The 57,671-nt window shown below is 48.7% G+C and carries 55 protein-coding genes (2 of these 55 cut by a window edge); 31 read left to right on the top strand and 24 right to left on the bottom strand.

The window, feature by feature from the left end:
• Nucleotides 1-1,152, bottom strand: the 5' portion of a protein-coding gene (locus M3P05_RS11750; RefSeq protein WP_249699845.1) for a primosomal protein N'. Its footprint begins 1,101 nt before the window's first position; only the first 1,152 of its 2,253 coding nucleotides appear in the window; the start codon lies at nt 1,150-1,152; its stop codon lies off the left edge, out of view.
• A 156-nt stretch (nt 1,153-1,308) separates the two neighbouring features.
• On the opposite strand from M3P05_RS11750, the gene M3P05_RS11745 reads away from it, so the two are divergent.
• A complete protein-coding gene (locus M3P05_RS11745) occupies nt 1,309-1,629 on the top strand; it encodes a hypothetical protein (RefSeq protein WP_249699844.1) in 321 nt (106 codons plus the stop codon).
• Here the strand turns inward: M3P05_RS11745 and M3P05_RS11740 are convergent.
• Both M3P05_RS11740 and M3P05_RS11735 read right to left on the bottom strand, forming a co-directional pair.
• Entirely contained in the window at nt 1,626-2,744 is a 1,119-nt protein-coding gene (locus M3P05_RS11740; RefSeq protein WP_249699843.1) for a protein kinase domain-containing protein, read from the bottom strand. The two genes, M3P05_RS11745 and M3P05_RS11740, sit on opposite strands and share 4 nt — an antisense overlap.
• A gap of 375 nt (nt 2,745-3,119) precedes the next feature.
• Nucleotides 3,120-3,404, bottom strand: a complete 285-nt coding sequence (locus M3P05_RS11735) for a hypothetical protein (RefSeq protein ID WP_249699842.1) — start codon at nt 3,402-3,404, stop codon at nt 3,120-3,122.
• A 448-nt stretch (nt 3,405-3,852) separates the two neighbouring features.
• Here M3P05_RS11735 and rpmE point away from each other — a divergent pair, with 448 nt between their 5' ends.
• Entirely contained in the window at nt 3,853-4,068 is a 216-nt protein-coding gene (gene rpmE, locus M3P05_RS11730; protein WP_249699841.1) for a 50S ribosomal protein L31, read from the top strand.
• Nucleotides 4,069-4,264: 196 nt separating this feature from the next.
• On the top strand, nt 4,265-5,533 hold the full coding sequence (locus tag M3P05_RS11725; RefSeq protein ID WP_249699840.1) for a malic enzyme-like NAD(P)-binding protein: 1,269 nt from the start codon (nt 4,265-4,267) through the stop codon (nt 5,531-5,533).
• A 90-nt stretch (nt 5,534-5,623) separates the two neighbouring features.
• On the opposite strand, the gene M3P05_RS11720 is transcribed toward M3P05_RS11725, so the two are convergent.
• A complete protein-coding gene (locus M3P05_RS11720) occupies nt 5,624-8,107 on the bottom strand; it encodes a penicillin-binding protein 1A (RefSeq protein WP_249699839.1) in 2,484 nt (827 codons plus the stop codon).
• A 234-nt stretch (nt 8,108-8,341) separates the two neighbouring features.
• On the opposite strand from M3P05_RS11720, the gene M3P05_RS11715 reads away from it, so the two are divergent.
• The 9 genes from M3P05_RS11715 (at nt 8,342) to M3P05_RS11675 (ending at nt 21,381) form a co-directional block, all read left to right on the top strand.
• Nucleotides 8,342-9,412 (top strand): pilus assembly protein PilM, encoded by a 1,071-nt coding sequence (locus tag M3P05_RS11715; RefSeq protein ID WP_249699837.1) that lies wholly within the window; start codon nt 8,342-8,344, stop codon nt 9,410-9,412.
• Nucleotides 9,412-9,963 carry a PilN domain-containing protein gene (locus M3P05_RS11710; RefSeq protein WP_249699836.1) on the top strand — a complete coding sequence of 184 codons (552 nt, stop codon included), beginning with the start codon at nt 9,412-9,414 and terminating at the stop codon, nt 9,961-9,963. The genes M3P05_RS11715 and M3P05_RS11710 overlap by 1 nt, the downstream gene beginning before the upstream one ends.
• Nucleotides 9,960-10,610, top strand: coding sequence for a type IV pilus inner membrane component PilO (locus tag M3P05_RS11705; protein ID WP_249699835.1), 651 nt, complete (start codon nt 9,960-9,962; stop codon nt 10,608-10,610). Before M3P05_RS11710 ends, M3P05_RS11705 begins: the two co-directional genes overlap by 4 nt.
• Nucleotides 10,597-11,130: a pilus assembly protein PilP gene (locus tag M3P05_RS11700; RefSeq protein WP_249699834.1), complete on the top strand. Its 534-nt coding sequence runs from the start codon at nt 10,597-10,599 to the stop codon at nt 11,128-11,130. The genes M3P05_RS11705 and M3P05_RS11700 overlap by 14 nt, the downstream gene beginning before the upstream one ends.
• Before the next feature lie 56 nt (nt 11,131-11,186).
• Nucleotides 11,187-13,361 carry a type IV pilus secretin PilQ gene (gene pilQ / locus M3P05_RS11695; RefSeq protein ID WP_249699833.1) on the top strand — a complete coding sequence of 725 codons (2,175 nt, stop codon included), beginning with the start codon at nt 11,187-11,189 and terminating at the stop codon, nt 13,359-13,361.
• Between the two features lie 8 nt (nt 13,362-13,369).
• Complete coding sequence (gene aroK / locus M3P05_RS11690; RefSeq protein ID WP_249699832.1) at nt 13,370-13,885, top strand: shikimate kinase AroK; 516 nt, start codon at nt 13,370-13,372, stop codon at nt 13,883-13,885.
• Between the two features lie 107 nt (nt 13,886-13,992).
• Complete coding sequence (gene aroB, locus M3P05_RS11685) at nt 13,993-15,072, top strand: 3-dehydroquinate synthase (protein ID WP_249699831.1); 1,080 nt, start codon at nt 13,993-13,995, stop codon at nt 15,070-15,072.
• Between the two features lie 336 nt (nt 15,073-15,408).
• Complete coding sequence (gene gltB, locus M3P05_RS11680; RefSeq protein WP_249699830.1) at nt 15,409-19,866, top strand: glutamate synthase large subunit; 4,458 nt, start codon at nt 15,409-15,411, stop codon at nt 19,864-19,866.
• Nucleotides 19,867-19,962: 96 nt separating this feature from the next.
• Entirely contained in the window at nt 19,963-21,381 is a 1,419-nt protein-coding gene (locus tag M3P05_RS11675; protein ID WP_283777773.1) for an FAD-dependent oxidoreductase, read from the top strand.
• A 69-nt stretch (nt 21,382-21,450) separates the two neighbouring features.
• Here the strand turns inward: M3P05_RS11675 and M3P05_RS11670 are convergent, their stop codons facing one another.
• Nucleotides 21,451-21,825: a RidA family protein gene (locus M3P05_RS11670; protein WP_249699829.1), complete on the bottom strand. Its 375-nt coding sequence runs from the start codon at nt 21,823-21,825 to the stop codon at nt 21,451-21,453.
• Between the two features lie 310 nt (nt 21,826-22,135).
• Between M3P05_RS11670 and hemE the strand changes: the two genes are divergently transcribed.
• The gene (gene hemE, locus M3P05_RS11665; RefSeq protein WP_249699828.1) at nt 22,136-23,191 is read left to right on the top strand and encodes a uroporphyrinogen decarboxylase; all 1,056 of its coding nucleotides are present in this window, start codon (nt 22,136-22,138) and stop codon (nt 23,189-23,191) included.
• Between the two features lie 63 nt (nt 23,192-23,254).
• On the opposite strand, the gene purD is transcribed toward hemE, so the two are convergent.
• From purD to M3P05_RS11600, 13 genes are all read right to left on the bottom strand, one after another.
• Nucleotides 23,255-24,532: a phosphoribosylamine--glycine ligase gene (gene purD, locus M3P05_RS11660; protein WP_249699827.1), complete on the bottom strand. Its 1,278-nt coding sequence runs from the start codon at nt 24,530-24,532 to the stop codon at nt 23,255-23,257.
• A 347-nt stretch (nt 24,533-24,879) separates the two neighbouring features.
• Nucleotides 24,880-26,466, bottom strand: a complete 1,587-nt coding sequence (gene purH / locus M3P05_RS11655; protein ID WP_249699860.1) for a bifunctional phosphoribosylaminoimidazolecarboxamide formyltransferase/IMP cyclohydrolase — start codon at nt 26,464-26,466, stop codon at nt 24,880-24,882.
• Between the two features lie 229 nt (nt 26,467-26,695).
• On the bottom strand, nt 26,696-27,004 hold the full coding sequence (fis, locus tag M3P05_RS11650) for a DNA-binding transcriptional regulator Fis (protein WP_249699826.1): 309 nt from the start codon (nt 27,002-27,004) through the stop codon (nt 26,696-26,698).
• Nucleotides 27,001-27,990, bottom strand: coding sequence for a tRNA dihydrouridine synthase DusB (gene dusB, locus M3P05_RS11645; protein ID WP_249699824.1), 990 nt, complete (start codon nt 27,988-27,990; stop codon nt 27,001-27,003). The genes fis and dusB overlap by 4 nt, the downstream gene beginning before the upstream one ends.
• Nucleotides 27,991-28,249: 259 nt before the next feature.
• The gene (locus M3P05_RS11640; protein WP_249699823.1) at nt 28,250-29,188 is read right to left on the bottom strand and encodes a DUF3426 domain-containing protein; all 939 of its coding nucleotides are present in this window, start codon (nt 29,186-29,188) and stop codon (nt 28,250-28,252) included.
• Between the two features lie 87 nt (nt 29,189-29,275).
• A complete protein-coding gene (gene prmA / locus M3P05_RS11635; protein ID WP_249699821.1) occupies nt 29,276-30,163 on the bottom strand; it encodes a 50S ribosomal protein L11 methyltransferase in 888 nt (295 codons plus the stop codon).
• A gap of 341 nt (nt 30,164-30,504) precedes the next feature.
• Nucleotides 30,505-31,845, bottom strand: a complete 1,341-nt coding sequence (gene accC, locus M3P05_RS11630; protein ID WP_249699820.1) for an acetyl-CoA carboxylase biotin carboxylase subunit — start codon at nt 31,843-31,845, stop codon at nt 30,505-30,507.
• Between the two features lie 19 nt (nt 31,846-31,864).
• Entirely contained in the window at nt 31,865-32,335 is a 471-nt protein-coding gene (gene accB / locus M3P05_RS11625; protein WP_249699819.1) for an acetyl-CoA carboxylase biotin carboxyl carrier protein, read from the bottom strand.
• 44 nt (nt 32,336-32,379) lie between these two features.
• On the bottom strand, nt 32,380-32,832 hold the full coding sequence (aroQ, locus tag M3P05_RS11620; RefSeq protein ID WP_249699818.1) for a type II 3-dehydroquinate dehydratase: 453 nt from the start codon (nt 32,830-32,832) through the stop codon (nt 32,380-32,382).
• A 122-nt stretch (nt 32,833-32,954) separates the two neighbouring features.
• Entirely contained in the window at nt 32,955-34,793 is a 1,839-nt protein-coding gene (gene dsbD / locus M3P05_RS11615) for a protein-disulfide reductase DsbD (RefSeq protein WP_249699817.1), read from the bottom strand.
• Between the two features lie 126 nt (nt 34,794-34,919).
• Nucleotides 34,920-35,444 (bottom strand): inorganic diphosphatase, encoded by a 525-nt coding sequence (ppa, locus tag M3P05_RS11610; protein ID WP_249699816.1) that lies wholly within the window; start codon nt 35,442-35,444, stop codon nt 34,920-34,922.
• A gap of 480 nt (nt 35,445-35,924) precedes the next feature.
• Complete coding sequence (locus tag M3P05_RS11605; RefSeq protein WP_249699815.1) at nt 35,925-36,344, bottom strand: hypothetical protein; 420 nt, start codon at nt 36,342-36,344, stop codon at nt 35,925-35,927.
• Nucleotides 36,317-36,574 (bottom strand): hypothetical protein, encoded by a 258-nt coding sequence (locus tag M3P05_RS11600; protein ID WP_249699813.1) that lies wholly within the window; start codon nt 36,572-36,574, stop codon nt 36,317-36,319. The genes M3P05_RS11605 and M3P05_RS11600 overlap by 28 nt, the downstream gene beginning before the upstream one ends.
• Before the next feature lie 131 nt (nt 36,575-36,705).
• On the opposite strand from M3P05_RS11600, the gene M3P05_RS11595 reads away from it, so the two are divergent.
• The 12 genes from M3P05_RS11595 to M3P05_RS11540 all read left to right on the top strand — a co-directional run bounded on the left by M3P05_RS11595 (nt 36,706) and on the right by M3P05_RS11540 (nt 46,014).
• Complete coding sequence (locus tag M3P05_RS11595; protein ID WP_249699811.1) at nt 36,706-37,200, top strand: hypothetical protein; 495 nt, start codon at nt 36,706-36,708, stop codon at nt 37,198-37,200.
• Entirely contained in the window at nt 37,197-37,823 is a 627-nt protein-coding gene (locus tag M3P05_RS11590) for a hypothetical protein (protein WP_249699809.1), read from the top strand. The genes M3P05_RS11595 and M3P05_RS11590 overlap by 4 nt, the downstream gene beginning before the upstream one ends.
• A gap of 26 nt (nt 37,824-37,849) precedes the next feature.
• Entirely contained in the window at nt 37,850-38,344 is a 495-nt protein-coding gene (locus tag M3P05_RS11585) for a SycD/LcrH family type III secretion system chaperone (protein WP_249699807.1), read from the top strand.
• A gap of 6 nt (nt 38,345-38,350) precedes the next feature.
• Complete coding sequence (gene sctE / locus M3P05_RS11580; protein ID WP_249699805.1) at nt 38,351-40,063, top strand: type III secretion system translocon subunit SctE; 1,713 nt, start codon at nt 38,351-38,353, stop codon at nt 40,061-40,063.
• A gap of 41 nt (nt 40,064-40,104) precedes the next feature.
• A complete protein-coding gene (gene sctB, locus M3P05_RS11575; RefSeq protein WP_249699803.1) occupies nt 40,105-41,571 on the top strand; it encodes a type III secretion system translocon subunit SctB in 1,467 nt (488 codons plus the stop codon).
• Between the two features lie 21 nt (nt 41,572-41,592).
• Nucleotides 41,593-42,459 (top strand): HrpJ domain-containing protein, encoded by an 867-nt coding sequence (locus tag M3P05_RS11570; RefSeq protein WP_249699802.1) that lies wholly within the window; start codon nt 41,593-41,595, stop codon nt 42,457-42,459.
• Complete coding sequence (locus tag M3P05_RS11565; protein ID WP_249699801.1) at nt 42,452-42,784, top strand: TyeA family type III secretion system gatekeeper subunit; 333 nt, start codon at nt 42,452-42,454, stop codon at nt 42,782-42,784. The genes M3P05_RS11570 and M3P05_RS11565 overlap by 8 nt, the downstream gene beginning before the upstream one ends.
• Nucleotides 42,785-42,795: 11 nt before the next feature.
• Entirely contained in the window at nt 42,796-43,173 is a 378-nt protein-coding gene (locus M3P05_RS11560) for a type III secretion system chaperone family protein (RefSeq protein WP_249699800.1), read from the top strand.
• Between the two features lie 132 nt (nt 43,174-43,305).
• On the top strand, nt 43,306-43,734 hold the full coding sequence (locus M3P05_RS11555) for an EscI/YscI/HrpB family type III secretion system inner rod protein (RefSeq protein WP_249699799.1): 429 nt from the start codon (nt 43,306-43,308) through the stop codon (nt 43,732-43,734).
• 47 nt (nt 43,735-43,781) lie between these two features.
• Entirely contained in the window at nt 43,782-44,603 is an 822-nt protein-coding gene (gene sctJ, locus M3P05_RS11550; RefSeq protein ID WP_249699798.1) for a type III secretion system inner membrane ring lipoprotein SctJ, read from the top strand.
• Nucleotides 44,603-45,256 carry a SctK family type III secretion system sorting platform protein gene (locus M3P05_RS11545; protein WP_249699797.1) on the top strand — a complete coding sequence of 218 codons (654 nt, stop codon included), beginning with the start codon at nt 44,603-44,605 and terminating at the stop codon, nt 45,254-45,256. Before sctJ ends, M3P05_RS11545 begins: the two co-directional genes overlap by 1 nt.
• On the top strand, nt 45,253-46,014 hold the full coding sequence (locus M3P05_RS11540) for an HrpE/YscL family type III secretion apparatus protein (protein ID WP_249699796.1): 762 nt from the start codon (nt 45,253-45,255) through the stop codon (nt 46,012-46,014). The genes M3P05_RS11545 and M3P05_RS11540 overlap by 4 nt, the downstream gene beginning before the upstream one ends.
• On the opposite strand, the gene sctC is transcribed toward M3P05_RS11540, so the two are convergent.
• Nucleotides 46,007-47,986 (bottom strand): type III secretion system outer membrane ring subunit SctC, encoded by a 1,980-nt coding sequence (sctC, locus tag M3P05_RS11535; RefSeq protein ID WP_249699795.1) that lies wholly within the window; start codon nt 47,984-47,986, stop codon nt 46,007-46,009. The genes M3P05_RS11540 and sctC overlap by 8 nt on opposite strands.
• 138 nt (nt 47,987-48,124) lie before the next feature.
• Between sctC and sctX the strand changes: the two genes are divergently transcribed.
• The 4 genes from sctX to M3P05_RS11515 all read left to right on the top strand — a co-directional run bounded on the left by sctX (nt 48,125) and on the right by M3P05_RS11515 (nt 52,264).
• Nucleotides 48,125-48,508, top strand: a complete 384-nt coding sequence (gene sctX / locus M3P05_RS11530) for a type III secretion apparatus assembly protein SctX (RefSeq protein WP_249699794.1) — start codon at nt 48,125-48,127, stop codon at nt 48,506-48,508.
• 4 nt (nt 48,509-48,512) lie between these two features.
• A complete protein-coding gene (locus M3P05_RS11525) occupies nt 48,513-48,884 on the top strand; it encodes a hypothetical protein (protein WP_249699792.1) in 372 nt (123 codons plus the stop codon).
• A gap of 40 nt (nt 48,885-48,924) precedes the next feature.
• Nucleotides 48,925-51,024, top strand: coding sequence for a type III secretion system export apparatus subunit SctV (gene sctV / locus M3P05_RS11520; protein ID WP_249699791.1), 2,100 nt, complete (start codon nt 48,925-48,927; stop codon nt 51,022-51,024).
• Nucleotides 51,025-51,124: 100 nt separating this feature from the next.
• On the top strand, nt 51,125-52,264 hold the full coding sequence (locus M3P05_RS11515) for a hypothetical protein (protein WP_249699790.1): 1,140 nt from the start codon (nt 51,125-51,127) through the stop codon (nt 52,262-52,264).
• Nucleotides 52,265-52,285: 21 nt separating this feature from the next.
• Here M3P05_RS11515 and M3P05_RS11510 read toward each other — a convergent pair whose 3' ends face one another.
• Complete coding sequence (locus tag M3P05_RS11510; protein WP_249699789.1) at nt 52,286-53,425, bottom strand: glycerate kinase; 1,140 nt, start codon at nt 53,423-53,425, stop codon at nt 52,286-52,288.
• Entirely contained in the window at nt 53,422-53,739 is a 318-nt protein-coding gene (locus M3P05_RS11505; protein WP_283777772.1) for a substrate-binding domain-containing protein, read from the bottom strand. Before M3P05_RS11505 ends, M3P05_RS11510 begins: the two co-directional genes overlap by 4 nt.
• Nucleotides 53,740-53,743: 4 nt before the next feature.
• On the opposite strand from M3P05_RS11505, the gene M3P05_RS11500 reads away from it, so the two are divergent.
• Both M3P05_RS11500 and M3P05_RS11495 read left to right on the top strand, forming a co-directional pair.
• Entirely contained in the window at nt 53,744-54,058 is a 315-nt protein-coding gene (locus M3P05_RS11500) for a hypothetical protein (protein ID WP_249699787.1), read from the top strand.
• 9 nt (nt 54,059-54,067) lie between these two features.
• On the top strand, nt 54,068-54,352 hold the full coding sequence (locus M3P05_RS11495) for a hypothetical protein (protein WP_249699786.1): 285 nt from the start codon (nt 54,068-54,070) through the stop codon (nt 54,350-54,352).
• Nucleotides 54,353-54,539: 187 nt separating this feature from the next.
• Here M3P05_RS11495 and M3P05_RS11490 read toward each other — a convergent pair whose 3' ends face one another.
• The 3 genes in view from M3P05_RS11490 to M3P05_RS11480 are tightly spaced (at most 11 nt apart) and all read right to left on the bottom strand, a layout consistent with a single transcriptional unit that may run on beyond the window.
• Nucleotides 54,540-55,319 carry an amino acid ABC transporter ATP-binding protein gene (locus tag M3P05_RS11490; protein WP_249699859.1) on the bottom strand — a complete coding sequence of 260 codons (780 nt, stop codon included), beginning with the start codon at nt 55,317-55,319 and terminating at the stop codon, nt 54,540-54,542.
• An 11-nt stretch (nt 55,320-55,330) separates the two neighbouring features.
• On the bottom strand, nt 55,331-56,419 hold the full coding sequence (locus M3P05_RS11485) for an amino acid ABC transporter permease (protein ID WP_249699785.1): 1,089 nt from the start codon (nt 56,417-56,419) through the stop codon (nt 55,331-55,333).
• A 2-nt stretch (nt 56,420-56,421) separates the two neighbouring features.
• Nucleotides 56,422-57,671: the 3' portion of an amino acid ABC transporter permease gene (locus M3P05_RS11480; RefSeq protein ID WP_249699783.1), read on the bottom strand. The gene runs 103 nt beyond the window's last position; only the last 1,250 of its 1,353 coding nucleotides appear in the window; its start codon lies off the right edge, out of view; the stop codon is at nt 56,422-56,424.

Below are 57,671 nucleotides of genomic sequence, written 5' to 3'. Positions count from 1 at the left end.
AAACCTGTGGGATATGCTGTTGTTTAAGGTTTCCAGGCTGGGGGTGGCACTTCCCAGTATGACCGGAATATTTTCCAGTCGCCCTCTATACAGCGCTAAGTCCCGCGAGGAGTAGCGGACACTGTCCTGCTGTTTGTAAGACAGGTCATGCTCTTCATCAACAATAATGATTCCAGGACTGTAAAGCGGAGTGAAGATGCCTGAACGGGTAGAGATAACAATACCAGCTTCACCGCGCTGGGCGGCCAGCCAGCCATTTAATCGCTCGCGATCTGTCAGCCCGGAGTGGAGTACACAGACAGGTACGTTAAACCGCTCCCTGAAACGTGCCAGTGTTTGTGGGGTCAGTCCGATTTCAGGAACCAGAAGCAAGGCTTGCTTTTGTTGTGAAAGAACATGGGCGATAGCCTGCAGGTAGACTTCGGTTTTGCCACTTCCAGTTACGCCGTGAAGTAGTGTTGCGCTGAAGCTTTGGTCTTCACAGATAACAGCTTCCAGAGCTCTTTCCTGTTCGCTATTCAGAACCAGAGGTGAAGATTTCAATAAAGGATGATGGTCGTAAAACATCTGGTACTGCGGAGCTTTTGTCAGGCTTTCAACCAAACCTCTCTTTTCCAGATTTCTTAAAAGAGGTTTTTCAAATCCAAAACTGCGCAAAGCTTCTGTGCTGATACCGTCTGGGTGTTGTCGAATCAGTTCCCAGGCTTCCTGCTGTTTTGGAGCCCTGGCTTTGGCCAGCGCTATTTCTGCCTGGTTGTCCAGGTTGGAAGCAGGTTGCCAGAAGTTATGTACTTCTTTGCCAAGGTCATAGCCTTGCCTCAGTAATGCTGGCAACGCCTGGATCAAGGTATCACCAGCCGGGTGGTGATAATAATCAGCCGTCCAGAGAGCCAGTTTCATCAGCTGCTCAGATAATACAGGGGTACTGTCTAATATCTCACTGGCAGGGCGCAGTTTGTCTGCAGGAACTTCTGACTCAATCTCAAGGCTGATTAAAACACCAACAATTTCCCTGTTTCGAAAAGGGACGCGAACGCGAAGGCCGGGAGTCAGTTTAACTGCGGGTATACTTTTTGGTGGCAGATAGTCAAACAGACGTCGAAGACTGACTGGCAGGGCTATCCGTAGAATACCGGCAGAGTGTTCAGACATGGAAGAATAAATATCAAGGAAAATGAAAAGGTAGATTACCAGAAGGCGTTGGTATCGTCTGCGAAAATAAAGTGAGTCGCCCTCATTCTGATGGGCTGGTCAGTATGGAGTCATAGTGAGTGTAGAAATCTACAGGGCAAAGCCAGAAATAAGTTTATGCTTCTGACTTGCGAGATCTTCGTTAACTTCAAGTGTTCTTTTGCATATCACCGGGTGGATCATCATCTGCATAAGGTGGATGGAGGCAATAGCTCCGACAAGAGCACCAACAAGCCCGATCATGGCTGCAGCGAAGCTGTTCACGCCATTACCAATACTGAGAGTGGACAAAACGGTAAGCCCACTTTTTTATTCAGTTTGGATGAATTCCAGATAAATGCAGCCAACTGTTCAGGTTTCTATGGCAGGGAGGTTGTGGTTCAGTTGCCCCAGGTTGGATTATTAAGGGGACTGCCAGAGCTTGCTCTGTTGCCTTAATGTCGTTGGGAATCTCCCTGAAAGAGCTCCTGCTCTAGTTGTTTTGACAAAGCTTCCGCAGAAGGCCTGTGTTCAGGCTTATAACTAAGAGAGATGAGTATAACCTCGTCTAGAGCGGGGTTAGGATTTTGCTGAATTCCATGTGCCGCCAGCTCAGTGGTGATTTTTTTTCTGAGCCCATCAGGTTTTTGTTTAACCTCGTGCAATATGACGGGCTCTTTAGAATGATTAAGACCCAGAATCTCAACATATTTTTTAGTTCTCATCATAAAGAAAATACAACCGGCTGCAAAAATATCGGCTTTGTAACTGGCCATTCCTCCAGAAACGCCCGTTAGAGTGCTTAGCCCCCAGACCCAGAAAGAAGAGAGCTGGTTTTCGGGTTCAAATAGTTCTGGTGGGGCGAATAGCAGTGTGAAAGAATGCGGGGACGCAGATTGCTGCAGGGGCCAAAATTTCTGGGAGCTGCCATAGTCTGTAATTTTGAGTTGATTGGTAGCGGTGTTTACCAGAATATTCTCCGGCTTGAGATCACTATGTATTATGCGTTGTCTGTGTAAGTAGGTAAGCCCGTTAAGAATTTGGCGTGAATAATCAGGCACCAGTCTCTGATCAAGCTCAACACCTTGGCAATAGTTCCAGGTTTGCTGGATAAGTTGCTTGGTGCCCCAGACCATTTTGGCCAGTAGGCCTTTTTCTAAAGGTAAATGTGGGTTGATTAAACGCTGGAGATTGGAATCCACACACTCCATCACAATACAGTCTTGCTTCCCGGGAACCTGGCGCTGTACTTCAACAACCGTGACAAGATTTTCATTTTGCAGATGCTTGATGCGCTGTGCCATATCAAGTTCATTGCGGTAAACTGTTGCTGGGACGTTTTTATGGTAAACTTTGCATACGCGTCCGTTGCTGGTTCTTTCTATCCTTCTATTCCCTTTGTTCCTGTCCTGACTTGTATTCTCGTGCCTAGTGTATTTATAGACAGAACCAAAGGCCCCTGATCCCATCTTTTTACAAAACCTCCAATGATCGAGACTGGCAGGCAATGCGTCTTTCTGTGGTCCCTCACCCTGTATGATTGCGTTTATCTTTTCTGAAGCTGCTACTAACATTATGTCTCCTGTAGGTTGGGCATATTGATAAGGCTTAGACAAGACAAATGAGCTTGCGTTGACAAAAAACAGTTAGCATTGATAGCTTTGCTGACAAGATAGGTATCAATCCGGATTATCCGGGTTTTGGTGTGGTTCACTATTTTTCTGAATGGTTTTGAAAGTAAGTTTGCTCCCTTTCAGCTACAGCCAGATCGCCTGTCAAATGGATAAACTTAACCAAAAGAGCCAGTGTGGGAGGCCCAGCATCAATGAATGAGCTGCCTGCCCAGTTCAGCCACTCCACAAACACCCCTTGAAGGCAGCTTGCGGCATTTCCTGGGTTGTTTTTCCCAATAGTCCTGAGATTATCAATACGGAGGCCCATGAGAATTCTCAGCGAAAACCATTCAGCCTTTCCGCAGTCGCAATCTCATTCAGAATCCCAACCCCAACCCCAACCCCAACCCCTGCCTCGGTTTTTGCCATTTTTGGGTAGGGAAATGCGAGCGCCTTTCGTCCAGCATATAAGCAAATTGAACAGATAATGACGATCATGCCCATTCCAAAGGCTGTTCCAAAATTAGTCAGCGATATCAGCTCTGTGGTTTTGAAACCTTTACTGAAACGACTGTCATGGGCCGTGGCAAAAAGGGTGTTGAACATATTGGTTACACTCATTGTGGAGCCAATATATCCAAAGGACAGCCCTAATCCTGCCAGCAGGAGGAGTGGCTCAAGAAGTTTGATATTCGATCTTCAGCTGGTGTTTCTGAGTCCAGTTGCATTTATAAACTGTCTGATTTTTAAGGTTTTTTTGGCGAGACTCATATTACATGGCCAGACCGGTGTCTGATCAATAATGACAATCACGGGTATGGTGCGTGGGATTACGGGATCTGTCTGAAAAGGACCTGCTTTGATGAGCAAGTTGATGGTTTTGCAGGTCTGATAATAATGGCAGATAAGTCGGGATAATTTCTGTCTTTTCCGGGCGGTTCCACTCTGCTAATATTCGCGCTCTTTATGTCCGGGATTTTCCTGGGTTGATTGGTATGCGGTGCTTGTTGCGCGGGTGAATGTCTGCGGGAACTGGTGGCGGCATACATATATGCTAGAGGCTGATTCGATGAAAGATGATATCCATCCTAAGTACGAAGAGATTACTGCTACCTGTTCCTGCGGTAACGTAATCAAGGTTAAATCCACTCTGTGCAAGGATATCCACCTGGACGTATGTGCCAAGTGCCATCCGTTCTACACCGGTACTCAGAAGGTTATGGATACCGGCGGTCGTATCGAACGCTTCAACAAGCGTTTCGGCGCACTCAGCACCAAGCGCTGAGAACCCTGGAAAAAAGGCACCACCCGGTGCCTTTTTTCATCGTTTAAATTCATGAATCTGACGCTCGTCAGATAGATTTCCCGTTTTTCTTCTTTATATTGTTTGCAGTTTTTCATCGAGCTGTTGAGTGGATTATTCCTTTCCGATATTCTCATCCCTCCCAGCAGGCAATAATAAAAAACCGGAAGCAATTATAATGGCTGAGGATATGAAACAAGCTGCTCTTGATTATCACGCGAATCCCAGACCCGGAAAAATCAGTGTTGAATTGACCAAGCCCGCTGAGACTTCCCGTGATCTTTCACTGGCATATAGTCCTGGAGTGGCTGAGCCAGTTCGCGAAATCGCTAAAGACCCAGAGCTCGCCTACAAATATACGGCAAAAGGCAACCTTGTTGCTGTTATCAGTAACGGTTCCGCAATTCTTGGTCTTGGAGACCTTGGGCCACTGGCCAGTAAGCCGGTAATGGAAGGTAAAGCGCTTCTGTTTAAACGTTTTGCTGGTGTTGATTCCATTGATATTGAAGTTGAATCAGAAAGCCCGCAGGCATTTATCGATACTGTGAAACGTATTGCCAATACATTTGGCGGTATCAACCTTGAAGATATTAAAGCACCTGAGTGTTTCGAGATTGAGCGCACTTTGATTGAAGAGTGCAATATTCCAATTTTCCATGATGATCAACACGGTACAGCGATTGTTACTGTGGCAGGTATGCTGAATGCTTTAGAACTGGCTGGCAAAACCATCGATAAAGCCAGAATGGTTTGTCTGGGTGCCGGTGCTGCTGCCAATGCATGCTGCAAACTGCTGATCAGCTGCGGTATGAGCCCACAGAATATTCTGATGCTTGACCGCAAGGGTGTTATTCACACCGGGCGTGATGACCTGAACCAGTACAAGGCAGCTTTTGCTGTAGAGACTGAGTGTCGTACATTGGATGATGCGATTGAGGGAGCAGACGTTTTCCTCGGGCTGTCAGGCCCTAATTTGCTGTCTCCAGAACAGTTGACCCGCATGGCCGACAAGCCAGTCGTGTTTGCCTGCTCTAACCCTGATCCTGAAATCAGCCCGGAGAAGGCGATTGAGGCACGTCCTGACGTGATAATGGCGACAGGTCGCTCGGATTACCCCAATCAGGTAAACAATGTGCTGGGCTTCCCCTTTATTTTCCGTGGTGCGCTTGATGTGAGAGCAAGTGCGATCAATGAGGAGATGAAGGTGGCTGCGGCCAATGCTATCAAGGATCTGGCCAAGGAGCCTGTGCATGCTGATGTGCTGAAAGCTTATGGCGTGGATTCAATGGAGTTTGGTCCAGACTACATTATTCCCAAACCGACTGACCCCCGCTTGCTGAGTGTGGTATCTGCGGCTGTTGCCAGGGCTGCAGTTGATACCGGTGTAGCACGTGTTGAATATCCGGTGCATTATCCTCTCAAATCTGCAAAAGATATTGTGTACTAATCGATGTTCTTTGGTTAGTTTTTGGTTGAAACCAGAAAAGAAAAACCCTGTCGTTTGACAGGGTTTTTTTATGGGAAAGGCTAAAAGCAGCTAGAAGATATCGCCGGGATTAAATGTTTCTTCCTCGGTTTCGTTCGAACTTCCCGGGTTATCTATTGGGCTGATTTTGGGTGCATCTTCTGCTCGGAAAATTTCAAAGATTGCATCCGGATCTCCAGGAGCCGCAGGCTGGCCGGTTTTCGGATCAATTTTCAGGGTGACCAAACCTTCCGGCTGGGGAACTGTGATATCCGGCTGGTTTCTCAGGGCAACCTTTATAAAGTCAATCCAGATTGGCAGGGCAGCATTCGCTCCATACTCCCAGCGACCCAGGGTGCTTGGCTGGTCAAACCCAAGCCATACTGTTGCCTGCAGGCTGGGATTGAAACCTGAGAACCAGACATCACGCTGGTCGTTAGTCGTACCTGTCTTACCTGCAAGATCGCTGCGGTTAAGTGCCTTGGCGCGACGCCCTGTTCCCCTTTGGATAACATCCTGCATCATGTCGTACATGATGTAGTTGGTGCGTTTATCCATCACTCTTGGTGCGAGCTTACGGACTACAGGGATTTCAGGCTGAGCAATATCTGCCAGCAGTTTCAACTGATCTGTTGTATCAATGTCTGTTGCATCCAGTTCAACAACGGGTTGAACCTGCTCCTGAGCCAGTTCTTCCTGTTTTTGAAAATCTTCTTCCGTGCACTCTCTGCAAGCGACAGTGGGCTCATACTCCAGAACTGTGGTGTCCAAACGGTCGATGCGCCTGATCATGTACGGTTCAACTTTGAAACCGCCATTGGCAATAACGGTATAGCCGGTCGCCAGTTCCAGTGGTGTTAAGCCGGCGCTGCCGAGTGAAAGGGACAGGTTTTCAGGCAGTTTATCCCTTGGCAGACCCAGCTGTTCCATATAGTCGAGGGTGTAGTTGACCCCGGTGCGCTGAAGCAGGCGGATTGAGACCAGGTTGCGGGAGCGATACAGTCCTTCACGAATGCGTGTTGGGCCGTAGAACTTCTGGTTGTCATTTTGTGGGCGCCAGTGACTCTCCAGCTTGTCATCATTAAATACAACCGGCGCATCATTAATCATGGTGGCTGGGTTGGCACCTTTTTGAATAGCTGCGCTGTAAACAAAGGGCTTGAATGCTGAACCAACCTGACGATTGGCCTGGGTAACACGGTTGTACTTGCTGTCGTAGAAGTTAAACCCGCCAACCATGGCCGTTATAGCGCCGTCTTCCGGTTTAATCGCAATCATGGCTGACTGCGCTTCCGGAATCTGGCTTAAGCGCCATCCTTCATCGCTTGCTCTGACGCGAATCAGATAACCGGGTTTCAATACATCTTCAGGAATCTTCGGGCTTTTCCCCTGTCTGTTTACATCTATATAAGGTTTTGCCCATTTCATTCCTTCCCAATCCAGTACTGCATTGCTGCCATCTCGGAATAGAATGCTGGCGCCCTGTTCGCTGACATCGGTGACAACAGCCGCTTGAAGCTGCCCAATTTTGGATGTGGTATTCAGTGTCTGCTGCCACTCTGCAGGGTTGGTGCTTAATTCCTGTTCTGGGCCACGGTAACCGTGCCGTTCGTCATATGCCTGCAGGCCTTTATCAATGGCAGTGTTTGCAGCACGCTGCTGTTCTGAATTGATAGAGGTGTAGACTTCGTAACCATCGGTGTAGGTATTGGCTCCGTACAGTTGAGCAACTTCCATCCGGACCGCCTCAGCAACGTAGGGTGCTTCCAGATCAATTGGCAGGCTGTGGTAGCGGGCCGTTACTGGCCTGTCGACAGCTTCGGTAAACTCAGCCTCGGTGATGTAACCAAGATCCCTCATGCGTTCCAGAATCCAATTTCGGCGTAGCAGGGAGCGTGGTGCATTGGCCAGTGGGTTATATTTGGATGGAGCCTTGGGCAGGCCGGCAATCATGGCCATCTGAGCCAGGCTCAGTTCATCAACAGACTTTCCGTAATAAACTTGGGCAGCGGCTTCGATGCCATAGGCACGGTTGCCGAGGTAGATCTTGTTCAGGTAGAGCTCGATAATCTCCGGTTTGCTCAGCTTACGCTCAATCTCCATTGCCAGAAGGATTTCATTGAACTTCCGGGAAAAGACCCGTTCCCGGGACAGGAAGAAGTTCTTTGCCACCTGCATGGTGATGGTACTGCCGCCGGACTGGATACGTCCGGTAGATACCAGCTGTACAGTTGCCCGGAGAAGACCGTTGATATCAACACCATTGTGGGAGAAGAACCGATCATCTTCCGCAGCAAGGAAAGCCTTTATCAGCGTATCCGGCACTTCTTCAATATTGACCGGGGAGCGCCTCTTTTCACCAAATTCAGCGATAAGGCTGCCATCTTCGGCATAAATTCTTAAAGGGGTCTGAAGCCGGACATCCCGCAGTGATTCAACTGATGGAAGACTCGGACTCAGATACAGGAATGCGCTGCTACCAATGAGCAAGGCCCCACATAGTACTGCAACACCACACCATAACCCGAATCGGGCTACTCTGACCGCTTTACTCATAAGAATTATTAATAAATAAACCTGTTTTGGGTGACTTTATCACGTTATTGAGTGGGCATTATACGCGAGAGGGTTATCCAGAGCACAATTGCCAGATATCACATCCGGTTCTTTAATGATGGGATAGGGGAATTTTATTCAAACAGCCATGAGAGGGAAATAACTTTTTCATCAAACTGAGGTGATGAAAAAGTTATTTCTATGATTATAAAAACACATGATATAGGCGGATAAATGCCATTCAATGGACTGTTCAAAAAAAAATCCAGTGCCGTCCTGGGTATTGATATCAGTTCGGCTTCGGTCAAACTGCTGGAGCTTTCTCGAAGTGGTGGAGGATATAAGGTTCAGTCTTACGCTGTAGAACCATTGCCATCGAATGCTGTCGTTGAAAAAAACATTAATGAGCTGGAAGCTGTAGGTGACAGTATCAGTAAACTGCTCACCAAATCCAAAACCTCTCTGAAAAATGTTGCCGTCGCTGTCGCGGGTTCTGCGGTGATCACCAAATCCCTGGAAATGGACGCTTCTCTCTCAGAGGATGAGATGGAAAGCCAGATTTCCGTGGAGGCCGATCAGTATATTCCATACCCCCTGGATGAAGTGGCCATGGACTTTGAAGTTCAGGATATCAGTGATGATAACCCGGAGCGGGTTAATGTGCTGGTCGCTGCCTGCCGAAAAGATAATGTAGATAACCGTGAGGCTGTCCTGAATCTGGCGGGATTGCAGGTGAAGGTGGTGGATGTCGAGGCCTATGCTATGGAGCGGGCCTTTGAACTGGTTGAACCTCAACTGGATCTTGCCGGGGACAGCTCGCTGGTCGCTATTGTCGACATTGGCTCTACTATGACCACACTGAACGTTCTGGAAAACGGAAAGATCATTTATACCCGGGAACAGCTTTTCGGGGGGCGACAGCTGACTGAAGAGATTCAGCGTAAGTATGAAATGTCACCGGAAGAAGCAGAATATGCCAAGAAAAATGGCGATCTTCCCGATGGCTACGAAGAGGAAGTGCTGGCACCATTTCGTGAGGCTGCTGTTCAGCAGATATCCAGAAGTCTCCAGTTTTTCTATTCATCCAGCGATTACAACGACGTGAACTGCATTGTTCTGGCCGGAGGGAGTGCATCAACCAAAGGCTTGGATTATCTGGTGGCTGAAAAGGTGGGTGCCCGTTGTATTATCGCTAATCCTTTTGCAGAAATGTCAGTCAGTAAGCGGGTTAATTCCAATACTCTGAATAACGATGCTCCAGCGCTGATGATTGCCTGTGGTCTGGCCATGAGGAGTTTTGACTAATGGCCCGCATTAACCTTCTCCCCTGGCGTGAAGAGCTCCGGCGGGAACGACAGAAGCAGTTTCTTATTGCCCTGGGAATTGCGGCAGTTCTTGCCGTTATGGTGATTGTTTCCAGAGACCTTATGCTGAGTTCAGCGATTGATGCCCAGAAAGCCAGAAACAGCTTTATAACAACCGAGATCGGATCTCTGGACAGTAAAATCAGAGAGATCAAGGATCTGAAAACAAAGAAAGAAGAACTACTGGCGAGGATGAAGGTTATCCAGAATCTCCAGGGTAACCGCCCAGTTATCGTGCGCATGTTTGATGAATTGGTCAGGGTGATGCCTGATGGTGTGTATTTCACCGGACTTACCGTAAAAGGTGGTGAAATCAATATTCAGGGGGTTGCAGAGTCTAATAACCGCATCTCCAAGCTGATGAGGAAACTGGATGAGTCTGACTGGTTTTCTGATCCGAATTTGACTGCTGTGAAGGCATTGAACAGCGGTGACGGAAGCACGTTCGATTTGACGGTTATGCAATCAACCCCGGAGGGCGATGGGGTATGAGTTCTCTTCAGGAATCACTGGAGAAGTTAAAAGGCTTCAATGTCAATGATCTCGACTTCGAGAATATTGGTTCCTGGCCCTTAGTCGTCAAGGCCATTCTCTGTGTTGTGGCTTTCTGTCTGGTTATTTTCTTTGGCTATAACTTCCACCTCAAAGACTTAGGCCGGACTCTCCTGATTGAAGAAGATATTGAACGAGAGCTGAAAGACGAATTCAAAACCAAGGCCTTTATGGCTGCAAACCTTCATGCATACCGGGCCCAAATGAAGGAAATGGAGATATCATTCAGTGCCCTTGTGCGTCAGTTACCCAGTGATACTGAGGTGCCGGGTCTTCTGGAGGATATCACTTATACCGGTCTTGGAGCCGGTCTCACCATCGATTCAATCAGTCTTCAGCCTGAAGTTACCCATGAGTTCTACATCGAGCTGCCGATTAATGTCAGTGTGCGCGGTGATTATCACGACATTGGAACATTTGTCAGTGGTGTGGCGGGGCTTCCCCGAATTGTGACGCTGCATGATTTCACCATTAAAGAAGCCCACAGCAACGTTGGTCTGGCCATGGAGATACAGGCTAAAACCTATCGATACAACGATAAGGTGGAAGAGGGCGAGCAGCAGGGAGAGGCAGATGGGCGTTTGTAAGCCACTTCATGTCTTCGTTCTGATTATGGGAGTTGTCCTGTTGACTGGGTGTGGCACCACCAGTGACCACCAGGACCTGAAACAGTTTATGGAAGAGGTCAAGGCCCAACCCAAGAGGCCTATAGAGCCACTGCCACAATTCACCACCTATGAAGCATTTACCTACAGTGCTTCGGGAATGAGGAGCCCATTTCAGGCACCCATCAAGGTGGAGATTGTTCGTAAAAGTCGTGTAGACAGTGTTGTCCGGCCAGATCCTGACAGGGTTAAGCAGTTCTTGGAGAATTTTGCCTTTGATGCTTTCTCCATGGTGGGAACCTTGAGTGATGACAATGGGTTTTGGGCCTTGCTGGCTGCAGATGGCAGTGTCTACCGGGTACAGGTCGGAGATTACCTTGGCCGAAACCATGGCCGGATTATCGGTATCACCGAAACAGATATACAGGTTATTGAAATTGTGAAAAGTGGTTCTGAACGCTGGGTTGAGAGACCGAGAACATTAACACTTAAGGATGCATAACCCATAGGAGCAGGGATTGCCCCGGTGGGAAAAATGGAAAGTATGGGTGTCAGTGGATGATGATCAAAGGCGGTTTCAAAAAGTGGATGCTGGCTCTGTTCGGTGCTGCTTTGGCATGCTTGCCAGGAGTATTACTGGCCGGTGAACTAAAACACCTGGATGTAAGCTCTCTTCCGGGAGATAGAGTTGAAATGACTCTGACTTTTGATAGTCCTCCCCCTGAAATTCGCAGTTATGCTATAGAACAGCCAGCAAGAATTTCCATCGATCTGCCTGGAACTACCAGTAAAGTTCCCAAGTATAACGATGTTGGTTTCTCTAATGCTCAGAGTATTACCGTCATCGAAACCCGCCATCGCACTCGCATGATTGTGAATCTGGATCAACCTGCCGGTTATACCTATCACGTAGATGGCAACAAGCTAATCATTTTGGTAGGTGATGGCGATCTTTCACAGGTTGCCCCAGCCGATGCAAAACAAGACAGTAATGTACCTTCTTCAAAAGACCGTAAAAAGGCAGCAGAGCAAGAAATAGTTGTTGTTACCGGTTCAGGTCAGATGCCAGGCCATCTGGCTGATGGGTTGACCAGTATTGACTTTGAGCGTGGTGAGGGCGGTGAAGGTAATATTGTTATTGGTCTAACTTCCAAAACTGTGCAGATGGATCTTGAGGAGCAAGGAGGGCGATTACGCCTGACCTTTCCGGGGATAAGTTTGCCCAAAGAGCTGCGTAACCGTCTGGATGTTGTGGATTTTGCCACACCAGTTCAGTTTGTCGATGCAAGAATTGAAGACGGTAACGCCTTGGTAGTTATTGAGCCTAAAGGGGAATATGACTACCTGGCATGGCAGGCTGATGAGAAAATGACCATCAGTATCAAGGCGTTAACCCCAAGAGAAGCTGAACAGAAACTGCGTGAAAAGCAGATGTACAGTGGAGACCGTTTGTCGCTTAACTTCCAGGATATCGAGGTGAGGGATGTACTCCAGATCCTTGCCGACTTTAAAGACCTCAACCTTGTTGCCAGCGATACAGTTGCTGGTCGGGTAACTCTGCGCCTCAAGAGTGTTCCCTGGGATCAGGCACTTGATATTGTTTTGCGCTCCAAAGGTCTGGGACAGCGTCAGGAAAATAATATTTTGATAGTTGCCCCAGCTGTAGAGCTGGCAGCTCTGGAGCGGGAACAGTTGGAATCCCAGCAGCAAATTCGAGAACTGGCTCCTCTTTATACTGAACTGGTTCAAATTAACTATGCCGATGCCGCTGAGATTGCTGCTGTTCTACTGGGCGGGGAGGGAAACAGGATTCTCTCTGAGCGTGGCAGTGTTCAGGTTATTGAAAGAACTAACAACCTTCTGGTTCAGGAAACTCAAGTAAAACTTGACGAGATTCGCTCTCTAATAGAGAAAGTGGATATCCCCGTTCGCCAGGTTCTGATTGAGGCCAGGATCGTTAATGCTGACACCGGCTTCAGAAAAGAGCTGGGTGTGAAATGGGGCGGATATATCCAGGGCGGAAACAAGCATAAAAATGGGCTACCTGATCCACGAGTTATGGTTGGTGGTAAGGGCGCTCAGGTAACCACTACGACATCGGAGCAGAATGGCCAGACAGTACTATCTCGTGCTTATACCTATGATCAGCTGTTTACTGATATGTCGGTGAGTGGCAGTACGTCAGCTGCAATTGCTCTTGGTTTCCTGACCGATTCGGCTGTTCTGAATCTGGAATTATCAGCCCTGGAGAGTGATGGTGGCGGTGAAATTGTTTCCCAGCCCAAGGTGATCACCTCTGATAAGCAGAAAGCAGTGATTAAAAGCGGTAAGGAAATTCCTTACCAGGAAGCCAGTTCCAGTGGTGCGACAACGGTATCCTTTAAGGATGCGGTGCTGTCGCTGGAAGTTACCCCCCAGATTACCCCGGATGGGCGTGTCATTATGGATATCAAGATCACCAATAATGACAGTACAACCTCAACATCTACGGGTATTCCCATTATTGACACCAATGAAGTTGAAACAAAAGTATTGATTGATGATGGTCAGACCATCGTTCTTGGTGGTATCTTCAAAAATACAACCAGTAAAGGTGTGGATAAAGTTCCCCTTCTGGGTGATCTTCCCGGTATTGGACGTCTTTTCCGAAAAGACACCAAACGGGAAACCAAGAGCGAGGTGTTGATCTTTATCACGCCGAAAATACTTACGGAATCATTGGCCTTGCGCTGACAGGACGTATGCAGTCACGCACTATTTATTTGATTGGGCCCATGGGAGCTGGAAAGAGCACCATCGGCCGAATGTTATCCAGAGAGCTTAATCTGCCTTTTCGTGATACGGATCAGGAGGTAGAGGAGCGCTGTGGCGCGGATATTCCCTGGATTTTTGATATGGAAGGGGAAGAGGGCTTTCGTCAGCGGGAAACTGCTGTGCTGGCATTACAGATGGAAGAGCCTTCCTATGTTGTTGCAACAGGTGGTGGGATCGTTACCCGGGAAGTAAACCGCCGGCTAATGATTACCCATGGGTTTGTTGTTTTTCTGCAGGCATCTGTTGCCACCCAGATAAAGCGCACGGCAAAGGACAAGAAGCGCCCGCTGCTGCAGCGTTCGGATCGTGAGCAGGTTCTGGCTGATCTTTACGAGAAGCGCGAACCACTGTATCGACAGACTGCAGATCTGGTTGTCTGCACTGATCGCGGCAGTCCCCGCCATGTTATCCAGGAAATCAAACAGGCCTATTTCTCTAAATAGCAGTCAGGTTTCTTGAAAATCGAGCTGCCCTGATCCGCACAGTGGCAGTTAATCGTGTCATAATTCCCTCCACTAAGAAAAAATGCTTCCCTGTCAGGAGTTATGACGTGCAGACCCTCAAAGTTGATCTTGGAGATCGTTCCTACCCTATATACATTGGCTCATCTCTGCTTGATCAAGATGATTTAATTCATCCTTTCTTGAATGGCAGCCAGATTGCCATTGTCTCAAATGAAACCGTAGCACCTCTCTATTTGCAGACGCTGAAACAGAGCCTGTCTGGTCTGAAGATTACCGAGGTTATCCTTCCAGATGGTGAACAGTACAAAAATCTGGATGTTCTCAATACGATTTTTGATCAACTGCTGAAAGATGTCCATGGTCGTAAAACAACACTGATCGCTCTCGGAGGAGGTGTGATTGGTGATATGTGTGGTTTTGCGGCAGCGTGTTATCAGCGTGGGGTCGATTATATTCAGATTCCGACAACCCTGCTGGCGCAGGTTGATTCATCCGTTGGAGGGAAAACCGGAGTCAATCACGCCCTTGGAAAAAACATGATTGGTGCTTTTCATCAGCCAAAGTGTGTCGTTGCTGATATCAGTGTTTTCAAAACCCTGCCGGACCGTGAGTTGTCTGCAGGGCTTGCCGAAGTCATTAAATATGGCCTGATTTGCGATGCCCCCTTCTTTGAGTGGCTGGAAGCGAATATTGAAAAACTGGTGGCGCGTGATGAGAAAGCTCTGGCTGAGGCCGTTCTGCGATCCTGCCAGAATAAGGCTGAAGTCGTTGCCGAGGATGAAAAAGAAGGTGGTCGTCGCGCAATCCTCAATCTGGGCCATACCTTTGGTCATGCCATTGAGACACATGAAGGTTATGGTGTCTGGCTTCATGGTGAAGCTGTTGCTGCCGGAACGGTGATGGCTGCGGATCTGTCAAAGAAGCTGGGTTGGATTGATGAAGCTCTTGTTCAGAGAGCAATCAAGCTGCTGGTAAAGGCAAAATTACCAGTTGTTCCTCCCCAGGATATGACCCCTGCCCAGTTCATGGAGCTTATGAGCGTGGATAAGAAGGTTGTGGATGGAAAACTTCGCCTGGTGCTTTTGAAAGGGCTGGGGGAGGCCGTTGTTACTGGAGATGTTCCGCAAGACTTGTTACACAGCCAGCTTGAGGAGAGTTGTAAATAAACTGGGCAAAGGTAATATTTTGCAGTTTTTTTCTGAATTGTGATCAAAAACCAGTTTTTTGATATTGCTGTTGACCTGCTGGTTTGTTAAGCCAAGGGTGCCCATGTACAATGACTGGCCGCCTGTCTGACGTGAGGCAGGCGATGATAATCTGGAATAGCCTGATAAATTACTGTAACCGGAGCACCCTTTGGCGTGAGGGTAAATGTATGGGTTTCGGGAGCCTTTAGGAGTGGAACCCGCCGATGCAGTCCGGCACCAATCACCATGAGCACCGATTTTAGTGGAAGCGTCATGGGGAAATAATGATTACAAAGGCAGTTGAGAGAGATTGATATGAGTTCAGGTTTGTACCGTCCTGGCGAATTCAGGGACAATTGTGGCTTCGGACTCATCGCCCATACAGAAGGCAGAAAAAGTCACGATTTACTCCAGAAGGCCATTGAAGCACTGACTTGCATGACCCACCGGGGCGGCATAGCCGCTGATGGAAGAACCGGTGATGGTTGTGGATTACTGATCCAGCTTCCCGATACCTTTTTTAGAACGGTTGTAGCTGACACTCTGGATGTCCAGCTTCCTGCCCTTTATGCTGTAGGCATGGTTTTCCTGAGCAAGGATGAACGACTGGCAAGTGAGAGCCGGAATATCCTTGAACATGAACTGGAAGATCAGGGCCTGAAAGTTGTTGGATGGCGAACAGTTCCCACCAATGAAAACTGTCTTGGGCCTATAGCGCTCGAGCAGTTACCAAGAATCGAGCAGGCATTTATTATCCCCGCCAAGGGGCAGGATGAGCACCAGCTCGAGGCTGCGCTCTTCATGTCGCATCGTAAAGCCAGCCAGCAGCCGGCAGGTGATGAAAACTTCTATATCTGCTCCCTGTCCAGCCGGGTGATCACCTACAAAGGTTTGATGATGCCGGCGGATCTGGCCAGCTTCTATCCTGACCTTGGTGACAAGCGTTTTGAAACCGCGATCTGTGTTTTCCATCAGCGGTTTTCAACCAATACCATGCCTCGCTGGCCTCTGGCACAACCTTTCCGAATGCTTGCTCACAATGGTGAAATCAACACCATTATGGGTAACCGGAACTGGTCAGCAGCACGTGCGAACAAGTTTAAATCTGAACTGCTGCCTGATCTTCACGAAATTCGGCCACTGGTTAACCGCAAGGGTTCAGACTCATCCTCGCTGGATAATATGCTGGAGATTCTGGTCACCGGCGGCGTGGGCCTTTATCGTGCGATCCGTATGCTGGTTCCACCTGCCTGGCAGAATGTCGATACCATTGACCCCGATCTGCGGGCTTTCTATGAGTACAACTCCATGCATATGGAGCCCTGGGATGGTCCAGCTGGTCTGGTTATCTCTGATGGTCGTTATGCTGTTTGTGCTCTTGATCGAAATGGCCTGCGTCCTTCCCGCTGGGTGAAAACCAAAGATGGCTATCTGACAGTTGCTTCCGAAATTGGCGTTTATGACTACAAACCTGAAGATGTGGTTGCCAAAGGGCGAGTTGGACCTGGTCAGGTGCTGGCTCTGGATACCGAAACCGGTGAATTCCTGCAGGCCAATGATATTGACCAGAAACTGAAGAGTCGCCAGCCTTACAAGAAGTGGCTGAAACAACACGCCTATAGAATCCAATCCCGCTTTATTGAAGAAGATCACCGGGTTGAACCGCTTGAAGCGGATCAAATGCTGGCTCACCAGAAACGGTTCCAGGTCTCTTTTGAGGAGCGTGACCAGATTATCCGACCTCTGGTAGAGAATGCTCAGGAAGCTGTAGGCTCAATGGGTGATGATACCCCAATGGCTGTTCTCTCCCAGAGAGTGCGTCCGGTTTACGATTACTTCCGCCAGCAGTTTGCCCAGGTGACCAACCCGCCGATCGATCCGCTGCGGGAATCTGTGGTGATGTCCCTTGAGGTCTGCATGGGGCGAGAGCGGAATGTCTTCAAGGAAACCCCGGAACATGCCAAGCGGGTAATTCTCAAGTCGCCTGTGCTTTCAAGCACCAAGTTCCTGAATTTGATCAATGCCCATCATGACCATGATGATCTGGCCGTTGAGCGGATTGATCTGGGTTACAAGCCTGAAGTTGGCCTGGAAGCGGCTATTACAGCTTTATGTGATAAGGCAGAAAAGGCTGTTCGCGATGGCAAGGTAATTCTGCACCTGACGGATAATGATCAGCCTCAAGATCACTATCTGGTGCATGCAGCTTTTGCAACAGGTGCCGTGCATCATAGATTGATCAGGGCAGGTCTGCGTTCCGATGCCAATATTCTGGTAGAAACGGGAACTGCACGTGACTCTCACCATTTTGCCGTGCTTATGGGCTTTGGTGCGACAGCGGTTTACCCGTGGCTGACCTATGAAGTGATCGGAGACATGATCCGCAGTGGTACTGTGATCTCCGATACCCTCAGTGCTTACAAATCCTACCGCAAGGGAATTTCCAAAGGTCTGCTCAAGATTATGTCCAAGATGGGCATATCTACTATTGCCTCATACCGCGGTGCTCAACTGTTTGAAGCCGTTGGTATCAGTAAGGAAGTTGTCGATCTTTGCTTCAGTGGGGTGCTGAGCCGAATTGAAGGTGCCCGCTTTGATGATTTCCACTTTGACCAGTCCCTTCTGGCTAAGGAATCGGCCAAGAAGCGTAAGCCTATTCAACAGGGCGGTATGCTCAAGTTTGTTCATGGCAGTGAATACCATACCTTTAACCCCGATGTAGTGAGTACACTGCAGAAGGCGGTCAAGAATGGTGACTACGCAGCTTGGAGAGATTATGCAGCGCTGGTCAATGAACGACCTGTTGCTGTGATTCGTGACCTGTTTGATCTGGACAGTGATCGCAAGCCTGTTCCTTTGGAACAGGTGGAACAGGTTTCTTCCATTGTTCGCCGATTTGACTCTGCCGCCATGAGTCTCGGGGCCCTATCGCCTGAAGCGCATGAAGCTTTGGCACAGGCCATGAACCAGCTGGGTGGACGTTCCAACTCCGGTGAAGGTGGTGAAGATCCTGCCCGTTTTGGAACAGACCGAGTTTCCAAGATTAAACAGATTGCATCAGGGCGCTTCGGAGTAACTCCTCACTACCTGGTCAATGCAGAGGTTCTGCAGATCAAAGTGGCTCAGGGTGCCAAGCCTGGTGAGGGCGGTCAGCTTCCAGGAGGCAAGGTCAATGATCTGATTGCCCGTCTGCGTTTCTCTGTACCTGGTGTAACCCTGATTTCACCTCCACCGCACCACGATATCTACTCTATAGAGGATCTGGCGCAGCTGATCTTCGACCTGAAGCAGGTTAACCCTGATGCACTGGTTTCGGTAAAACTGGTTTCCGAACCAGGCGTGGGAACTATCGCAGCTGGTGTTGCCAAAGCCTATGCTGACCTGATTACTGTTTCCGGTTATGACGGTGGTACGGCTGCTAGTCCGTTGACGTCTATTCGCTATGCTGGTTCCCCGTGGGAGCTTGGCCTTGCTGAAACTCAGCAGGCTCTGCGGGCGAATGATCTGCGTGGCAAGGTGCGTTTGCAGACAGATGGCGGCTTGAAAACCGGTCTGGATGTGATCAAGGCCGCCCTGCTTGGTGCTGAAAGCTTTGGCTTTGGTACTACACCGATGGTAGCCATGGGTTGTAAGTACCTGCGTATCTGTCACCTGAATAACTGTGCGACTGGTGTGGCAACTCAGGATAAAGGGCTTCGTGACGAGCACTTTATTGGCACTGTGGAAATGGTTACCAACTTCTTCACATTCCTGGCAGAAGAAGTGCGGGAATGGCTGGCTCGTCTGGGTTATACCTCTCTGGATGAGCTGATAGGCCGAACCGACCTGATCAAGGTGAAGGAAGGCCTGACTGACCGTCAGAAGTCACTCGATCTGTCACCTGTGTTGCAAAACAGTGCGATTCCTGCAGATAAGCCAAACACCTGCCAGGTTGATCGTAACCCGCCATTTGATTCTGGTGATCTGGCTGAAAAAATGGTGGCGGATATGCTGCCAGCCATCGAAGCAGGAACGGGTGGTGAGTATAAATACACCATCTGCAACTGCGACCGTTCCATTGGTGCAAGGGTTTCTGGTGAGATTGCCAAACGCCACGCTAACCAGGGGATGAGCAAATCACCTGTGACTGTGCGTCTGAATGGCAGTGCCGGTCAGAGCTTCGGTGTCTGGAATGCTGGTGGTCTGGAAATGTACCTGCAAGGTGATGCCAACGATTATGTCGGCAAGGGTATGACTGGCGGTAAGCTGGTAATCCGCCCACCACAGGGCAGTACTTTTGAAAGTCAGAAGACGTCTATCATCGGCAACACCTGCCTCTATGGTGCTACTGGCGGTAAGCTGCTTGCAGCCGGTCGGGCCGGTGAGCGACTAGGTGTCCGTAACTCCGGTGCTCATGTGGTTGTTGAAGGGGCCGGGGACCACTGCTGTGAATATATGACCGGTGGTCTGGTCACTGTTCTTGGCGCAACCGGAGGTAACTTTGGTGCAGGTATGACCGGTGGCTTTGCTTATGTGCTGGATATGGATCGCCGCTTTGTGGACCGCTACAACCATGAGCTGGTGGATATCCATCGTATCGACTCTGAAACCATGGAAGATCATCAGACTCATCTTTATGGAGTGATTGAAGAATTTGTTCAGGAGACAGGCAGTGCCTGGGGCCGGGATATTCTGGAGAACTTTGAAGACTATGCCGGATTGTTCTGGCTGGTGAAGCCCAAGGCTGCCAGCCTCGACAATCTGCTGGCCACGACCCGAGGTCGCCCTGAATAGCAGGGCGGTACGGGTTCGAAAACAGAATAAGCCCAGGGCTCCACGGCTTAAGACAGGCGGGGGGCCAGGCGAGGCCAAAGAATTGATGAGGTGTGTATGGCTGAACGACTGAGCAATAATTTCCAGTTTGTGCAGGTCGATCGCAAAGATCCTGCCAAGAAAAAGCTGCAGGTTCGCAAAAACGAATTTGTAGAAATTTACGACACTTACCAAGAGAAAGATGTCCGTAACCAGGCCCACCGCTGTCTGGAGTGTGGTAATCCTTACTGTGAATGGAAGTGTCCCGTTCACAACTATATTCCTGACTGGCTGAAGCTGGTCAGCGAAGGTCAGCTGTTCAAAGCAGCGGAGCTGTCCCACCAGACCAACTCATTGCCGGAAGTCTGTGGCCGGGTCTGCCCTCAGGATCGCCTGTGTGAAGGAGCCTGTACCCTGAATGATGGTTTTGGTGCAGTGACCATCGGTGCCACGGAAAAATATATTACCGATACTGCGCTTTCCATGGGCTGGCGCCCGGATATGTCATCGGTTGAGTGGACCGACAAAAAGGTGGCTGTGATTGGTGCCGGGCCGGCTGGGCTTGCCTGTGCCGATGTTCTGGTACGTCATGGTGTTAAGCCGGTGGTCTTTGATCGTTATCCGGAAATTGGTGGACTGCTGACGTTTGGTATTCCGGAATTCAAACTCGAAAAAGGCGTGATGGAGAGGCGCCGGGAAATCTTCACCGAAATGGGTGTTGAATTCCGGCTGGAAACAGAAGTCGGCAAGGATATTTCCATGGAAGATCTGCTGGCTGGCTATGACGCCGTATTTATGGGGATGGGAACCTATAACTACATGAAGGGCGGCTTTGCAGGTGAAGGTCTTCCCGGTGTTTATGATGCTCTGCCTTTCCTGGTTTCCAACGTCAATCGTAATCTTGGTTTTGAGAAATCACCTGAAGACTTTATTGATCTGAAAGGCAAGAAAGTCGTGGTTCTCGGTGGTGGTGATACCGCCATGGACTGTAACCGAACTTCCATTCGTCAGCAGGCCAGGTCAGTCACCTGTGCCTATCGCCGGGATGAAGCCAATATGCCAGGCTCCCGCAAAGAGGTGAAAAACGCCAAGCAGGAAGGTGTGCGCTTCCTCTTCAACCGCCAGCCTGTGGGGATTGTCGGTGATGGCAAAGTTGAAGGCGTTAAGGTTGTGACTACTCAGCTGGGTGAGCCGGATGAGAATGGTCGGCGCCGCCCTGAACCTGTTGCAGGTAGTGAAGAGATACTTCCGGCTGATGCAGTGCTGATTGCCTTTGGTTTCCGTCCAAGTCCTGCTGACTGGTTCAAAGATCATGATGTTCAGACTGATGAAGGTGGGCGAGTGATCGCGCCTGAGCAGGCTGAGTATCCATTCCAGACCTCAAACCCCAAGGTGTTTGCGGGAGGAGATATGGTGCGGGGATCTGACCTGGTGGTTACGGCTATCTGGGAAGGTCGACAGGCCGCAGAAGGGATTATGGATTATTTGGATATATAATCTGTAACTACTGAAACAATAAAGGAGAGCATTTGCTCTCCTTTATTATGAGTATCAAAGACTGCGCAGTTAGCAGGTTGCAATTACTTCGATCTCAACCTTGGCATCTTTCGGCAGGCGGGCAACTTCAACACAGCTGCGCGCAGGGAATGGCAAAGTGAAATACTGCTTGTAGACTTCGTTGATATCAGTGAAGTCGTTCATATCTTTGATGAAGATGGTGGTTTTACGCACCTTGCTCATGCTTGAGCCTGCAGCTTCCAGAATAGCTTTAACATTTTCCAGAGACTGACGGGCCTGAGACTTAGCGTCTTCCGGCATATCTCCGGTTTCTGGATCAATCGGCAGCTGACCGGAAGTGATGATCATGCCGTTGAACTGCATAGCTTGAGAATAAGGACCGATTGCAGCAGGTGCATCGGAAGTTTCGATTACTCGTTCCATTGTCAGGTTTACTTTAAGTTGTGCGTTACTGAAGGTGCCACCCGGCAGGCATTCTTTTTCAGCCCGCTTAGACTGTTGGCTCTTGTACTTGCTCAGTGTGTCCTCTTATGGGGGGCATGGGGATTCGCACTGATCTTGAGAAAACAAGGAGCTGGATATTACTTGTTCATGTTGCAGCTGCGTTGATGTCAGTCAAAAGAATCATATTTATGTAAAAAACTCAAAATTTTTTCAATTTAAGGATATTCAGACTGTAGGTGTTGTCTGTATTAAGGTAGTGTGTGCCCGATGGGTAGTATAGGAGTTTGCTGTGACTGGGCTTAAAAATGATACTCTGCTCAAAGCGCTGTTGAGAGAGCCGGTTGACTACACGCCAGTCTGGATGATGCGTCAAGCTGGGCGTTATCTTCCCGAATATCGTGCCAGTCGTGCGAAAGCCGGCGATTTTATGAGTCTGTGCAGGAATGCTGATTTCGCCTGCGAGGTGACTTTGCAGCCTCTTGATCGTTATCCCCTCGATGCTGCCATTCTGTTTTCAGATATTTTGACGGTTCCTGATGCTATGGGGCTTGGTCTTTATTTTGAAACAGGTGAAGGCCCCAAGTTCAAGAAAATCGTTCGTACAGCAGATGATGTTGAGTCGCTGATTACTCCAAAAATGGATGATGAGCTGAACTATGTCATGAATGCAGTTCGGACTATTCGCAGTGAACTGAATGGTCGTGTGCCATTGATTGGCTTCACTGGCAGCCCCTGGACACTGGCAACCTATATGATTGAGGGTGGCAGCAGCAAAGACTTCCGTCATATCAAAGGTATGATGTTTGACCAGCCGCAGGTGCTGCATGCCCTGCTTGGCAAGTTGGCTGATGTGGTGACTGATTACCTGAATGCCCAGATCAAAAGTGGTGCCCAGGCTGTCCAGATTTTTGATACCTGGGGTGGCGCGCTGGGTGGTCGCGAATATCGTGAATTCTCCCTGGCATACATGGAAAAGATTGTCCGTGGCCTGATCCGTGAAAATGAAGGGCGACGGGTGCCGGTTATTGTGTTCACCAAGAATGGTGGGCAGTGGCTGGAGGATATGGCCAGCACTGGAGCTGATGCTTTAGGTCTTGACTGGACTACGGATATCAAACAGGCCCGGGAGCGTGTGGGTAGCAAGGTTGCTCTGCAGGGTAATATGGATCCTTGTATCCTCTATGCGTCGCCTGCCCGGATTCGGGAAGAAGTTAAGCGTATTCTGGAAGACTTTGGTCCTAACCCAGGCCATGTATTCAACCTCGGGCATGGTATTCACCAGTTTGTCGATCCTGAGCGTGCAGGTGTGTTTGTTGAGGCTGTGCGTGAGTTTTCCCAGAAGTAACTGATTTCTGTGAATATAAAAACCGGGAAACTTTCCCGGTTTTTATATTCATCTCGTTTGTACTTAACTTTCTCTGGCAATGGCCTTGTGGCCAATATCAGTGCGGTAGTAGCAGTTATCCCAGGAAATTTTACTGACACCCTCGTATGCGGTTTTCTGGGCTTCAGAAACAGTTACACCTAAAGCTGTTACGCAGAGTACACGTCCGCCGTTAGTAACGACATTACCGTCATCAAGGGTTGTGCCTGCATGGAAAACGAGGGCATCCATGTCACTGTTAAGCCCGTGGATGACATCCCCTTTGTTATAGCTGGCAGGATAACCTCCTGCAGCCATGACAACTCCCATTGAGGCCCTGGAATCCCATTCGCAGGTTTTGCCTGACAACTCTCCGTTGGTACCAGCCAGACAGAGTTCAACCAGATCGGATTTCATCCGGGCCAGGATAGGCTGGGTTTCCGGGTCACCAAAGCGGCAGTTGTATTCCAGAACCTTGGGGGTGCCGTCCGGTGTGATCATGATGCCTGCATAAAGAAAACCGGAGTACTGATAACCTTCCTTTGCCATTCCCTGAACAGTGGGATAAATCACCTCTTCCATAATGCGGTTATGCATCTGGGGTGTAACCACTGGAGCAGGTGAGTAAGCGCCCATGCCGCCGGTATTCGGGCCGATGTCACCATTATCTCTGGCTTTATGATCCTGGCTGGTGGCCAGCGGCAAAACATTCTTGCCATCCACCATAACGATAAAACTGGCTTCCTCGCCGGTAAGAAACTCTTCAATAACAACACGGTGACCTGCTTCACCAAAAGCATTGCCCGCCAGCATATCTTCAATTGCGGTAATAGCTTCCTGCTCTGTCTGGGCAAGAATTACACCTTTACCTGCTGCAAGGCCGTCTGCCTTAACAACGATTGGTGCTCCCTGTTGTTTGACATAAGCAACGGCAGGTTCGATTTCAGTGAAATTGGCATAAGCAGCAGTGGGGATCTTGTGACGGGCGAGAAAATCCTTGGTGAAGGCTTTGGAGCCTTCAAGTTGTGCAGAACCTTTGTCTGGCCCAAAGATAGTCAGGCCCTCCTGACGAAAACGGTCAACCACACCGATAACAAGGGGGGCTTCCGGGCCAACAATGGTCAGGTCTATGCCTGAATCTTTGGCGAACTCAACAAGTCGATCGACATCCGTTACATCAATGGCTACATTGGAAACTCTGGGTTCCAGCTCTGTGCCAGCATTGCCGGGAGCTACAAAGACTTCTGAGGTCAGGGGAGACTGTGCAGCCTTCCATGCCAGTGCATGTTCGCGGCCCCCGCTGCCAATAATCAAAATATTCATAGTGAATCCCTTATTATCTGAATCATATGGCGGCAGGGAGCCGCCATAGCGAGCGATTAAATTTGAGTTATTTTCTTGTTGTTTTAGGTTCTGTTGACGTAAGTTTATGCATTCAGCACCAGTGAGGCTTTTCAGACTTAGACGCAGACGTGAAGGAAGACTGGTTGTCTTTCAAACGGCTGCAACGACGAGCTGGAAAGCTTCACTGACGCCCTGCGGGTGGCCCAGAAAGCCGCCACTCGCTGCGTCAGGTTTGCTCGATGTAGAACCACTACACCTTCACAAGCCTTTCTTGCGATTAGCGGCTTTCTGAGCCACTGAATCGCACAAACTTACGTCAATATAATCTAGTGACGGAAGTGGCGCATTCCGGTAAATACCATGGCCATTCCTGCTTCATTGGCGGCTTCAATCACCTCTTGATCCCGCATTGAGCCACCGGGCTGAATAACAGCAGAGATACCAGCTGCTGCAGCGGCATCAATGCCATCCCTGAAGGGGAAGAAAGCGTCAGAAGCCATAACGGAACCAACAACCTCTAAGCCCTCATCACCAGCTTTAATACTTGCGATCTTGGCACTGTAAACCCGGCTCATCTGGCCGGCTCCAACACCAATGGTCTGATTGTTCTTGCAGTAGACAATGGCATTGGACTTAACGAAACGAGCAACCTTCCAGGCGAATTGCAGGTCGCGCATTTCATCATCTGTCGGATGTCGTTCAGTGACTATTTTGTAATCGTCAGCACCGATACGGGCAATATCTGCATCCTGAACCAGTAACCCCCCATTCACCCGTTTGTAATCAAGGAACGGGCTGGGTGTTGAAGGAAGTTCTCCACAGGTGAGGACACGAATGTTTGGCTTGGTTGCCAGAACCTCTTCACAGCCATTGCCCAGTGATGGAGCAATAATGACTTCCACAAACTGACGATCAAGGATGGCTCTTGCTGTCACTGCATCAAGAGGGCAGTTAAAAGCGATAATGCCACCAAAGGCCGAGGTCGGGTCAGTAGCATAGGCCTTGTCATAGGCCTCCAGGCAGTCAGTACCGATTGCAACACCGCAGGGGTTGGCATGTTTCACGATCACACAGGCAGGCTGCTCAAATCCTTTCACACATTCCAGGGCTGCATCGGTGTCTGCAATATTGTTGTATGAAAGTGCCTTGCCCTGATGTACGGACGCTGTAGAAATGCTGGCTTCCAGTGGCTTGCGCTCGGTATAGAAGGCTGCTTTCTGGTGGGGGTTCTCCCCGTAACGCATTTCTGCCGACTTAATAAACTGAGTGTTGAAGGTGTTCGGGAAGTCTGTTTTCTGGCTGGTTTGTTCCGGATTCAGTCTGCCGAGATAGTTGGCAATCGCCCCATCATAGGCGGCTGCGTGCTCAAAGGCTTCTACAGCCAGCTGGAACCGTAAAGTGTCATCAAGTCCGCTCTGGGCTTCCAGAGTGCGGGCAATATTGTCGTAATGGTTGGTGTTGACAACAATAGCCGTGTACTTGTGATTCTTGGCGGTTGCACGAACCATTGTCGGGCCACCGATATCAATATTCTCAATGGCATCTTCAATGGTGCAGTCAGGATTCGCTATGGTTTTCTCGAAGGGGTAGAGGTTGACCACAACCATATCGATCGGGGTGATGTCATGGTCTGCCATAGCCTGATCATCCTGTCCCCGGCGGGCCAGAATTCCTCCATGGATCTTCGGATGCAGCGTTTTGACCCGTCCATCCATCATTTCAGGGAAACCAGTGTAATCGGAGACTTCTGTGACCGGAATCTGGTTTTCCTGCAGCAGGCGAAATGTTCCGCCAGTGGAGAGTAGTTCTATATTGAGGGATGCCAGGCGTCGGGCGAATTCAACAATACCCTGTTTGTCGGACACACTGATAAGTGCTCTGCGGACAGGGCGAATGCCTGTGTTCTCAGCCATTACAGTTTCACTCACAAATTGTTACCTGATGGATAGGTCGGGCAATTATTGGGCTCTCTGCCGCCCTGGCAGGCCTTTATAAGCTCTGTTTATTAGCCCAAGGCTGTTCTTTGCTCAAGGCAGCTTCTTATTATTCCTTAAAATCTCAGAGCTTTTAACTACCAAACCCTGATTTTCAGCGACCAGAAACAAAACAGGCGGATTGTATCCGCCTGTTTCTGAATCTTTTTTACAGTAAGCCGTACTGCTTCAGCTTTTTCCGGAGAGTGCCCCGGTTCAGACCCAGCATCACGGATGCCTTGGTCTGGTTGCCTTTCACGTAGGTCATTACGGTTTCCAGTAGAGGAGCTTCAACCTCAGACAGAACCATGTTGTAAACGTTGGTGACATCATGGCCATCGAGATGGGCAAAGTAGTTATTCATTGCCTTCTCAACACTGTCTCGCAGTGTCTGGGTTTCCTGGGCGACAGGGCTGTTTAGACTTTGACGTGGTGCCCCTGTTACATTTTCCTGAGTGGTGAAATCGGTAACTGTCATGCCGCAAACTCCTTTCCTTTGATGAAATGCGCAAAATGTTCCCTGATATCGGCAATCTGAGCTGTTGAGCTTTCCAGCCGGTTGAAGGCCCTGCGAAACTCTTCCCTATCGGCACTGGCCTGGAGATACCAGCCAACATGTTTGCGAGCAATGCGAACTCCCATGACTTCCCCGTAGAACTTGTGCAGGTCCTGCAGGTGATCCAGCAGAGTGTCACATACTTTTTCCATTGACGGTGCCGGAAGGTGTTCGCCGTATTCCAGATAGTGGGATATCTCCCGAAATATCCACGGACGTCCCTGAGCAGCTCTGCCGATCATCACCGCCTGGGCTCCGGTGTGGTCCAGAACCTGGCGCGCTTTGGCTGGTGAGTTGATATCACCATTGGCAATCACCGGAATATTTACCGTTGAACAGATATCTGCAATGGTGTCGTATTCCGCTTCCCCGCGATACATGCAGCTGCGAGTCCTGCCATGTACGGCAAGCGCCTTGATACCGCAATCTTCCGCAATGCGGGCAATTGTGGTGCCATTACGATGTTCGGGGCTCCATCCTGTACGAATCTTCAGGGTGACAGGAATATCTACGGCCGCAACCACGGATTCGAGAATACTCCTGACCAGCGCTTCGTCCTTGAGAAGGGCTGAACCGGCTGCTTTGTTGCAGACCTTTTTGGCAGGGCACCCCATATTGATATCAATAATCTGGGCACCCATTGCAGCATTGCAGCGGGCGGCTTCTGCCATCATCTCAGGATCGCCACCTGTGATCTGGACAGAACGGGGCTCGGGTTCGCCTGTGTGGTCAAGTCGCAGTTTGGATTTGCGGGTATTCCAGAGACGCACATCGCTGGTCACCATTTCAGACACAACCAGCCCGGCTCCCTGTCTCAGGCACAGCCTGCGAAAAGGAAGGTCAGTCACTCCGGCCATGGGAGCCAGAACAACTGGCGGGGTAATCTGGTAAGGTCCGATATTTAGCAACTTGGTTTCACACTTGAAAGTTTCGGGATCTGGCTGATCAAAAAATGATCTATTGGGGTTGGGTATATTAACCCGATGAACCCCATGAATAAAGCTGCTTACATATCATCCGAAATGGCCATATGTAACAGCCCTCAGGGCCAGTCGACCAGATAACTGTCTAAATATCAGGCGGCTCTATATTGACGCTATCACTGCAAATGACAAGATGTGCTGGTGAATTTTTCAACCTGTTTTGATCTGAGTCAGAAATGGTTAATTACAAGAACTCAACGTTAACCGAGCTGGCTCCTTTTCCCGGACTGATCACACGGAACGAGATATGAACGGGCTGCTCTGATTCCATAACTCTGGCCCCAGCCACTTCACCTGAAAGATAAGCCTCGGGCTGCAAGATTCTGGAGCCAATTATATTACCCGCACTGTCTAAAACCGTCAGACGCAAAGGAGGATAGGCCTGATCAAAGCTGGCAGTGTTGGTGATGATGGTATCAATATCGAGAGTGTTCTGATATTCCTGATCATGGCGCAGAACAACCTGGCTGGCTTTGATCAGGGTGGAATCCCGTAACTCAGGTACAGTGCAGCCAACCAGGCTGCAAAGTGATGTCAGTGCTGGACGGGTGCTTTGGTCAAATGCAAGAGTGTTGAAATTAGCCTGAACATATTGACCAGCCAGAAGTACGACAGCCAGCAAGGACGCTATAGACCAGAGGGCAGGCTGCAGTTTATTTTTCTTCTGGTAGTGCAGCTGGATAGGATCACTGTCCAGGTTATCAAGAGAAGGTGTTTCCTCCTGAGAAGCAGGGGCTGGTTCTTCTTTGATATCTTCGGGCTTCTCCTGCTCCATGTCTGGTGTGAAGTCAGGCTCCTGCTTCGTGTTGATTTCCAGCTCTTCCAGAAGCTGCCTTGCCCACTCTTCATCGTCTTCTTCTGGTGCAGGTTTAGGCGTATCTGTGGTGTTATTGGTTGGACTGGGCTTGGCTGGCTTGGAAAGACTTTGTGATATCAGTTCCTGAAAAGAGGAATCCTCAGTCAGCATATTTTCGCTGGCCTTGAATACATGCAGGCAGGAACCGCAGCGAACAGAGCCATGGGCGGCCTGAACGTGTGCCTTATTAATACGAAAAGCCGTATGGCACTCCGGGCAACGGGTTATCCAGGTTTTCTGATCGATTTTTTCTGGTGTTGTTTGCATGGATTCAGAGAATGACGCTGTTCAAAACTGGCAGAAGACGCTTGTCCCATTCTGCCAGTTTTAGCAGGTAAACTCTAACCCCGCCGGTTAAATGCTGGCTTTACGGATGCCAGACAGTCTAACCCAGCCATCTTCAACAACAGCAGGCTCCATATCAAACCATGGAGTATAAGCCGCTGTAACATCGTCAGTCTGCTCCTCCAGAATGCCGGACAGGGCCAGTTTGCCTTCAGGCTTGGTCAGATTGGCGATGGTTTCAGCCAGTGAAATAAGGGGGCCAGCCAGGATGTTAGCTACCATAATATCAGCCAGTATTTCTGGCGTTTCCCGTGGATAACAGATCTTGATATTGCTGGTGTCGATATTATTGCGACCGGCATTATCCAGGGTAGCTTCCAGAGCCTGAGGGTCGGTGTCTACACCGAGAACATGCTTTGCGCCCAGCAGCAGTGAAGCGATGCCCAGAATCCCGGAGCCACAGCCGTAATCGATAACCTGCTTGCCATTCATATCCTGGGCGTCCAGCCACTTCAGGCACAAAGCTGTTGTCGGGTGAGTGCCGGTACCGAAAGCAAGCCCTGGATCAAGCATCAGGTTAACGGCATTCTCATCGGGCACTTCTTTCCAGCTGGGGCAGACCCAAAGACGTTTGCCAAACTGCATGGGATGGAAGTGCTCCATCCATTCGCGCTCCCAGTCTTTGTCTTCCACAATTTCAACCCGGTGAGCAGAGAAGGAGCCGGCTGCTGACTGGTTCAGCTGTTCGATCACTTCTTCCATATCGGCATCTGCTGTAAACAGTCCGATAAGGCGTAGGTTATCCCAGAGAGGGGTGGTACCCAGATCTGGTTCGTAGAGAGGCTGGTCGCTGCCATCCTGCAGAGTAACAGCGCAGGCACCACACTCCAAAAGCAGGTCTTCAAGCTCTGAGGATCTGTCGGGAGTTGTATCTAGTTTGATTTGAATCCAGGACATGGTGTCTCAAATAGGCCGTAAAGACCGTTTGTTTTTGGTTATGCGTCTGGCTCTGCCGAGAAAATAACGGTTCAGAATTGCGCAGGGAATAGATTGACGGGGGAGGGTAGAGAGCGGGGAGGCCGCTGTCAAACGATGGCAATATGTATTTGCGTGAATGAATTAATCACAAGTTATTTGTTCTTTGATGCAGATGCCTCAGTAGTTGTATCAGTATGAATGGTGGTTCGCCTTTCTTGTTATTGTCACTCTCCCAGCCGGATGGGGTGGGAGAGTGGGCGGAGCATATTATTGAGCCAGGCTTGCAGACTGGTTTTATGATTAGTTGGTTCGCGGAATCGTTAGCCTTCGAGCTTCTTGGTCAGGTAGTGAATGCTGACACCACCTTCAAGGAATCCTGCATCACGTACCAGCTCCTGATGGAGAGGTGTATTGGTACGAATACCATCAATAACCAGTTCATCCAAAGCGTTACGCATACGGGCCATTGCCGTTGCGCGGTCAGGGCCATAAGCGATCAGTTTGGCAATCAGGGAATCGTAGAATGGAGGAACCGTGTATCCACTATACAGGTGAGAGTCAACGCGAACACCGTTACCGCCAGGCATATGCAGCTGGGTCAGCTTGCCAGGGGAAGGCATGAAGGTTTTTGGATCTTCAGCGTTAATACGGCACTCGATAGCATGGCCTTCGAACTTGATATCTTCCTGACGCAGGGTCAGAGGTTCACCGCTGGCAATACGCAGCTGCTCCTTAATGATATCAATACCAGTGATTTCTTCGGAAACTGGATGCTCTACCTGAACACGGGTGTTCATCTCAATAAAGTAGAACTCGCCATCCTGATACAGGAATTCAAAGGTACCAGCGCCACGGTAACCGATTTCAATGCAGGCATCGGTACAGGCTTTGGCTATTGCGTCACGCTTATCCTGAGGAATGCCTGGAGCAGGCGCTTCTTCAATTACCTTCTGGTGGCGGCGTTGCAGGGAGCAGTCACGGTCGCCCAGGTGAATTGCGTTGCCCTGGCCGTCAGAAAGAATCTGAACTTCAACGTGACGCGGAGTTTCCAGGAATTTCTCCATGTAAACAATGTCGTTGTTGAAGGCGGCACCGGCTTCAGTGCGGGTTACGCTGATTGCGTTCAGCAGGCCCTGTTCGCGATGAACGGTACGCATGCCGCGACCACCACCACCACCGGCAGCCTTGATGATAACCGGGTAGCCGATTTCACGAGCCAGGCGCAGGTTGCGTTCGTGGTCATCGTTCAGGGGGCCATCAGAACCGGGAACGGTTGGAACGCCGGCTTTCTTCATGGCCTTGATAGCGGAAACCTTATCACCCATCAGGCGGATGCTTTCAGGGCTTGGACCGATAAAGGTGAAACCGCTGCGCTCAACCTGTTCGGCGAAGTCAGCGTTCTCAGCCAGGAAGCCGTATCCGGGGTGGATGGCAACGGCATCAGTCACTTCTGCAGCACTGATAATCGCAGGGATATTCAGGTAGCTTTCAGTCGGGCTGTTGGGGCCAATACAGACGGTTTCGTCTGCCAGGCGGACATGCATCAAATTCTCATCGGCCTTGGAGTGGACCGCGACGGTTTTGATGCCCATTTCCTTGCATGCGCGAAGGATTCTCAGGGCAATTTCGCCCCGGTTGGCAATGAGGACTTTTTCCAGCATGGCTTGATTTTCCGACCGCTCAGACGATGGTGAACAGGGGCTGATCAAACTCAACAGCAGAGCCGTTTTCGATCAGTACTGCTTCGATCATGCCGGCTTTGTCGGCCTTGATCTGGTTCATCATCTTCATGGCTTCAACGATGCAGAGTACGTCGCCTTCCTTAACGTGCTGACCAACTTCCACGAAGGGAGCGGAGCTTGGAGAAGGGGAACGGTAGAAAGTGCCGACCATTGGGGACTGCACCTGGTGACCTTTAGGAGTATCTGCAGCAGGAGCTTCAGCAGCAGGGGCTTCTGCAACTGGGGCCGCTGCTGGTGCAGGAGCCTGAACAGCTTGAGCAGGAGCTGCGTAAACTGCCTGTTGAGCAGGAACTGGCTGGCTGGAGTGGCGGCTGATGCGAACGGATTCTTCGCCTTCATGAATTTCCAGCTCGTCGATGCCGGATTCTTCGAGCAGCTCAATCAGCTTTTTAACTTTACGGATGTCCATGATCAATCCCGGGTTGTTCGGTTTTCTTGCTACGGAAGTCTGGGTTAAGGCTTGGAATTTTGCTCGAGACTGCGAATGGCAGCCTGCAGGGCAAACTCATAACCTGCAGCACCCAGTCCGCAGATGACTCCTACTGCAACATCAGAAAAGTAGGAGTGGTGCCGGAAAGCTTCCCGACTATGTACGTTTGAGAGATGAACTTCATAGAACGGAATACCAACTCCCAGCAGGGCATCCCTCAGAGCAATGCTCGTGTGAGTAAATGCGGCAGGGTTAAATATGATGCAATCAATGCCCTGATGGGCGGCATCATGGATGCGCTCTATCAGTTCGTACTCAGCGTTACTCTGTAAATATTGCAAGTGATGACCGGCTGCCAGAGCCTGGTCAGTCAGCAACTGGTTGATGTCATCCAGAGTCGTCGTGCCATATACATCAGGTTCACGGGTACCAAGCAGGTTCAGGTTTGGTCCATGCAGAACGAGAATGGTGGCCATCTTGAGTATCTCTCAATTTTAGAGGGCATTGTGCCCCATGCATGATCAGGAGTCTAGATCATGCATGTTACAGCACGTTATCTGCATGTTACGTAAATTTCACGAGACTTTTTTAGACGATTCTAAGAGTTGGCTGCGTTTTTGAGCAGTGAAATGAAGGTTTTTTCATCAATTTCGCCCTGTTTTCTCAAAGATTTGAGCTCCTGGCCGGACTTACTGTAAAAAAGAAATGCAGGTGGACCAAAGAGGTTAAATTTCGACAGGATCGCCCTCTGATCGGCGGAGTTCTCGGTAAGATCGAGTCTTAGCGTAGTAAAATTTCTCAATGCTTCAACTACTTGAGGGTCTGGAAGGACCTCTCTATCGAATATTTTGCAGGAAATACACCAGTCTGCGTAAAAATCGACCACAACAGGTTGGCCCAGCTGGCGGGCCTGTGCAAGTTTCTCTGTAAGTTCGGCGCTGGTTGTAATTGTTACAAACTCATTTGCAGAACTTTTATATATGCTCTGATCCTGCCCACTGCGGAATGACAACGGACGAAGTGGATCTGTTTGACCCTGAATACCCCCTACAAACAGGGAAATACCATAGATCAGCAGTAGAATTCCAAGCGCCTGCCGGAAAGCCTGCCATCTCTGAGGTTTGGCGAAATGGAGGGCTCCCATGTACACAGCGCAGCCAACTGCCAGGGCACCCCAAAGCAACAAGGTGATATTGCCAGGAATCACTCTCTCCACTAGCCAGATAGCGACCCCCAGCATCAGAACGCCGAATATCGCCTTGATGCCATCCATCCACATTCCGGCCTTGGGGAGAAGGGCTGCTCCTCCAAGTCCGATCAGAAACAGTGGTGTACCCATGCCAATACCGAGACTGAACAGTGCCAGGCCTCCGATAACCACATCTTCCGTGCTGCTGATAAAGACCAATGCTCCGGCCAGAGGGGCAGATACGCAGGGGGATACCAGCAAGGTTGAGAAAACGCCCATTAAAGCAGCACCCAGCCAGGTACCCTGGCGTTCACCGGTTGCTTTCTGGTCAGCCTGCGACAGTTTGTCTCGGAGCTTTGCAGGTAACTGCAACTCGTAGAGGCCAAACATTGATAAGGCCAGCGCGACAAACAATATGGCAAAGGGAACCAGAAGCCATGGAGACTGTAAGCGAGCCTGGAGGTTGAGGCTGGCGCCAAAGTAGCCCATTAACATGCCTGCCAGGGCGTATGTCACAGACATGGCCAGCACGTAGCAGGAGATCATCATTATGGTGTGGCTTCTGGAGCCTTTGCTCCCTGCCACCATTGTCGAGACGATTGGAATCATGGGTAGGACACAGGGCGTAAAGGTCAGCGCCAGGCCTCCCAGGAAAAACAAAATCAGGGTTTTGAACAGACTCTGGTTATCCAGCAATGATGTCAGAAACTCCCCCTGATCAACTTGTGGTGTGTCAGAAGAAGCTGTCTGTGCTGTTGCACTCTGGCTTATGGGAATAATGGTCTGGGTAGTGGGGGGGTAGCAGAGACCAGCCTCTGCGCAGCCCTGAAACTTGACCCGGATTTCTGGGAATTCATCCTCGGTGATGATCGGTATGGCGACTTCAATATCGGAGGGAAATATCTCCAGTTCGCGTTTCAGAAACTTGTCATATTTGGTGACCCCCTGGGGAAATGAGGGTTCACCAAGTTGAGTTGAGCTGGGGTTTGCAGCCTCAAATCCGAACATATGACGATACAGGTAATGGCCTGGAGTTACGGCAAACCGGATAGTGATTTGATCATTATCAAGCTCTCCTGAAACCTGGAAAGCCTCTTCAACAGGAAGGAAATCGGGTTCTGCTTCATTCCCGCTCAGCAGTGAAGTAATGGAGGCCTGGGCAAAAGAGCCAAGGAGCAACAGGAATAAAAGAAGAATGTGAGCGGGCGAAATGATTTTTGGGGCAGAGTTGCTTGATATTCGTGACATCGGCTCAGTTCTCATTGGTTCGACACATATTTTTGCTGCTGGAGAGCCGAACTGCAATGATTGAGACGAAATTACAACAAAAGTTCAGGCAGCAGGGAGGAATCCTGCTGCCTCAATAAAGAAGCTCTAGCTATAGGCTTTTACGGATTTCACAATAACTTCTCTGGCGGCGTCCGCATCCTGCCAGCGGTCGATTTTGACCCATTTGCCTTCTTCCAGATCTTTATAGTTCTCGAAGAAATGCTCAATCTGCTTAATCAGGAGCGGGGGAAGATCAGTGTACTCTTTAATTTCCCTGTACAGTGGAGTCAGCTTGTCATGGGGGACAGCAACAACTTTCTCATCCTGTCCGCTCTCATCAGACATATTCAGCATGCCTACCGGGCGGCAGCGAATTACTGATCCGGGAACGACCGGATAGGGTGTTACCACCAGAACATCCAGAGGGTCGCCATCATCAGCCAGGGTTTGGGGAACGTAACCATAGTTGGCGGGATAAAACATGGGTGTAGACATAAAACGGTCTACAAAGACAGCATCGGAATCCTTATCTATTTCGTACTTGATGGGGTCGCTGTTTGCCGGAATTTCGATAATTACGTTGATATCGTTGGGGATATCCTTTCCGGGGGCGATGGAATTAAAGCTCATCTGAGTAAACCCTTATTTTTGCGCGAAATGCCGCAGAATTATAAAGCCTCAGTTAGTGGTGGGCTAGATCTCAAGTTGACAGTTTCAAGAACTTCTCGACATTTTGCAGGCTGGAAACTCATTCTCTGGTAGATCAGTGTCAGATAAATGCCTTAATTATCGGACAGTTACACCTCTCCCCTAAACTTGGGTCATCTAAGCTAATGACATGGACTCAGGCTGGCATGGTGCGCCCGCCAGTTAAACATGGAAGGTAAATATGGCTACTCCTCCTGGAGGAACGGGACCTAGACCGTCCCCAACCACATCATATCCCTTGAGGCCTGTGGGAGATCAACCCGGTCACCAAACGGAAAGAGCACAGCCTGGTTTAAGAACAGATCCATCATTTGGGGGGAGGCGCGGTATTTCGGTAGCAACACCAAATGCAACCACCAAGGGAACTGGTACCCCAAACGGCTCCGATCCAAATAAGCCTGTTCATGATCGCAACATCCAGATTACATCAGCGGGAACTCCACTCGCTTCCCAGCCTAATACTGTTCCTAATGGCCCAATTCCCCTGACCTTACCTGATGGTACAGAAGTAACACTCGAGAGAATTGATGATGGCGGCGGTCCAACAGACGTTGACTCAAGGTTGGGGGAGCTTCTCAATAAAGAACGTAAAGGGGACATTGAGGGCGAGAAGAAAAAATTCTGGGAAAAAGCTGTCGGTGTTGCATCTTCTGCGATGGATTTTTTAATGCATAACAAAAAATTCCAGACTGGTGTGGGATTAATTGGAATATTCGCCTGTGTTGGAGTTGGTTGTGTTTTCCCCGTTGCACTTGTTGCCGCTGGTCCATTCATTATCATTTTTGCTAACGGGTTTATCGATAATCCAATGCTGACAGACAACCCATCTCCATCTCCATCTCCATCTCCATCTCCATCTCCATCTCCATCTCCATCTCCATCTCCATCTCCATCTCCATCTCCATCTCCTCCATCTCCTCCATCTCCTCCAGGACCTCCAGGACCTCCAGGACCTCCAGATCCTCCAGGACCTCCAGGACCTCCAGGACCTCCAGGACCTCCAGGACCTCCAGATCCTCCAGGACCTCCAGGACCTCCAGGACCTCCAGCATCAAGAAGCTTTTCTACTCCTGGTGAGGAGGATGAGGATGAAATACGACGCCTGGCCTCCATATCTGCTCGCAAAGGGAGGAGGAAAACTGGTCAGCCTATTTCTTCTTATATGCCTCCTCCCGGTGTAAGCATGCCAGAGGCAATGAAAATAGCATCAGAACTGGGGCTGGATATAGAGGCTCTGATGAAAGAGCAGGATGAGGTTCATGCCTTTGATTCTCAAAAATATATCACTTCATTAGGGACGCAAAATCCTGATGGTAATCAGTTAAGTGTGGAGCAAGTTGAAAAAATCAGAAAGAAAGTGATTTTAATGGTTTTGCCTCAATATCAGACAGACAGAGAGCCACTGAAAATGGATCCTGCGCTAAGCCCAAGAGAGTGGAGGATGGTACAAAATGCTCTGACGAAGCAGGTTGTTGATATTCTTGCTGGAGAAGGTGGAGCGAACAAGCTCAACTGGGGCAGCAGCAGACTTGTTAAAGAGGCTGCTCGACAGCTGGGTATTCCACAAATGCTACAGGATAAAGGGGCACCAATTAATAAGTTCCTAAGATCTAGAGTTCGAATAAGTGCGCGTGAGTGGTTTGAGAAGAAAGGCTTTGTAAAAGGAACTAGGTCATGAGCATACAGACCGGTGGTCCCCAGTCAGCCCAGCAAATTCAGCAGGATCGAACTCTCAAAGGGCAAGATCAGCCAATGTCGGGTCAGAAGATGATGAAGAAGACCATCAAGCTGATTAACTCAGCAGCTGGCGCTCCGATGAACCAGAACTTTATTGATAAGACCAGCCTTGATGCCCTTATGCTGGCCATAATGAGTGAGCGCGCTGAACTTCTGGAGGAAACTTTGCGGGAACAGGTTCAGGAAGTGCGGAGCAAAAACAATAAACTGAAAAATGCTAATCAGATAATGGCCAAAGCCCGAGCGGCAAAAAAGGGATCAAAAGAAGAGGAAGACACAGAAATGCCCCAGGAGGTCAAAGATTTCTTTGCAAAAAATGACATTCCCTGGGGGGACGGTGGCAAGAAAATAAATCCCAATGAAACTTATAAGCTTAATTCTGGGGAGTGGGATCTGGCTATAGAAAATATGAAGGGCTGGACTGAAAGCTTAACCAGTACTTCCCAGTTAGATATGACCAAACTGCAATCAACATCCGGTAAATTCAACCAGACTTTCGAAATGATGTCGCAGTTTATTTCCAAGTACTACAGAAGTGGCGACAACATTATCAAGAATATTTGAAGCTTGTACGGCAAGGAGGGCTGTCAGTGGATACTCAAGATATGGATTGGTCTCAGGAAAAAGTCGATGACCTGCTGGCTGATTACTTCAGTCGCGGGGGGACATTCAAGGAATTGAAGAATCTGAGTGACGAATCAATGGAAGCAATCTATAGCGTGGCATTCAACCTGTATCAGGGAGGGCGCTACGATGAGTCAAAGAAAGTATTCCAGTTTCTCTGCTTTTATGACCACTACAACAAGAAATACTTCCTGGGTCTTGGGGCCTGTCAGATGATGGAACAGGACTATGAGACTGCCATCGAATTGTTCAGCTTTGCCAGTGCATTAGATACCGATGATCCCAGGGCAATGCTCTACATAGGTGATTGTCATATGGCGCTGGGGAAAGCTGGTGCCGCAAAGGTGGCCTATGAAACTGCCGCTGAATGGGCAGGAGAGCAGGAAGAGTATAGAGACGAAAAACTTCGGGCAGAAAACATGGCTGTTAGTGCCATGGCTGTCATTGACGAAGAAGGATAAGAGCTTATGAGTGGCACTGGTGGAATCAGAGTTGATCACGGGGGCGCGGTTCAAAACTTAACGCCTTCCAACTCTTCCGGAAAAGCGGGACAGACTCAGACTGCAGAACATGTAGGCCGAGGTTTTTCTAATAAAAACTCAGTGTCACATCAGCGAAACGCCAAGTTCAAAGGGGATGCTGCGGGAAGAGAACGGTCTGTAAGACTCCCCAAGCCGACTGTTGACCCAGCAAAGGTAACAAACCCAGCTTTGCAGGCACAGATTGCTCAAGGTATTGATACAACAGAACTTGTTTTTACTTTTGAAGATATCCTGTCAGAACTGGCCTCCTCAGAAGAACAGGATGGTGCTGATAGCGATGTTTCCGCAACCGGTCTGTTTAGTTCTACCAGGCAAAAAGGTGGAAGTCGGCAGGGAGGCGGTGATCAGTCTGGTTATCAGGGTGGACAACAACAAGTCTCTTTTGAGCAACCAGCAGCGGGTGTAACAGATGAAGCTCAAAAGCTTGCTGCAATGGAGCAGGAAGCCCTGCATGTTTTCGACAAGGTGCTTGCCATTGAGAGTGCCCCGCCTGAAGTGATGGAGCAACTCAAAGCTTCCAGTGCCAAACTTGCCGATGCAGTTTTATCAGGAAATATTGAAGATGTGGCAAGGATGCTATCTGAAGTCCAGACCAAACTTCAAGACACAAGAATAAAGTTCGATGAGCAGGCTATTAGAACCAGTCGGCTGAAGCGCAGCCAAGTAAGTCAGCAGCGAATTGAAAAGCTGACAGAAGCTCTGGAAAAACTCAAAGAATCCAAAAAAGCAGGAACCATCGGCAAGATATTCGGAGCTATTGCCACAGCCATAATGGTTGTGGTTGCCGCTGTGACCATTGCAACAGGTGTTGGTGCAAAAGCCGGTATAATGCTGATCATGGCAGCAACAATTATGGTGGCAATGACCATATCGCAAAACACTGGTGACTGGATGACCAATCTTGGGGGTTTAATCAAAGATGACAAAGCTCAGCTGGTTATGGGCCTTGCCTGGGCCATACTTGCCGCAGCCCTATCCCTTGGATCTGGCTTTGTTGCAGGTAAGAGTAAGGTTGTGACTGATGCTGCAACAACAACGGTACAGCAGACCACTAATGCTGCGACTCAGGCTGCTCAGCAAGGTGCAAATGCGGCAGCCCAAGGTGCACAGCAAAGTGCAAACACCGCAGCTCAAACAGCTCAGCAGTCTGCTGCAGTTGTTCAGGAAACAGCTAAACAGGCGGCCAAGACGGCAACTGATGTCGCAGATGATGCCGTTGAGCAGGCCACAAAGGTTGCTGTGAAATCAGCTCAGGAGTCAGCTAAAGAAGCTGCCAAATCGACTGCTGAGGCGACCAAGGAAGCTACAAAAGAGACCACCAAGCAACTGGCGGAGATCTCCAAAAAAGAAATGTATTTTCGTCGGGCTGCTCATATTGGTCGGTTTACTCAAGGAGCTTCACAGGCAGTTGAAGGAAGTGCCCAGATCAGTTCTTCTGCATCACGTTATGAAGGTGAGATGTATCAGGCATCTGCAACCGATGATCTTGCAGAGCTGACAAAGCTCCAGCTCCAAATGGAAGATTGGATGGAAGCTATTGGCAGGGCTCTGCAGGAGATTCAGGAAGGACAACAGATTGCATCCGATATGTTGTCTCAGGCGCAGCAAAATAAATTTACTATTGCCCGGAATATTTAACAGCCGGCATTCAGGTTTGAGTTTTCAGGGAGTAGAAGACTATGAAAATTAATCAGGGACAAAACCCCGTTCCATTAGAGCAGCCAAGGTCAACGGAGAATGCTCATCAGGCTAAAGCTGCTAAAGGAGCAAAGGCCGGTCACCTCTCGGGAAACAATCTCAATGTGGGGCGTCACCATGGCGGTCATCCTGTTAGAGGGGGGCAAACTCAAGGTATTCCCAAGCCAGTCTTGAACCCACCTAACCAGGATCCGACAGTTGCCTCATATCAGGCCGCTCTGGGAGGGCTGGATCAGGTCGTTGCTCAGTCTCAATCAGAAACATTGGCTGGAGACCTCAGTGATCTGGCTGATGCCCTGGAAGAAGCTGCCGAAGAGGGTGGGGGCGATGATGGTGGTGTTGTAATCGGAACCAAAAACGGAAAGTCACGGCTCAGGAGGATCAACGTTTTAGCCAGTGATGTGCGTTTGAAAAACACCGATCAGGAGCAGGCGAAAGATTTGTCTCAACAGTTAAGACAGTTGGGGCGTGACGCTGCCAAAAACCCTGAAGCTGGTGAGCGTATGCAGGAATCCATGAGCCAGCTTAGGAATATGCTGAAAGGTGGTGATATGGACGGATCAAAAATGCGCGACGTCCTCAAAAATATGCATGCTGCCAGAGGTGATTCGACTGGGGATGCTGGTAAGAGTGGCCTTATGCAGCAGTTGCAAAGTGCTGGCAAGCCCCAACATAACATGGCACCAGGGGTAGAGGTTGGGGATGTCACAGTTATGGAGAATGCTAAAGGCTTTTCTGGTAAGGCTGGTAACCACTCCTACAGTACTGATTTTTCCAAGAAAACCATGTCAATGAATATTGACGGCAATGAGATGAAACTCAAGTTCAAATCTGATGGATCAATGACTGCCACTGTCAATGGATCACAGTTTCCCGTAGGAAAGGATGAAACTTCAACCTACAGCCAGTTTTTCATGTTGATGGCGTTGTTTCATGAGATGGGTGTTGAGCAGCGTAAGCAGAGTCGTCAGGGACGAAATATGGCCAATAAGGCCGTGGTTGAGAAAATCAAAGCTCAGGCTCAGGAACAGAAAAGCGCAGCGGCTGCCAAGTTAGTTGCGGGCACTGTTTCTGGATCAATCAAAGTTGCCTCTGCTTCTATGACCATGGCTGGTTCTATGAAAGGTTTAAAAGCTGACCAAGCAGCTGCTCAAGCGGGTTCGGCCAGCCGCCCAGGAGATATGATTTCAAGACAGTACCAGGCTATGGGACAGATGTTTGAGGGCTTAGGTGAAGCTGCATCTTCCACGCTCCAGTACAAAGCAGCACTGCATGAAGCAGCAGGTACAGAGTTGAGGGCAGAAGAAGAACAGGCTCGGTTTGTTAAGCAGACTGAACAGGATCAGATGCAGGTTGCTCAGGAGTTATCATCAAAAGCCCGGGATACGTTTGCTCAAACCTGGAATCAGTTCTTACAAACGCAGCAGAATATTACCAGAAACATCTGATAGCTTTTCGGAGAGGTCGTCATGCAGGGTGCTGGTGGTGTTGCCGGTCCGGCTTCAGTCAATGCCAACCTTCCTGCCGGTCAGGGAGGTTCTGCTGACAGTGTAAATGGACAGCACAGTCAATTTGGTAATGTTTTGATCTCCCAAGGGCCAGCCAGTGCTGCCTTCCTTGAAGAAGCTTCTATTTCCCTGTCTTCCCTCCGAAAATTTGAAAGCAAAGATCAAAAGAAAGAAAAAGACCTTCAGAAAGAGCTGCAAAGGCTCAAAGAAACTGTTCCTGACCTGCCGGGAATGGAAAAAATGGACAAGTTCCTGCAGCAACTCCAGCAGGCCAAATCCAGCAATCAAACACTGACCGATGATCAGATTCGTGAATTTTCTCAGGAGTACTCTGGAGACGCTACCCACCAGTATCTTGGCATAGAAGCTTTAATTGAGCATCTGCAAGCTCAAGGGGAAGATGAACAAGCCAATCGACTGAAGGACTACAACAGTCGTTTCTATGAAGATAACAAGAAAGATATTCAGGCTGGAATTAATGTCTCTGCTGTAGCTGCTGATTTTGTTGATGAAACCGGTTTTGGCTCAGTTCAGGAGTTGCGTGATACCTGGCGTACAGCATTAGAGGTGCCGGATTTTGTGGGCCCCCTTGAAGCCTACAACTATGCCAAGGATAAATTTGGCTACGAAGATATTGATAAAGGGGTGAAATGGCTGATGGAAGCTTTAGCAACAGAGATGCACGCAATGACTTCATCGGTTGCCCCTGAGCACCTTACCCATGTACGAAAGCGTCTGGAAGTTACGTTTGGCTTGCAAACGACCATTGAAGCCAGCAGGGATAATGAGAATGTAACCATTCGAATGTTGGGGGCTGCCAATGGCTGAGGCACCTATAAAGCAGGGGGTTTTAGTTGAGGAAATTCTGCGTTTACTTAATCAGCGCTGGATTTCTGCGACCGACATTGAAGGGATTTCCGGGAAAATGGGAGTTCCTGGTGACAATCTTGAAGTAAGAATATTTGTTACTAACCAGGTTCTGGAGATGTATCGCAAGATTCCTGATCAGTATTTTAAGGATGATGAGCATCGGGAGAATATCCTGGAATCGGCTCAGGAAGCTTTGGATGATTTGATCGAACAGGAAGAAGAGGAAGAAGGGTTCGAAAACGACGAAGACGATGATGATTTTGAAATGGATTTTGATATTTAAGGTTAGGGAAAATGCAGGAACTGGTTGAGTCTGCAGTCAAGGATTTTGTACGAACTCTGGGAGCGGATGATATAGCTTTCCCAGAGAGTGGTATTTTGCAGTTCTCTTTTGAAAGGCTTGGCACCTTCTACATTGAGTTGGGTGAAGGAGGAGCTCTTTTCTATCTGGTAAGAGAGTTACCAGATTTTGGCATCGAGCAATCCGCGGAAAAAGCGCTGATTCTGTGCCATTCGGATCAAAGTCAGAAATACGACACGCAATGTGCTTTAATGAAAACCAATCACTTGTTGTTTCTTGTTTTTGTGACAGCTGAAAAGTTAAATGGGCAAGAAGTGGAATCCATTTTGCGGTATTTGATGAAATTGCATGATGTTTTAGCTCCCTCATAACAATAAGGACTGGAAAATTCTTTTTTATTTCATAATGTTCCACTCTATTCTCTTTTTCCCTTTCCTACGTGTTGACTAGAATTTTATTAAGCCAATTTAGGTGTTGTGCATAGCCAACAGGGAGTGGCGGTCATGCCCAGTCCAGGTGTCAGCAATATCGGTACTGCTACCGAGAAAGCGTTAACCAAACAGGATCATCAGCAGCTCGATGAGCTCGTTGAACGTCCGGATGATAAGGATGCGGATAATTTCAACGCTCTTCTTGAGCAGGGCTTTAAGAATGAGAGTGAAACCAACCTCAAAGGTGGTGAAGTCCAGCTCAAGGAAGCTCCCAACAATCTTGGCGATAAGATACTTAATGCTTTTCAGGGCATGAAGGACAACATCGACACAAGCAATAAAAAGGTCGACAAAATGCTGAATACTGATGAGATCATGTCCATGCAGGATATGTTCAAAACTCAGAAAGCCATGACCAATCTAATGATGACTCAGGATTTGATCGGTAAGGTGGTCGGCAAAGGAACGCAGACAGTCGAAACAATGATGAAACAGCAGTAACGAAACTTATAAAGGGAATCACTTCCCAAAACGCCAGGGACAGCACTTTGAAAAAATTCAGACTCGTTTTTTGCTTCCTGGGCCTGTTGCTGCTGTCGGGCTGTAAGGTTCAACTCTATACGGGACTCACTGAGAAGGAAGGCAATGATATGCTTGCCATCCTTCTCGATAATTCCATCCCTGCAGAAAAGACCATGGACAAGGATGGCAATGTCACACTGACAATTGCCACAGATGATGTATCTCGTGCCATACGACTTCTTAGAAGCAATGGTTACCCTAAAGATCGTTTCTCTTCCGTCAGCGATATCTTCCCTAAAGACAGCCTGATCTCTTCACCTGTTGAAGAAAAGGCCCGTTATACCTACTCAATGTCCCAGGAGCTGTCAGCAACTTTGTCGATGATTGATGGAGTGCTGACGGCCAGGGTCCATGTTGTGCTTCCTCAGGATCAGGGGGCAGGTCATGAAGATACATTTCCGTCATCTGCTTCGGTGTTTATCAAATATACTCCCGAGCTGGAACTGGCCGGGTTTATTCCCAAAGTGAAAACTCTTGTTGCCAACAGTATTGAAGGTCTTTCATTGGATAAAATAACTGTTTCGTTATTTCCATCCAGCCAGGCCAGTGGGGACAGTGTTATGTTGCCCCAAGAGCTTGAGACGGTTCTTTCAATTGATGTCACACCTGAATCATCGTCGCGGCTTCTTTTGATGTTTGGAGCGCTGCTTGTGCTATTCCTGTTTTCATTAGCAGGAAGCGCTGTGCTGTTCTGGCTCTGGTGGCAAAGCAGAAAGTCGATGGCTGGTGGTATGGATGATGATATGGATGTCGATACCGTTGAGGTTGATAATGTTGAGGCTGGATAATGGATGTCAATCAGCTGGTTCCAATTATTGACTTCAATTTTTCGCCTGCCGGTTATATCGATAACTCATGGCTGGAGTCCCTGCCAAACAGTCATGTGATACAAGCTTTGGGGGAAGTTCCAGAGGCTTCAAGCTGGGTTTCCAAGCATATCTTGAGGGCCTATGATCTGACGGAAAAGCCTGATTTGGACTTTACCCGTCAGGAGAAACAGTTAGCTCTTTCCAGTCGAAAATACCTTACACCCATTGTTTATCATGCCGGACTTGCTCTCAATGGACCGTTGCTGAAAGGGATTCTTAAGCGTCAGGAGCGAGCAGCAATTGAGGCTTGTATTGGTAAAGATGGTTATAACTACGCAGTAAAAAAAGGTCCATTTATTGCCGGTAATCTCCCTGATTCCTTCAAAACAGATTTTTCGATTGACTGGAATAACCCTGATGAGCTGAAGAAGCACATTTTCAGGACCGGGGTCAGGCTTCTTGGAGCTGTTTATACCAGGGAACCTGATGGCTTCAAAAAAAGACTGTTATTTAAGTTTCCCATGCCCAGCAAAGACTATTTCTACGCAGGCGGTGCCGCCAGCTATTCAGATGATGTTCAACGGCTGGGAGGCTTGATGCTGCGTAAACTGATGAAAGAGTTTATCCGATGAACCTGAATATCATAATGATCAAGAAGCAGGATTTCAGTCTGGCTCCAGGCCAGAAAGTTATCAATGCTGCCGATTACACCGTGATTGAGAAGTCAACAAAGCTGGTTGATCAGGCCAGAGAGCAGGCTCGTCAGATTGAAGAAGAAGCAAAAAAGGCTTATCAGCAGGAGAAAGAGCGAGGATATCAGGATGGCCTGATGCAGAGCCGGTTAGAGCAGTCTGAACAGATGTTGAAAATGGTTGATCGCTCTATCAGTTATCTCGCGGATGTAGAGGCTTCATTGGCAGATATCCTGATGACTGCAGTTAACAAAATTATTGAAGGGTATGACGACCGGGCATTAACAGTTGGTCTTATTAAAAGTGGCCTACAGCACGTTCGCAACGAACGCCAGGTGACTGTACGTGTTCCCCCGTCCCATTATAGTTATGTGAAAGAGCAGGTGGCAGATATTCTTTCTGGCTACAAAGGCGTTGGCATTCTTAATCCGGTTTCCGATCCTCGCTTGAAGGCTGGAAGCTGTATTCTGGAAAGTAAAATTGGTGTTGTGGATGCCAGCATTGATATCCAAATGGAAGCACTGAAAAAGAACTTCGCCAAGTTGACTGCAAACTCAATGGATGCTGTCAGGAAAGAGGAAGGTGCTGAATGGGCAGATAATCCTCACCCTGTTGAAGAAAGCTCTGTTGAGCCTGAGGTTGCTGAGAAGAAGCCACAGCAGGATTCTCAACAGGGTGGAGAATCCTGGTTCACATAAGGCTGACGATGCGAGGTGTGATCAGGAACAAGCGAACATTTTTCTTTCTGTCGTCCTTCTTGTTTCGAAATGCTGCTCCTACGATAGGCATATCTCCCAAAACCGGTATTTTATCAATACTTTTTGTAGTTTCTTCATAGTAATACCCACCTACAAGCAAACTCTCATTTTCATCAATCACTGCTTGAGTACTGATAGAGCTGTTCTTAACAACAGGAATATCATCAGCCCCCTGAGCATTTGAAGCTTGGGCTCCATCCTGAATATTTACACTGAGGTGCAGTTTCCTACCGGTGACTTCATCCACGATACGTGGGGTTACTTTCAATACGGAGCCATAAGTCACAGGGAAAAGCTCAGCGGCATCCTGACCCGCAACTTTGACGTAAAACGTTTGACTGTTATCTAAAACTGCTTCCATATTATCCAGAGTTAACACAGATGGTCTGGCAAGGATCTTGGCATTTCCAGACTCAGAAAGCAGGTTAACCTGGGACATCAACTTGCCAGAGGTGATATTGATAATTGTGCTGAAGGAATTGGATATATCGTTGGCAGACTGCCCACTAAAGGGGTTAAAGCGGATATAGTCCTTATCTGATTTCCCCAGTTTCCAGTTCACACCAAGCTGGTCAAGATTATTGGTGTTGATATCAATAATTGAAACGTTGATTTCAACCTGAGCCAGCGGCTTATCCAGAGTATTAATCAGGCTCTCATACATCGACATTTTGGATTCAAGGTCATGGATTATGACCGCATTTAGGCGTCTGTCAGCATTTATAAATACGCTCTCGGAGTGGGCCTGAGCTTGTGCGGGAGCCGGTGGCTGGGCTTGAGAGCCGGCAGGAGCTGCACCATCAAGTCCTTGCAAGGAGCGGCCTTGAGCCTGTGCTGGGGCACTGATTCCACCACCCTGAACGATTTGGCGAAGAACTGTTGCTACTCCGGGAACAGTAACGTTCTGATTGCGGAAGTTGAAAGTGCGGTCGTCAGCCCAGGCATACCGCAATGGGAAGACCTTAACCGTTAGTTGGCTCTTCTGGCGTAATCCTGCCTTGGCATCCAGAAGGCTTGCGGTTTGAGTCACGAGCTCCATATACCGTGGTGGACCGGAGAGGTAGATGATTCCTTCAGCAGGGCGTGAACGCCAATAGAAACGGCTGTCCCATATCCCAATTTCCATCAGCGTCTTGCGAAAGTCTTCAGCGCTTAGATATTGCAGGTTAATAATCTGCTTCTCGATTTCATTGCTGTTGTAGACATAAAGAGTATTACCATCGAAATACCAGATCAGGTTATTCAGCTGGGCAATTTTATCGAGGAACTCAACGGGAGATAGGGGGCCGATACGGCCATTTACCACGCCCTCCACAGCTTCACTGATGATAACCGGAATTGCGTAGTTGCTGGCAAAGTTGCGTATCACATCCGAGACAGGCTCACTATTGCCAAAGTAAGCATAAGGACGGCTGCCAAAGTCTTTTTCCTTTACCGGCTCCATAGCCTGAAAGTTACTCATTTCAGGCATGACAGGAGCTGGCATTGTTACTGGAGACTCTGCGGGAGCCATCTCCATCATATTTGATTGGGGTATTTCGCCAGCTGCAGGAGCGGGCAATGATTGAAGTAATTCTGTGGGGTACTGATTATCGGGAAGATGGATGACCTGCCCAATCATCAGGTCTTCAGGATCTGGGATACCGTTGTGATGAGACAGAAGTGCTGTCGGAACATCGTACATATCAGCAATTTCTGACAGGGTTTCACCGGGCTGAACTATATGTTTCTGACTCTGCTGACTAGATGAAAAATTATATTCCTGTTGCCAGCCGGTCAGGTTATCTACACCAGAGTAGGCTGCAGAGCTGATGGCCAGAGAAAGGCATATAGTGAGCGGTTTTATCCATTTACCCCGGTTTTTCTGGGGTAACAGCCCGCAAGAAAGCTTCAACATTGTGCGTGCGTCCATGCCTGCATCCGGGCGAGAGCCGCCCCTTATTATAATTTGCTGTCAATAGGGAAAGTTTATACAACCATTTGGAATTCTGCATGGATGGGTTTTTCAGGCTTCAATATAAAGAAGGACATACTTTGGAGATGACCGGACATGTCATCAGCTATCGGAGATATCAGCAGTGGTCTGGTTGGTGTAAGTCACACCACTGGTGATGAATATAAAGCCCTGCCTTCCAAATCTGCCATCAAGCCTGCTGGAAGTACAATTACCGTTCATACAGAAAAGGCTCTGGCGAAGGATGACTCTACGAACCAGCTAATGAAATTTGTGCGCGGGGAGCGGTTACAGTCCTATACGCCCCAAGACAATCGTGATCTTCGCAATGGTTTGCTTGAATTATCTGACAAAACTCTTGGTGGAGAGCTGAGCGAAGCAGACCAAAATGACCTCAATGAAATGGTTGCTCTGCTCAAACAGGATTCTGAGCTGGAGATGCTGGCCCAGATGGCCCGCAATATCCTGATACCCGCCTGATAAGATGACCGACGATACTGCCACTCCACAAGAAGAAGACGCTAAAGCCCGGCCGGAAGGGCTCCAGCAGTCACAGAAAGACTGGGTTCTCACCCAGGCCTATACCCGCCTGCAGCAACGCCAGTTTGCAGATTGCCTTAAGTTGCTGAAGGGACTTCGGGTTCTCGCTCCGGAAGATCCGGAGGTTTATCGCATGCTGAGTTATGCGCTTCTGATGGCGGACCAGCCTGAAGAGTGTCTCGCTATGGCCGATAGGTACATGCAGTGCATTCCGCCGAATTCGGATACCAAAGAAATATCCTGGATCCAGGGACGGGCAAAGGTTCGCCTTGAAAAGGCGAAAGATCAATCGGAAGAGTCGACCTCGGAAGAGTAGTCAGAAGGACGGTATCTCCCCTAATCAGGCTGCGACGTAAATGAGCGCACTCAGCATGAAGTCAATTCTGGTGGGAATTGGTAAGCGTAATGACCTTATGCTTGCCGTTCTGCTGGTTTCCATAATTGTGCTGATTATTCTGCCAATGCCAACGGTGTTGGTGGACTTGCTGATTGCCACAAATATGGGAATGTCAGCCATTCTGCTGATGACAGCCATTTATCTCAAAGGCCCGTTGGAATTTTCGACTTTCCCATCAGTTCTTTTGATAACCACTCTCTTCCGGCTGGCACTATCGATAACCACAACCCGATTGATTTTGCTGGAAGGTGATGCCGGTCAGATCGTTTACACCTTCGGTAACTTTGTGGTCGGCGGTAATTTGACCGTTGGTATCGTAATCTTCTTGATTATTACCATTGTGCAGTTTTTGGTAATAACCAAAGGTTCCGAGCGGGTTGCGGAAGTATCAGCTCGTTTCTCTCTGGATGGTATGCCCGGTAAGCAGATGAGTATCGACGCGGACATGCGTGGCGGTGCTATCGATATGGAAGAAGCGCAGCGCCGCCGGGGGCTTGTTGAGAAAGAATCGCAGCTTTATGGGTCCATGGATGGTGCCATGAAGTTCGTAAAAGGTGATGCGATTGCGGGCTTGATCATCATCTTTGTAAATATCGCAGCCGGTGTGAGTATTGGTGTATTCAATAAAGGGCTGCCAGCCGGAGAAGCACTTCAGCTTTATTCGATCCTGACAGTCGGTGATGGATTGATTTCTCAGATTCCTGCACTGCTGATTTCAATAACTGCCGGTATGATTGTTACCCGGGTTTCGACTGAAGAAGCAACTGATCTTGGTAGTGAAATTGGAACACAGCTTACAAATAAACCTAAAGCTTTGATGGTTGGTGGTGGGTTGCTTCTTGGATTCGCATTGGTTCCCGGGTTCCCGACGCTGACTTTTTTATGTCTTGCAGCCATTATTGGGGGCGGTGGTTTTTGGCAGCTTCGAAAGGCCGAGAAAGAGGGTGCTGATGGTGGTGGGGATGGTGGTATCCCAGCCATGCAGGCGGCGGCTTCAGGAAAACCTGACAAAAATTCGCGATTGGATCAGCAAGAAGAGTTTACTCAGACACTGCCATTAATTATTGATGTGCCCACCTCTCTTCAGGAGCGGTTAGATACAACTGAGCTGAATGAAGAGTTATTAAAGGTAAGAAAAGCTCTGTATATGGATCTGGGAGTACCATTCCCTGGAATCCATCTGCGCTTCAATGATTCTCTGGAAGATGACCATTATTCCGTAATGTTGAATGAAGTTCCGGTGGCTCATGGCCATTTTCGGGCTGGATATGTGTTTGCCAGAGAGCAGTCAGAGCATCTTGATATGCTCAAGATTTCCTATGAAGGCGGGGATCAGTTTATTCCCAACCTGGATACTCTCTGGGTCAAGGAGGCGAACAAAGATCAGCTCGAGAAAGCGGGCGTGAGTTATATGAGCGACTCACAGGTTTTGACCAATCATCTGGCTTTCGTTTTGAAAAAATATGCTGAAGATTTTATCGGCATTCAGGAAACCCGTTTCCTGCTTGAGAAGATGGAAGATTCTTTTGGCGAACTGATTAAAGAAGTACAACGCCTGATTCCTGTGAACAAGATTGCTGAAATTTTCCAGCGACTGGTGTCCGAAGATATTTCCATCAGAAACCTCAGAACAATTCTTCAGTCTCTGGTTATCTGGGGGCACAAGGAGAAAGAAGTTGTTCAGCTGACAGAATACGTGCGTAGCAGCTTAAAGCGTTATATCAGTTACAAGTACAGTAATGGGCAGAATATATTGCCCGTGTACCTGCTGGACCAGGATCTGGAAGACACGATTCGAGGTGGCATTCGTCAAACGTCAGCGGGTGCTTATCTGGCACTTGATCCCACTGTGACGGCAAAGTTTGTTGAAAAGGTTAAGACAACGGTAGGTAAGATTGGTCACTTGGATCATAAGCCAGTGATGATTACATCCATGGACATCCGCCGCTATGTGCGCAAGCTTTTGGAAGCAGAAGTTTATGAGCTGGCCGTTCTTTCGCATCAGGAGCTGACAGAAGAGATTACTGTTCAGCCTCTGGGCCGTATTGCACTCAATTAAAACGGTGTAAGAATACGGTGCACTATCACAATCTCTCGGCAAATATGTAATCACTGCTGGATTAATAGAATAACATTTCAAATGGCTACAGGGTAACAGTATGCGACGAGTAAACCATTCCCCCCCCCATGGACCTAATGCAGCTTCTTATGAGATGCCAAATGGCGACTCACATGTTGCGAAATCAATCGCACACGCTCTTGCAAAAGATATCGAAAATGATCTTGTTTTCTTTAAAGTAAAATCTCTAGATGACTCAAAATATAAAAATGATGCTGTTAGAAAAAGTATCAGGCAAGAAATTTTAATAGGTATGGCTGATAAGTTTTGTAAAGTAATCAAGTCACAGTCACTTGATGGGGTGAAAACTATCCCGGGGGAGTTACGCAAGATTTTAGAAGAAAAGAAGTTTGAGTTTTTTGAGCCCCGGCATGCAGAGTGGTTTCTTGAGGGGATTGTTCTTGAACATGAAGCTGCTACATCGCTCTCGCAAACATTGCGGCAATATCCAAACCTGCCACAGAAATTTACTGCAAATGATGCCTGGCGTCTCATAATTGATGGGGCCCGACAAACAGGTAATTTTTCACCATACTGCTTTGACTATGATGAATGTGGATATATCCAAGGTGCAACCTTTGCTTTGGAATATGCCCTTTCTATTAATCCAGCGAAAATCGATCATGAAGTAATATATAACGTACATGAAATTGCAACAAGAAACACCATGGATGCCACTGGCTTTTTAGCTTCACCCTTGTATAGGACTGGACTGATGTATTTCGTCGGGCACATGAAAAAAAATGTTAGCCCTGAAGGTGAGAAGGAGTTAGTTGAAAAGACACAAACATCAGGCTCATTGCTTTTTGGGTGGCTTGCAGTCGAAAAAGCGGCTACAGAACATCTTTTTTTTCGATACGTTAAAGGTGACCCACAACAGGCTGTTATAAGGCTTGAAATGGCTACAGCCGCTTATCACGCAACTATGGCTGTTGCTGATACAGAGGACAAAAAGCTTTCGTGTATAGCGACTCTTGCCAAAGATATCGATCAACTTCATGTCTTTAACGACGCGAATCTTCGGACAGCGTATATTATTGCTAACAGTTTATTAATAAATCACGGCCTGTCCCCTATGATTATGGATTACCCTGACGTGATTGATGGACATACTACGCCTGAGCTTGTTGAGTTATTCAAAAAAGGCCAGTTGGTTTTTCGACGTTTATTCTCAGATTAGGCACAGACCTTAAAACGACATTCATCGCATTGTGTTTCCAATTATCAGGTTGGCAGCAATGTTTTGCGTGGTATTGATCAGGTTTTTCTCTGCTTCCTGCAGAGCTTCGGCTAGTGTTTGCGGGGAACGAACAGTTCCAAAAATGGCAGTGAAATAGCGGGACAGTTGATCAATGTCTTTTCCAATAGAACCCGCTATACCAATAACAGGAACGCTATATTTCTTCCCAAGTTTGGCGACGCCAAAGGGCGCTTTACCGTGAAGTGTTTGATTGTCCATTTGTCCTTCACCAGTAATTACCAAGCTTGCGTCTTTTATTGTTTGTTCAGCTTCAACTGTCTCAAGAATGATATCAATACCCGGGCGAAGCTCGGGCTTTGAAAAGAGTGACAGTCCAAGTGCGGTGCCTCCAGCTGCACCATACCCTGGAGTTGTTCTGTGATTGGTGCTGATTTTCTGAGCAGCAATATCGGCAAATAAGCCAAGGCATTCATCCAGCTCTTCAATCTGCAAGTCAGAAGCACCTTTCTGATGACCAAAAATATAACTTGCTCCTGTTGATCCAGTGAGAGGGTTATCTACATCACAGGCAATAGTAAATCTTGTTTGATTTGCTTTAGGGTGAAGATTATTCAAATCGATTTCTGCAAGAGTTGATAAAGCCTTTCCGCCTCGCTCCAGCTCATTCCCATATGAATCCAGCAAACGAACACCTAAGGCCTGGGCAATACCCCCCCCAGCATCGTTGGTTGCGCTGCCGCCAAGACCCAGGATTATCTCTTCAACTCCGGCATCCAGAGCTTCGCGAATAAGTTCACCGGTGCCAAAGGTACTGGCCAGTTCAGGGTTTCTTTTCTCAGGTGGAACTAAGGCAAGGCCAGAAGCTTCAGCCAGTTCAATAACGGCTTTCTTCCCATTATCGATTAACCCCCAGCTAGCTTTAACCATCTCGCCAAGGGGCCCTTCAACTTCAGAGGTTCTCTTTTCTCCGCCGGTGGCATTAAGCAGGGCGTCAAGAGTGCCTTCACCACCATCAGCAATGGGCAGCAGGTGATATTCAGCATCTGGAAAATGAACCTGAAATCCTTGCTGAATACAATCAGCTACTTCGGAGGCCGACAGTGATTCTTTAAAAGAATCTGGAGCGATTACAATTTTCATGGCTTTCTCAGCAGGCAATAGGCCCATCGGACTGGCGGGCGACAATTGTTGTCTGATACCAGTTTTTCACCGGGAAATTTTTTCTTTTCCAGTTTGTTCAGCATCATCATAGCCATTTGCTCACCAACCTGGTGAGTTTCATAGCGGATTGTAGTGATTGCAGGTTTACCATAGCGCCCCAGCTCATAATCACCATAACCCGCGATGGAAATATCTACACCTACACGATAACCCAGCTCTTCACAGGCTGCTGCTGTACCTGTCATCAGAGCAGAGAATATAATAGCTTTAGGCCTCTGGGCTAATGAAAGCAATTATTTGGCCAGGTTCATAGCCCCATCTTCACTGTCGGATGCCAACAACCAACGCACAGCCAGTATTTTTTCGGAGACTTTTTCTTTCTGCTCCAGAAGGTCAGAAGTCACCTGCCACGAGGAGCTGCAAGAGACATGGTGCGCCTATCGACTCGACCACAATAGACCTGAACCCTCTGACAAGGGCAAAAAGAACTGCCCAACGGATCTCAGACGGGTCAAAGTGCGCCGCGAAGAAGACGGCAAAATTCTGGTTTTTATCAGCAATGACCTTGAGCGGACGGCAGCAGAGATTGCAGCTCTCTATAAATCTCGCTAACAGATTGAGTTGTTCTTCAAATGGGTAAAACAGAATCTGAAGATCAAGAGGTTCTTTGGCTGGAGTGAAAATGCTGTGAAAATCCAGGTGTTGACGGCCATGATTGCCTACCTTCTGTTACACCTTGCTCAGATTGCAACGCTTTGCAAACTGTCGTTACAACAAATAGCACGGAGAGTTAACCTTAACCTGACCAGCCGCCGTTCTTTGGTAGCGTTATTCTGTGATCCGCCAGAAAAAAAGAGAGTCACCATGCTTCAGAATCAGGGGCATCTGGAATTTGAATATGTTTAACCGGACAGCAGTGATTATTTTTATTCATTTGCATCCATCTAAATATGTATAAGCCATGATGAGTGCGAAGGATAATTTTTGTGGGAGAAGGAAGGTATTGCAATTGCCTATAGATGTAACTGGGATAGGCAAAATATTCCCATGCCGGGGCATGGGAATATTCGGTCAGGTTTTACGTCAACAGAACCTAGTGATTCAAAATCTGATCCAGGAAGGCCTTGCAGCGTTCTTCCCGGGGGTTATTAAAGAAGTCATTACAGCCGGCATACTCAACAATCTGGCCTTGATCCATAAATACCATGGTGTCAGCCACTTCCCGGGCAAAGCCCATCTCGTGAGTAACACACATCATGGTCATACCCTGGTCGGCCAGTTCCCGCATAACATCCAGAACTTCCTTGATCATCTCCGGATCAAGGGCTGAAGTGGGCTCATCAAACAACATAATCTTGGGTTGCATGGTCAGGGCGCGGGCAATCGCTACACGCTGCTGTTGTCCGCCGGAGAGCTGCCCTGGAAACTTGCGGGCCTGTTCGCTGATACCCACACGTTCCAGATAGGTCATGGCAATTTCTTCTGCCTGCTTACGCGGCATCTTGCGAACCCAGATAGGCGCGATGGTGACGTTATCGAGAATACTGAGATGCGGGAACAGGTTGAACTGCTGGAATACCATCCCGACTTCGCGTCGTATCAGTTCAATGTTCTTCACATCGTCGGTCATTTCCGTGCCATCAACAATCAGGTGGCCGGTCTGATGTTCTTCCAGACGGTTAATGGTGCGAATCATGGTGGATTTGCCGGAGCCGGAAGGTCCGCAGATCACCACCTTTTCGCCCTGCCGAACTTGGATATCAATATCCTTCAGCACATGAAACTTGTCGTACCATTTATTCAGCCCCTTCATCTCGATGACTACAGGACGTTTATCCAGGGGGCGTTCTTCCAGTGGTTTTACTTCAGGCATACTCATGATGTTTAACGACCCGTATCCATTTTGTTTTCAAGATGCTGGCTGTAGCGGGAGAGACTGTAACACAGCACCCAGTACCAGAAAGCGATAAAGACATAGGCTTCTTCCAGCAGGCCGAACCATTCGGGGCTGGAGGTGGTGGCGAAGGCAATCTGCAGCAGGTCGACCAGGCCGACAATACCCACCAGAGAGGTGTCTTTCAGAATACCGATAAAGTTATTCACCATCGGCGGAATCACGATACGGAGTGCCTGGGGCAGGATAATCAGCAGAGTTTTCTGCCAGTAGCTCATACCCAGGGCATCGGCAGCTTCATACTGGCCAGCTTCCAGCCCCTGCAAGCCGCCTCGAATGTTCTCAGCCAGGTAGGCAGAGAAGAACATGGTTATACCCACCATGGCCCTCAGAACCTTATCCAGCTCTGTTCCTGCTGGCAGGAATAGTGGCAACACAACGGAGGCCATAAACAGAATGGTGATCAGAGGTACACCACGAATCAGCTCAATCCAGGCTACACAGGTAGCGCGGATAACCGGCAGGTTGGAGGTTCGCCCAAGTGCCAGCAGGACGCTGAGTGGGAAGGCAAAGATCATCGCCACAGCAGATAACACCAGAGTCAGCATCAGGCCGCCCCAGTAATCTGTTGAAACGACTTCTATACCAAGAGTTTCACTTCCCCCAATTGATAGAAAAACTGCAACCGGAGAGAGAAGCCATAAAAATCTGAGCCAACGGGTGCTGCGGAACTGCTTGATGCAGGTAAGTGCCACCAGTGCCAGAACAATAACCAGGCCAATCAGTGGTCGCCATCGCAGGTCTTCCGGATATACCCCGACCATAAACACTGGCCACATATCCCGGATAAAGGCCCAGCAGGCTCCTGAGGTTGTTGAGCAGACTTCAGACTTTGTTCCGAAATAGGCGTCAATTACCGCCCACTGGATAAATGGTTTACCAATCGACCAGATAATCCAGCTGGAAACCAGGGTCAGAACAAAGTTGTACCACGGGAACAGCAGATTGCTGCGAATCCATCCCAACACGCCAGTTTTGGTGACTGGCGGATGACGATCTTCAATCACTTGAAAACTCATAATTACCGCTCCACCAGTTTGATTCGGGCGTTGTACCAGTTCATCCCCGCCGATATCAGCAGACTGATAGAGAGGTAAACCGCCATCCAGATACCAACAATCTCAACCGATTGTCCAGACTGGTTAAGAATAGTGCCGCCGATAGAAACCAGTTCCGGATATCCAACGCCAACGGCAAGGGAGCTACTTTTGGCGATGGCCAGATATTCACTGGTCATGGGAGGCATGATCACGCGCATAGCCTGGGGCAGAATTACCAGTCGCATCACATGGCGTTCTTTCAAACCCAGCGCCCGGGCTGCTTCTCGCTGGCCTTTGGAAACAGACTGAATACCAGAGCGGATAATTTCAGCGTTAAAGGCAGAGACATAAACCGTTAAACCGATTACCAGCGCGGTAAATTCAGGTGTCAGGCCTGTGCCACCGCGGAAGTTAAAGCCCTTTAAAACCGGCATTTCCAATGCGAAAGGTGTACCTCCAACAAGCCACACAAGGCCGGGAAGGCCAATTAATACAGCAAGGGAGGGAATAAGAACCTTGCCGGGTTCACCGGTTGTCTCCAGAACCCGCTTGGAGCGTCGCCAGATAAATACCAGACTGAACAGAGCAACAGCGACAGCAATACAGAAGGCCAGTGCGCTTTCCTGGGGAATAAAGGAAGGCAGGTAGAGACCCCGTTTATTCAGAAACAGCCAGTCCCCAATATTGACTGACTGACGTACATTTGGCAGTTGCTGAATAACAATGAAATACCAGAAGAACAGCTGCATCAGCACCGGGAGGTTACGATTAACTTCCACATACCACTTGCACAGTTTACTGATCAGCCAGTTGGGAGACAGACGACCAAGGGCTACGAACAAGCCGAGGAATGTAGAAAGAATACAGCCAATAATGGTGACTTTGATTGTGTTGGCAAAACCAGTCATCAAAGCCATCGTGTAACTGCTGGATTCGGTGTACTGAACCGTTTCTACCGTATCTCGTCCCAGGTAGAGTACCAGCAGTGGAATCACGACCGTGAGGGCAATGATTGCGAGAATCCAGCGATCCTTGTCTCCAATTTTCTCATGTTTCTGTTTCAGCCAGTTTGCAAGCGCTTTGGAGGCGACAAGTCCAAAGAACAGGGCTGCGAGAAACCAGAGAAAACCACCCTTAAAAACTGGCAGAGTTGATATTTCACCAATTCTGAAACCGGCTTCATTGGCGAGAAAGCCAAAGCCGGAACCGATGCCGCGTTTGGCAAGGTTTT

The sequence above is a fragment of the Parendozoicomonas callyspongiae genome, assembly GCF_023502345.1.
GTDB classification, from domain to species: Bacteria; Pseudomonadota; Gammaproteobacteria; order Pseudomonadales; family Endozoicomonadaceae; genus Sansalvadorimonas; species Sansalvadorimonas callyspongiae.
This window is presented reverse-complemented; position numbering and strand designations above follow the sequence as displayed.

Excerpts from the sequence above, each read along its gene's own strand:
- M3P05_RS11485 (WP_249699785.1), bottom strand. The coding sequence starts at position 56,419 with ATGAGTTTTCAAGTGATTGAAGATCGTCATCCGCCAGTCACCAAAACT.
- M3P05_RS11570 (WP_249699802.1), top strand. The coding sequence starts at position 41,593 with ATGCAGGGTGCTGGTGGTGTTGCCGGTCCGGCTTCAGTCAATGCCAAC.
- M3P05_RS11700 (WP_249699834.1), top strand. The coding sequence starts at position 10,597 with ATGGGCGTTTGTAAGCCACTTCATGTCTTCGTTCTGATTATGGGAGTT.
- purH (WP_249699860.1), bottom strand. The coding sequence starts at position 26,466 with ATGGCTGAGAACACAGGCATTCGCCCTGTCCGCAGAGCACTTATCAGT.
- sctB (WP_249699803.1), top strand. The coding sequence starts at position 40,105 with ATGAAAATTAATCAGGGACAAAACCCCGTTCCATTAGAGCAGCCAAGG.
- M3P05_RS11675 (WP_283777773.1), top strand. The coding sequence starts at position 19,963 with ATGGCTGAACGACTGAGCAATAATTTCCAGTTTGTGCAGGTCGATCGC.
- M3P05_RS11525 (WP_249699792.1), top strand. The coding sequence starts at position 48,513 with ATGACCGACGATACTGCCACTCCACAAGAAGAAGACGCTAAAGCCCGG.
- sctV (WP_249699791.1), top strand. The coding sequence starts at position 48,925 with ATGAGCGCACTCAGCATGAAGTCAATTCTGGTGGGAATTGGTAAGCGT.
- accC (WP_249699820.1), bottom strand. The coding sequence starts at position 31,845 with ATGCTGGAAAAAGTCCTCATTGCCAACCGGGGCGAAATTGCCCTGAGA.
- M3P05_RS11600 (WP_249699813.1), bottom strand. The coding sequence starts at position 36,574 with ATGCTGGAGGTCCTGGAGGTCCTGGAGGTCCTGGAGGATCTGGAGGTC.
- sctX (WP_249699794.1), top strand. The coding sequence starts at position 48,125 with ATGTCATCAGCTATCGGAGATATCAGCAGTGGTCTGGTTGGTGTAAGT.
- M3P05_RS11560 (WP_249699800.1), top strand. The coding sequence starts at position 42,796 with ATGCAGGAACTGGTTGAGTCTGCAGTCAAGGATTTTGTACGAACTCTG.
- ppa (WP_249699816.1), bottom strand. The coding sequence starts at position 35,444 with ATGAGCTTTAATTCCATCGCCCCCGGAAAGGATATCCCCAACGATATC.
- M3P05_RS11510 (WP_249699789.1), bottom strand. The coding sequence starts at position 53,425 with ATGAAAATTGTAATCGCTCCAGATTCTTTTAAAGAATCACTGTCGGCC.
- aroQ (WP_249699818.1), bottom strand. The coding sequence starts at position 32,832 with ATGGCCACCATTCTCGTTCTGCATGGACCAAACCTGAACCTGCTTGGT.
- M3P05_RS11670 (WP_249699829.1), bottom strand. The coding sequence starts at position 21,825 with ATGGAACGAGTAATCGAAACTTCCGATGCACCTGCTGCAATCGGTCCT.
- M3P05_RS11545 (WP_249699797.1), top strand. The coding sequence starts at position 44,603 with ATGGATGTCAATCAGCTGGTTCCAATTATTGACTTCAATTTTTCGCCT.
- M3P05_RS11720 (WP_249699839.1), bottom strand. The coding sequence starts at position 8,107 with ATGAGTAAAGCGGTCAGAGTAGCCCGATTCGGGTTATGGTGTGGTGTT.
- M3P05_RS11565 (WP_249699801.1), top strand. The coding sequence starts at position 42,452 with ATGGCTGAGGCACCTATAAAGCAGGGGGTTTTAGTTGAGGAAATTCTG.
- aroK (WP_249699832.1), top strand. The coding sequence starts at position 13,370 with ATGCAGTCACGCACTATTTATTTGATTGGGCCCATGGGAGCTGGAAAG.
- rpmE (WP_249699841.1), top strand. The coding sequence starts at position 3,853 with ATGAAAGATGATATCCATCCTAAGTACGAAGAGATTACTGCTACCTGT.
- prmA (WP_249699821.1), bottom strand. The coding sequence starts at position 30,163 with ATGTCCTGGATTCAAATCAAACTAGATACAACTCCCGACAGATCCTCA.
- sctE (WP_249699805.1), top strand. The coding sequence starts at position 38,351 with ATGAGTGGCACTGGTGGAATCAGAGTTGATCACGGGGGCGCGGTTCAA.
- sctC (WP_249699795.1), bottom strand. The coding sequence starts at position 47,986 with ATGGACGCACGCACAATGTTGAAGCTTTCTTGCGGGCTGTTACCCCAG.
- M3P05_RS11710 (WP_249699836.1), top strand. The coding sequence starts at position 9,412 with ATGGCCCGCATTAACCTTCTCCCCTGGCGTGAAGAGCTCCGGCGGGAA.
- M3P05_RS11555 (WP_249699799.1), top strand. The coding sequence starts at position 43,306 with ATGCCCAGTCCAGGTGTCAGCAATATCGGTACTGCTACCGAGAAAGCG.
- M3P05_RS11515 (WP_249699790.1), top strand. The coding sequence starts at position 51,125 with ATGCGACGAGTAAACCATTCCCCCCCCCATGGACCTAATGCAGCTTCT.
- pilQ (WP_249699833.1), top strand. The coding sequence starts at position 11,187 with ATGATGATCAAAGGCGGTTTCAAAAAGTGGATGCTGGCTCTGTTCGGT.
- M3P05_RS11595 (WP_249699811.1), top strand. The coding sequence starts at position 36,706 with ATGCCAGAGGCAATGAAAATAGCATCAGAACTGGGGCTGGATATAGAG.
- gltB (WP_249699830.1), top strand. The coding sequence starts at position 15,409 with ATGAGTTCAGGTTTGTACCGTCCTGGCGAATTCAGGGACAATTGTGGC.
- M3P05_RS11705 (WP_249699835.1), top strand. The coding sequence starts at position 9,960 with ATGAGTTCTCTTCAGGAATCACTGGAGAAGTTAAAAGGCTTCAATGTC.
- purD (WP_249699827.1), bottom strand. The coding sequence starts at position 24,532 with ATGAATATTTTGATTATTGGCAGCGGGGGCCGCGAACATGCACTGGCA.
- accB (WP_249699819.1), bottom strand. The coding sequence starts at position 32,335 with ATGGACATCCGTAAAGTTAAAAAGCTGATTGAGCTGCTCGAAGAATCC.
- fis (WP_249699826.1), bottom strand. The coding sequence starts at position 27,004 with ATGACAGTTACCGATTTCACCACTCAGGAAAATGTAACAGGGGCACCA.
- M3P05_RS11540 (WP_249699796.1), top strand. The coding sequence starts at position 45,253 with ATGAACCTGAATATCATAATGATCAAGAAGCAGGATTTCAGTCTGGCT.
- dsbD (WP_249699817.1), bottom strand. The coding sequence starts at position 34,793 with ATGTCACGAATATCAAGCAACTCTGCCCCAAAAATCATTTCGCCCGCT.
- M3P05_RS11740 (WP_249699843.1), bottom strand. The coding sequence starts at position 2,744 with ATGTTAGTAGCAGCTTCAGAAAAGATAAACGCAATCATACAGGGTGAG.
- M3P05_RS11590 (WP_249699809.1), top strand. The coding sequence starts at position 37,197 with ATGAGCATACAGACCGGTGGTCCCCAGTCAGCCCAGCAAATTCAGCAG.
- M3P05_RS11735 (WP_249699842.1), bottom strand. The coding sequence starts at position 3,404 with ATGAGTGTAACCAATATGTTCAACACCCTTTTTGCCACGGCCCATGAC.
- M3P05_RS11490 (WP_249699859.1), bottom strand. The coding sequence starts at position 55,319 with ATGCCTGAAGTAAAACCACTGGAAGAACGCCCCCTGGATAAACGTCCT.
- M3P05_RS11745 (WP_249699844.1), top strand. The coding sequence starts at position 1,309 with ATGCTTCTGACTTGCGAGATCTTCGTTAACTTCAAGTGTTCTTTTGCA.
- M3P05_RS11640 (WP_249699823.1), bottom strand. The coding sequence starts at position 29,188 with ATGCAAACAACACCAGAAAAAATCGATCAGAAAACCTGGATAACCCGT.
- M3P05_RS11725 (WP_249699840.1), top strand. The coding sequence starts at position 4,265 with ATGGCTGAGGATATGAAACAAGCTGCTCTTGATTATCACGCGAATCCC.
- M3P05_RS11715 (WP_249699837.1), top strand. The coding sequence starts at position 8,342 with ATGCCATTCAATGGACTGTTCAAAAAAAAATCCAGTGCCGTCCTGGGT.